Genomic DNA, 55,729 nt, shown 5'->3' with positions numbered 1-55,729 from the left:
GGTGTCTTCCCCTTTGCCTTTCAACATGCCGATTTGCTTGGACAGCGCATTGCGCTTGCCCTGCAGCTCTTCGGTGCGCGTCTGGATCGCCTTGCGTTCGGCTTCGAGGGCGGTAAAACCTGCCACGTCGAGCTGGAATTTGCGCGTCGCCAGGCGTTCTGCGACGTTTGCGATGTCTTTACGGAGAAGTTGGATATCTATCATGGGTGGATGGCGGTGCCGATGTATCGAAAGCACTCATTGTACCAAGACCCGTTCAGTTCTTTATGAGTTTTGCACACGCCCTGCCATCGTCATGGCGGCATGGCCGGGCACTCGCGCCCGCTTTAAGGCCGATGCTTAGATAAAGGCGGCTTTTTCGGCAGCGGTCAGACGGCGGGCGCTGACGGTGACGACGGGCATGGTGCTGTCGGCGGCCTTGGCAATCAGGGTCGACGTGGCGCTCACTTCCACCGTGTTGGCGCCGGCGGTGGCGAAGCTGCTGCCGATGGCCAGGACGGCGGCGGCGATAAAGGCGATTTCCATGTTTTTCAGTGCGTTCATGATGTTACTCCTGGTTGGTTTGCGTCGTTGACTGCTGCTGGTATGGTGGTACTTTAGCCAACGGCGGCAAACAAGGCCACCGGCTTGCGACCGGCGGCGAAAAACAGGGAGCGAACGGTGAAAAACAGGGACTGAAACGCAAAGAATAGTTACAAGGCCTCATGCACCAGGCGGCCCAGGCGGCCGATGGCCTGCTCGATGCGCGGCGTCCAGGCATTGCCGCAATTGAGGCGCAGATAATTGCCGAACTTGCCCGAAGCCGAGAACAGCTGGCCCGGCATATACGCCACGCCGTCGGCGATGGCCTGGCCATGCAGGGCCAGCGCATCGACTTGCGGCGGCAGCTGCACCCACAGCACGAAACCGCCCTGCGGCTCGGACAGCATGCACTCAAGCGGAAAGCTGGCCGCCACGGCATCGGACATGCGCGCGATGCGCTGCACCAGGGTGCGCCGCATCTTGCGCAGCTGCTGGTCATAGCTGCTGCCTTCCAAAAAATCGGCCAGCACGGCCTGGAAGAAATGGCTGGTGGCGCCGCTCGACACGGTTTTCAGCAGGGCCACTTCCTGCGCGAAACGCCCGGCCAGCACATAGCCCACGCGCGCGGCGGGCGTGATGGCCTTGGAAAACGAGGAACACAGCAGCACATTGCCGCTCGTGTCGTAGGCCTTCACGGGCCACGGGCGCTGCGGCGCAAAACACAGGTCGCCATACACATCGTCTTCCACCAGCGGAATATTGAATTCCGACAGCAGCCCCGCCAAGCGCTTCTTGTTGGCTTCCGGCATGACGCAGCCGAGCGGGTTATTCGCGTTCGGCACGAACAGGCAAGCCTGCACGAGGCCGGCGCGCAAAGCCAGCTCCAGCGCGTCAAGCGACGGCCCCGTCTTCGCATCGGTGGGAATTTCCAGCGCCTTCATGCCCAGGCTTTCGATCATCTGCAGCAGCACGAAATACGTGGCCGACTCGATGGCGATGGTGTCGCCCGGTTTGGCCACGGCGCGCAGGCACAGGCTGATCGCTTCCGTGCAGGAATTCGTCACGACGATCTCGTGCGGGTCCAGCTTGCCCCAGTCCAGCGCGCGGCGCGCGACCTGGCGCAGGAAATTGCCTTCGCTGACGTCATAGCAGCTGACCTTGCTCAACAAGGCGGGTTCGCGCCGCGCCACCGCGCTGATGGTGCGCTGCATGCGCTTGATGGGCAGTATCTCGTCGGGCGGCCAGGCCGTGCCCAGCTGTACGATGCTGGGCGTCTCGTTGTCCTTCAGCACGCGCATCAACAGATTGTTGATGCCGACAAAGGCCGGCTCCTTCAAATGCTGGGCGTCCGCGCTGCAGGGCCGGCGCGGCGCCCGGTGGCGCACGAAATAGCCGGACTGGGGCCGCGCATCGACCTGCCCGCGGTCTTCCATCAGGCGCAAGGCTTGCATCACGGTGCTGACGGAAATGCGCTTTTGCTGCGCCAGGTGGCGGATCGACGGCAGACGGTCGCCGGGCGCGAACACGCGCGCGTCGATCAGGGCGCCCAGCTCGTTGGCCAGGTGCTCGTACAGATTCAAAGACGCATTCATGTTCATCCCTTCAGTATGCGGCTGCCGCGCGCGGCACGCACAGATACAGTTGCCCGTTTTTTTGACAAGCACAGTGTACGACGAAGCACACTGTATGCATGACAATTTCGGTTTCCTGCATCTGTCATGGTTCTATCCAAGCGCCTAAGCTGTTCCTGTCAGCACAACAGGAGCGATGCCATGCAAACCGACCACGAATTACGCAGCGAACGGCCCTTGCGCCTGGAAAAAGCGCGCGCCAGGGTCATCGAATGCCTGTCCGGCACGGCCTGGATCACGGCCTACGCCCAGTTCGAGGATTGCGTGCTGCGCAGCGGCGAACGCTACACGATCCCGAATGACGGCCTGGTGCTGATCGAAGCCGTGGGCAGCGGACGCATCCGCGTGCACGGGACGGCCGCCCCGCGCCCCGCCCTGCTGCGCTGGCTGAACCTGGCACTGCCACACACACTCAATACAAGGAATACATGATTCAACAACCTTTGCGCGTCCTCGTCACGGGCGCCGCCGGCATCATCGGCACCGCTTTCTGGAAGCGCCGGCACGGGGAATTCTCCCTGCGCCTGGCCGACCTGCACACAGGCAAGCTGGCCGAAGCGCCCTGCCCGTCCATGCAGCTCGACGTCAGCGACCATGCCGCCTGCCTGGCCGCCTGCATGGATATCGACGTGGTGCTGCACCTGGCCGGCGTGCCGCACGCCAGCGCCGATTTCGACACACAATTGCTGCAGCCGAACATCGTCGGCACGCACAACATCTTCCGCGCGGCACAGGCGCAGGGAGTGAAAAAAGTGGTATTCGCCAGCAGCGCGCAAGCCATCGAAGGCTATCCGCTGGACGTGCAAGTGCACGAAAGCATGCCCGCGCGTCCGGCGAACATGTATGGCGCCAGCAAGGCCTTCGGTGAAGGCGTGGCGTCGGCCTTCGCGCACCAGCATGGCATGACGACGATCGCCGTGCGCATCGCCAACGTGGCCCGGTTTGCGCCAGGTCAACAGCACAGCGCGCGCGACATCGCCGCCTTCATCAGCGAGCGCGACGTGGTGCAGCTGCTGGCCCGCTGCATCGCGGCGGACGTGCCGGCCGGCTACCACGTCGTGCATGGGGTGTCGGACAACCGTTATAAACGGCTATCCATTGACGCGACGCGCCGGCTGGTCGGCTACGCGCCGCAGGACGACGGTTTCAGCTTGCTGGGCCTGTAGCCTCAGCCCTTGCCGGCCGGTTTTCCTGCTTTCCTGTCCAGCTCGCGCAGCCATGCCAATTTGTCGGCTATTTTACTTTCCAGGCCGCGGGGCACGGGCTGGTACCAGCCCGGTTCCGCCATGCCGTCCGGAAAATAGGTTTCGCCGGCCGCGTAGGCATCGGGCTCGTCGTGCGCATAACGGTAGGCGTGGCCGTAGCCGAGTTCCTTCATCAGCTTCGTCGGCGCATTGCGCAAGTGCACGGGCACTTCCTTCGATTTATCCTTCTTGACGAATGCCATGGCGGTATTAAAAGCGTTGTAGCCGGCATTGCTCTTTGCCGCAATCGCCAGGTAAATCACGGCCTGGCCCAGCGCCAGCTCGCCTTCGGGCGAACCGAGGCGCTCATACGTTTCCGCCGCGTCATTGACCATCGTCAAGGCGCGAGGGTCGGCCAGGCCGATGTCTTCCCAGGCCATGCGCACGATACGCCGCGACAGGTAGCGCGGGTCGGCACCGCCATCGATCATGCGGCAAAACCAGTACAGGGCCGCGTCGGGATTGGAACCGCGCACGGATTTGTGCAGGGCCGAAATCTGGTCATAGAAATTGTCGCCGCCCTTGTCGAAGCGGCGCGAATTCAAGGTCAGCGCATTGTCGACGAAGGCCGCATCGATGGTGGTCGTGCCCGTTGAGCTGGCGGCCGTCTCGGCCTGTTCCAGCAAATTCAAAAAGCGGCGCGCATCGCCATCCGCGTAGCCGATCAGGGTATCGGCGGCCGCTTCGTCGAAGCTCAGGTGCGTCAGCGCCGTGCTTTGCGCCTTGGCCAGCAGCTGCTTCATCTCGTCTTCGTTGAGCGATTTCAACACATACACTTGCGCGCGCGACAGCAGCGCCGAGTTCACTTCGAAGCTGGGGTTTTCGGTGGTGGCGCCGATGAAGGTCACGAGGCCCGACTCGACGAAAGGCAGCAAGGCATCCTGCTGCGATTTATTAAACCGGTGGATCTCGTCGACGAACAGCAAGGTGTGCTTGCCGAACTGGTCCAGGCTGTGGCGGGCCTGGTCCATGGCTGCGCGGATATCTTTCACCCCTGCAAACACGGCCGACAGGGCGATGAATTCGCTGTCGAAGGCGTTCGCCATCAGACGCGCCAGGGTCGTCTTGCCCACGCCGGGCGGCCCCCACAAGATCATCGAATGGGCCTTGCCCGCCTCGAACGCCAGGCGCAGCGGCTTGCCCACGCCCAGCAGATGCGTCTGCCCGATGACTTCGTTGAGGGTCGCAGGCCGCAAGGCTTCGGCCAGCGGCTGGCGCGGTGCGGTGGAAAAGAGATCCGCCATAGTATGTACCGGGTAAGAATGCAAAAGCCCCGCATCGCTGCGAGGCCGGTCAACAGCAAGACGTCAACAATCAGTTATTAATGACGTCCGCGCCTTTTGGCATCACGAATTTGAAATGGTTCGCGGCCAGCGCGGGATTTTTCTGGAAATTCTTGAACGCCAGCACCGACGTCTGGCCGAACGAATCGCGCAACTCCATCGCTTCCGGCACGCCGTTGCGCAAGCCGATGGTGATTTCGTCAAACGTCGTATCCTTGGCCTTCGGCGTGGCTTTCAGCCATTCCAGGCCATCGCGCGTGCCCGCTTCGGCCAGGGTGAAATTCTTTTCCAGGTCGTTGCTGCCAAACAAGATCGCGGCCGGCGAGGAACCGAGCGCGTCACCCAGTTTCTTCACCGTCACCTGGCTCAAGTCCTTGTCGTAGATATACAACTTGTCGCCATCGGCTTGCAGCAACTGCTCGTACGGTTTCAGATAGGTCCAGATGAACTTGCCCGGACGGGCAAACTCGAAGGTGCCGCTGGCCGGCGTCGAGACTTTCGCCTTGCCGCTGGCGTCCGCCTTCTTGACCTGGCGCTGCACGAACTCGCCCTTGGCCGACTTGGTGCCGGCCGCAAAGCTCTTGAACTGTTCCAGGGCGCTGGCCGAGGCGCTGGCCGCGAACAGCAGGCTGCAGGCGACGCTGGCCGCGCCGATGATCATTTTTGCTGCGAAAGTCGTATTCTTCATTCCGTTACCCTTGTTCACTACTCGCCGCCGGCACCAGGATTTCCCTGTTGCCATTGGATTGCATGGTTGAGACCACCCCGCTCTGCTCCATCTGCTCGAGCAGACGGGCCGCGCGGTTGTAGCCGATGCGCAAATGACGCTGCACCAGCGAAATCGAGGCGCGGCGGTTTTTCAGCACCACCGCCACCGCCTGGTCATACAGGGCATCGGCCTCGCCGCCGCCCTCGCCCGGCGCGCCGCCTTCGGCGCCATCGCCTTCCAGGGTGCCGCCTTCGAGGATGCCCTCGATGTAATTCGGTTCGCCCTGCAGCTTCAGATGGCTGACGACCCTGTGGACTTCCTCATCCGACACAAACGCGCCGTGCACGCGCATAGGCAGTCCTGTGCCGGGCGGCATGTACAGCATGTCGCCCATGCCCAGCAGGGTTTCCGCGCCCATCTGGTCGAGAATGGTGCGCGAATCGATCTTCGACGAGACCTGGAAGGCGATACGCGTCGGGATATTCGCCTTGATCAGCCCCGTGATCACGTCTACAGATGGGCGCTGCGTGGCCAGAATCAAGTGCAAGCCGGCGGCGCGCGCCTTTTGCGCGATACGCGCGATCAATTCCTCGACTTTTTTGCCCACTACCATCATCAGATCGGCCAGCTCGTCGATGATGATGACGATGGTCGGCAGTTTTTCCAGCGGCTCCGGCGAATCCGGCGTCAGGCTGAACGGATTCGGGATGTGTTCTTCGCGCTTTTTCGCGTCGGCAATCTTCGCGTTGTAGCCGGCCAGGTTACGCACGCCCATCTTGCTCATCAGCTTGTAGCGGCGCTCCATCTCGTTCACGGCCCAGTTCAGCGCGTGGCCCGCCTGGCGCATGTCCGTCACGACGGGCGCCAGCAAGTGCGGGATGCCTTCGTAGACGGACATTTCCAGCATCTTCGGATCGATCAAAATCAGGCGCACGTCGAGCGGGTCGGATTTGTACAGCAGCGACAGAATCGTCGCATTGATGCCGACCGACTTGCCGGAACCGGTGGTGCCGGCCACCAGCAAGTGAGGCATCTTGGCGAGATCGGCCACGACGGGCTTGCCGGCGATATCCTTGCCCAGCGCAATCGTCAGGCTGGACACGCCATCGTTGTAAACCTTGGAGCCGAGGATTTCCGTCAGGCGCACGATCTGGCGTTTACTATTAGGCAATTCCAAGGCCATGTAATTCTTGCCGGGAATGGTTTCCACGACACGAATCGACGTCAGCGACAGCGAACGGGCCAGGTCGCGCGCCAGGCCCACGATCTGGCTGCCCTTCACGCCCGTGGCCGGCTCGATTTCATAGCGCGTCACCACAGGGCCGGGGTAAGCGGCCACTACCTTGGCATCCACGCCAAAGTCCGACAATTTCTTTTCGATCAGGCGGCTCGTAAATTCCAGGGTTTCCACGGACACCGTTTCCACCACGGGCGGCGCTTCGTCGAGCAGCGACAAAGGCGGCAGCTTGCCATCGCCCAAGTTTTCAAACAGGTGCGCCTGGCGTTCCTTTTCCACGCGCTCCGATTTCACCACGGTCACGACTTGCGGCTCGATCTTGACGGGCGGCGCAGCCACGTGCTTTTCCACGTGCTTGGCCCGCTCGATGACCACCACTTCGTCGCGGCGCACGGCAGCCACTTCGCCCTGGCGGCGGTCTTCGCGGTCCTGGTAGCGCAGCACGAACCAGTTGAAGGCGTCTTCGATGGCGCCGCCGATGCGTTCGGCCACTTGCAGCCAGGATACATGGAAGAACAGGCTGAAACCGAGGCCGAACAGCAGCAACAGTAATAAAGTAGCGCCGGTGAAACCGAAAGCCACGTGGGCCGAGTGCCCCACCAGCTGGCCCAGCACGCCGCCCGGATCGCGCGGCAGCTGCACGTGCAGGCTCTTCGCCATGCGCAGGTATTCCAGGCCCATGCTGCCGATCAGCATGATGGAGAAGCCGACGATGCGGATCAGCATCTCGACATGGTGCTCGCGTTCCACGTCCTCTTCTTCCAGCAGGAAGCGCTTACTCAGGCGGCGGTAGCCATTCCACACGGTGCGCAACAGCCAGACGCACCACCACCACGCGGAAAAGCCGAAGATATACAACAACAGATCGGAGAAAGTCGCACCGAGCTTGCCGCCCAGGTTGGCGACCTTGTCGACATTGGTGGCATGCGACCAGCCGGGGTCGAGCTTGTTGAAGCTGGCCAGTATCAACACGAAATACAGGGCAAACGCGGCCAGCGCGAACCAGCGCGCCTCGGACAGCAGCCGTACCAGCCGGTTGGGCAAGGGCCGGCGTTCGACCGGTTTTCGGGTGTAGCTATTTTGATTGGCCTGGGCTGGTTTAGTCATTCTGGGAAGCGCTGCAAGGTGAAAAATGTTTCTGAAAGGGAATTTCCCATAATAAGGAAGTATTCTAAGCCATATATGCCCCGGACGGCCCCACGATTCGTCGCTACAGGCGGCTTGGTCTATAATCGTGGATTGCTTGCGCAAGCGCAATACGCCCTTGTTCTTCGCGCGTATGCCCCCAATTCGGATAGACCCCACTCATAGAGAAGCCTCATTATGACCACTACCAAACACGCCCGCGTTTTGATCCTCGGCTCCGGCCCAGCCGGCTACAGCGCCGCCGTCTACGCCGCCCGCGCCAACCTGAACCCGATGCTGGTCACCGGCGTGGAACAAGGCGGCCAGCTGATGACCACCACCGACGTGGAAAACTGGCCAGGCGACCCCATGGGCGTGCAAGGTCCGGACCTGATGCAGCGCTTGCTGCAGCATGCCGAGCGTTTCAATACGGAAATCGTGTTTGACCACATCCACACCACTTTCCTCAATGAAAAACCGATCCGCCTGAAGGGCGACAGCCACGAATACACGTGCGATACGCTGATCATCGCCACGGGCGCATCCGCGCAATACCTGGGCCTGCCGTCGGAAGCGGAATTCATGGGCAAGGGCGTGTCCGCCTGCGCCACCTGCGATGGTTTCTTCTACCGCAACCAGGAAGTGGCCGTCGTCGGCGGCGGCAATACGGCCGTCGAGGAAGCGCTGTACCTGTCGAACATCGCCAATAAAGTCACGCTGATCCACCGCCGCGACAAGTTCCGCGCCGAAGCGATCTTGATCGACCGCCTGAACGCCAAGGTTGCCGAAGGCAAGATCGTGTTGAAATATAACCACACTCTGGATGAAGTGACGGGCAACGAAGGCGGCGTGACGGGTCTGAACATCAAGTCGACCATCGACGGCAAGGTCGAAGCATTGAGCGTGCATGGCGTGTTCATCGCCATCGGCCACAAGCCGAACACGGGCATCTTCGAAGGCCAGCTGGACATGCACAACGGCTACATCAAGACCAAGACGGGCCTGGAAGGCATGGCCACCGCCACCAGCGCGCCGGGCGTGTTTGCGGCCGGCGACGTGCAAGACCATATCTACCGCCAGGCCATCACCAGCGCTGGCACGGGTTGCATGGCAGCACTGGACGCCCAGCGCTACCTGGAAGGCCAGGAGTAAGCGTCGCATGGCGTCGATGAAAGACTTTGCCGACCTGAAAGCGGTCAGCAAGCAGCTCAAGGAACAGGCCGATGCGCGCGCAGCCGAGCAAGCGGCGCGCGCCCAACAGGCCAAGGTCCAGGCCGTGGAAAGCAATCTGTTCAAGGCCAGCATCGGCGGCGTCAAGCGCCTGCCCGAGTCGGACCGCTACGTGCCCAGCCTGCCCAAGGCGGGCGCCATGGCGGCCCAGCAGCCGGCCCGCAAGTTGTCTCCGGAAGAGGACGATGCGGCCGTGCTGCGCGAATCGCTGTCGGACTTGTTCGAGGTCGACCATTATCTGGAAAACGATCCGGCCCTGAACTACGCCCGCCCCGGCGTGGGACCGGACGTGGTCAAGAAGATGCGCAAGGGCCACTGGCCCATCCAGGATGAGCTGGACTTGCACGGCTTGCGCCGCGATGAGGCGCGCGACGGCATCGGCGCCTTTCTGAACCAGGCGACACGGCGCAAGCTGCGCTGCGTGCGCGTGATCCACGGCAAGGGTTTCGGCTCGAAAGGCCAGGAACCGGTCTTGAAATCGATGGTGCACAGCTGGCTGGTGCAAAAGGAGGAAGTCATCGCCTTTTGCCAGGCGCGCCGCTCCGAAGGGGGCGATGGCGCCCTTGTCGTGCTGCTCTCGGCAGCGCTGCAGCCCATCCGCTAGGATAGATAGCAAGAAATTACAATTCAGTAACAAGTTACACCCTGCGCACGGCCCCGTTTGTCACCATTCGGGGCCGTGTCATGTTAACCTGTGACAATTATTTCCTGCTTAGCGTCTCGTGCACGCGCTCCACCCATGATGCCACCCCAATTGCCGCCTGGCTCGCTGATCAAGATCATTGAGGTCATCGCTATCCTGGTGGGCGCGTTTTCCGGTTTCATCGAAGCGCGCCGCAAGCGCATGGACCTGGTCGGCGTGTTCGTCGTGGCCTTCATCACGGCGTTCGGCGGCGGCACCTTGCGCGATATCCTGCTCGACAAGCGGCCTTTGTTCTGGGTCTCGCACCAGGAATACGCGATCCTGATCTTCGTGCTGGCCCTGACGGCCGCGCCCTTGATCCAGCATTTGCGCCAGATCGTCTCGGAACGCCTGATCGTCATCGCCGACGCCATCGGTCTGGGCATGTTCGCCATCGCCGGCGTGGCAGAAGCCATGCGCGCCGGCATGCCGATCTTCATCGCGTCGATGATGGGAGTCATTACGGGAATTTTCGGCGGCGTGATGCGCGACATCGTCTGCAACGAAGTGCCGATGGTGTTTCGCGACGGCAAACCGTACGCCATCTGCGCGTTCTTCGGCTGCTGGGCTTATTTATTGCAGATGCACTTCGGCGCCGAGCACGACTTTGCGCTATGGACCAGCGCCAGCGGCATCACGATACTGCGCCTGATCTGCTGGAAATTCGACATGCGGCTGGGGCGCTAAACAATAGCTGCATAGCGCCTGCCAGAAGCGTAGCGAGCGACAGCGATTTGTGGCTAAGAAGCGCAGCTGTGCTGAAGCACAGCGAGCATCGCAGGCCGCAAAGCGCGACGCGCAGTAGCTTATGGCTGGTGCTATCTATACGGCGTCAGGGCCCGTTTCACCCGTGCGGATGCGGATGACCTGCTCCACGTCGCGCACGAAGATCTTGCCGTCGCCGATCTTGCCCGTGCGGGCCGCCTTGATGATGGCGTCGACCACCAGTTCCGACACGCTGTCGTCCACCACCACTTCGACTTTGACTTTCGGCAAGAAGTCGACCACGTACTCGGCGCCACGGTACAGCTCGGTATGCCCCTTCTGGCGGCCAAAGCCCTTCACTTCCGTCACAGTCAAGCCCGTCACGTTCACGTCGGCCAGCGCTTCGCGTACTTCGTCGAGCTTGAATGGTTTGATGATGGCGGTAATCTGTTTCATGGCTTCTCCTTATTGGTAATCGTCAGTTCTTCATTAGCTGGCTTAACGGGACCCCGCAAAACCGTAGCGAGCAAGTTCAATACCGGGTTGAGTAGCGGAGCCGTACTTTAGTACGGTGAGCAACGGATGCCCGGTAGTGAGCTGCGCAGTAGGTTTGGCGGGGTTCCCCACGTTATTCGTAAAATTTCGACGTAATCGGGTAACGCCAGTCGCGGCCGAAGCCACGGTGCGTGACGCGGATGCCCACCGGCGACTGGCGCCGCTTGTATTCATTGATCTTGATCAGGCGCGTGACCCGGGCCACATCGGCCGGCGGGTAGCCAGCCTCGATAATTTCGGCGATCGGCCGGTTTTCTTCCATGTACAGCTGCATGATGCCGTCGAGTACGTCGTATGGCGGCAAGGAATCCTGGTCCAGCTGGTCGGCACGCAGTTCGGCCGACGGTCCGCGCGTGAGGATGCGCTCGGGTATCACGTCGGACACCCCGTTGCGGTACGCGCACAGGCGGTACACGAGCGTCTTGGCAATATCCTTGATCACGGCAAAGCCGCCCGCCATGTCGCCGTACAGGGTGCAATAACCGACCGCCATCTCGCTCTTGTTGCCCGTCGTCAAGACGATGCTGCCATGCTTGTTCGACAGGGCCATCAGCAAGGTGCCGCGGATGCGCGCCTGGATGTTTTCTTCCGTCGCATCTTCCGCCAGCCCCGCGAACTCGTCCGCCAGGGTGGCGCGGAAGGCATCGAAGGTTTGCTTGATCGGAATTTCATCGTAGCGCACATTGAGGCGTTTTACCATGTCGCGCGAATCGATCCACGAGATATCGGCCGTAAATTGCGACGGCATCATCACGGCGCGCACCTTGCCGGCGCCCAGCGCATCGACGGCGATGGCCAGGGTCAGGGCAGAGTCGACGCCGCCCGACATGCCGATCAGTACGCCCGGGAAACCGTTCTTGCCGATATAGTCGCGCACGCCCAGCACCAGCGCCTGGTACACCTGCGCCTCGGTCGTCAGCGGCGTGGCCAGCGGCTGCGGCACGGGCGTGGCACCGTCGAATTCGACCAGTTGCAAGTCTTCCTCGAAATGGCGCAGCTGGGCGCAAATCGTGCCGGCCGCATCCATGACAAACGAGTCGCCGTCGAAAATCAGCTCATCCTGGCCGCCGACCAGGTTGGCATACACGAGGGCCATGCCTTGCGCGCTGACGTTCTTGCGCATGGTTTCATAACGCAGGTGCTGCTTGTTCATGTGATAGGGCGAGCCGTTCGGCACCAGCAGCACTTGCGCGCCGGCCGCGCGGGCACGCATCGGTGCATGCTCGAACCACGTGTCTTCGCAGATATTGATGCCGAAACGCACGCCCTTCACGCCAAACACGAAAGCCTGGTCGGACGACGTAAAGTAGCGTTTTTCATCGAAAACGGTGGTGTTCGGCAAGTCGTGCTTGCGGTAGGTGCCCAGCACTTCGCCATTGACCAGCACGGACGCGGCATTGTGGCGCACGCCCTTCTCGTCCTGCAGCGGCAAGCCCACCACCACGTGCATATCCTTGAACTGGGCCAGCTCGGCCGCCAGCCCCGCAAACGCTTCCTGCGTTTTTGCGTAGAATGCATTGCGCAGCAACAGGTCTTCGGGCGGATAGCCGACCAGCGACAGTTCCGGCGTGAGCACGATATCGGCGCCCGCTTCAAAGGCGCGGCGGGAAAGGTCGACGATCTTGGCACGGTTGCCGGCCAGATCGCCGACCGTACTATTCATTTGAGCAATTGCGACTTTGACTGTCATGATGGTGGAAATTTCGTTTTATTAATTTTATTAAACAAGAACAAGACAGGGGCGCGCAGGCCGACGGCGGCGCCCCGAGAGTGATGAATGCACACTAGAACAATGAATTATCGCACGGCTATCGTCTCTACTCTGGCTGAAATTGGCGAAGCGGCCTGGTCTGAACTGCTGGCGCGCCAGGCGGATAGCAATCCCTTCCTCTCGTATGCCTTCTTGCACGCGCTGCACGAGTCCGGCTGCGCCAGCGCGGACACGGGCTGGCAGCCGAATTACCTGGCGCTGTGGCAAGGAGACACGCTGGCCGCCGCCCTGCCCCTGTACCTCAAAATGCACTCGTACGGCGAATACGTATTCGACTGGGCCTGGGCCGATGCCTATCAGCAGCATGGCCTCGAATATTACCCGAAACTGCTGTCAGCGATCCCGTTTACGCCCGTCAGCGGCACGCGCCTGCTGGCCCGCGACGGCGAAGCGCGCGCCGCCCTGCTGGCCTTTTTGCAGGCGCAGCAGCAAGCGTCTGACGTGTCGTCCTGCCATATCCTGTTCCCGCCGGAAAGCGAGGCGCGCCTGCTGGCGCAAGCCGGCTACCTGATGCGTAGCGGCGTGCAGTTTCACTGGCTCAATCCCGGCTACACGGATTTCGAGCAATTCCTCGCCAGCCTGGAACACAAGAAGCGCAAGAATATCCGCGCCGAGCGGCGCAAGGTGCGGGAAGCGGGCGTGACCATGCGCCAGGTACGCGGCATGGACGCGACAGATGCCGACTGGAAGCTGTTTCACCGCTGCTACAGCAATACCTATGTGGAGCACCGGTCTTCGCCCTACCTGTCGCTGGACTTCTTCCTGCGCATCGCCGCCAGCATGCCGCAGAACATTTTATTGGTGATCGCCGAGTGCGAAGGCCGGGCCATCGCCGCCTCGCTGGTGATCCACACGGCCGACACTCTGTATGGCCGCTACTGGGGCGCGCTCGAGCACGTACCCTGCCTGCATTTCGAGACGGCTTACTATCAGCCGCTGGAATTTTGCATCGCCAACGGCATCGCCACCTTCGAGGGCGGCGCCCAGGGCGAGCACAAGATGGCGCGCGGCTTCCTGCCGCAAAAGACCTGGTCCGCCCACTGGCTGGCCCACCCTGCCTTTGCCGACGCCGTGCAGCGCTTCCTCGAGCGCGAACGGGGCGGCATCGATGCCTACCTCGATGAATTGAACGAGCACAGCCCGTTTCGCGCGTAAACAATGCTCCCGGCCGGCTGGCGGGGAGCATTGTTCATCGCGTGCACAACGGCGATCAGGCGGCCGAGCGGCCCGGCGTGGAAGCGGCGGCACCATCCTTCTGCAGCTTGTAGGCGCGCCACGCCAGGGTCAGCAGCAAGATGCCCGTGAGCAAGGCATACACGCCTATCATCCACACGATGGCAAACGTGCCGGCGGCGGGAAACAGCAGGATCAGGATGCCGAAAGCGATGGAAATGATGGCGTTGAGCACCAGCAGCCACTCGCCCTCGATGGCCTTGCGCAGGCGGATCGCCAGCACGATATCGAACACGCCGGAAACGAGGGCATTGACGCCGATCATGACGATCAAGGCAAACGTCGTCACCAGCGGGTTGATGATGGTCAATATGCCCACGGCCAGGCCGCAGATCCCGAGCAACAATAAAGCCCACCAGTCGCCGCCATGCTTGCGGTTGCTGAATGCGCCCACGACGGACGCGCCGCCGCCGAGCAGCGCATAGGCGGCAAACACCATCAGCAACGACAGGACGGTGACGCCCGGCCACGCCAGGGTGATCGCACCAAAGACGATGGCCGCCAGCCCGCGCAAGGCCAGTACCCACCACGAACGCATGAATAAATGCCCGGTATGCATATCGACCTCCTTATCAATTATTAAAAATTAACTTTCTTATAATAAATTGAGCACGATGAAACAGCTTCATCCTCGGCAAGCATGATATGGATGGCAAAAAAAACGCCTCCTGCCATGATAGCAGGAGGCGTTTTTTACTCGCACACGCGAGGAAACCGGCGGCAGGCCCCGGTTTTCCTGGCGCGGCGGCTAATCAGGAAGCGGCTTTTGCAGCATCTGCCTTGTAGGCAGCGACGCCGCCCAGGATTTCTTCCTTGGCCACGTCAGGACCGTACCAGCCGTCGATCTTGACCCATTTGCCTTTTTCCAGATCCTTGTAGTGCTCAAAGAAATGCTGGATCTGGCGCAAACGCAGTTCGTTCAAGTCTTCCGGCTTTTGCCAGTGGCTGTAGATCGACAGGACCTTGTCGACTGGCACGGCCAGCACTTTCGCGTCTTCGCCCGACTCGTCGGTCATTTTCAGCACGCCGATAGGACGGCAGCGCACGACCACGCCCGGGATCAGCGGGAACGGGGTGATGACCAGCACGTCAACCGGGTCGCCGTCCGGCGACAGGGTGTTCGGCACGTAGCCGTAGTTGCACGGGTAATGCATGGCGGTACCCATGAAGCGATCGACGAAGATCGCGCCGCTTTCCTTGTCGACTTCGTACTTGATCGGATCGGCATTCATCGGGATTTCGATGACGACGTTGAAATCGTTCGGCAGGTCGCGGCCGGAAGAGACGTTATTCAAACTCATGGGGTTCCTCATTAGCGGATGGTGTTTTAACCGCGCAATTATAGCGAAGTACAGGCCGCTTGTGCGATGCAGCAGCGGCGCGGCGGCGTTTTGCGCGTCCAGCCAGCAACAGTGGCGTGCATGGGCCTCAGGCACGCGCAAGCTGCCGTCGAGAGAATAAACAGAGCACCGAACATAATAAGTAGAAACACTTAAGCACTACTACGGTCAGCCCGGAGTTAATACCTTGAATAGCTGCATATTTTCATTTCAATATTACCATGCCATGAATATGGTTATTAAAATAGGCATTGCATTTTTTGCAGCCAATTATAACAACAGTTTGATTGCCATTCATCCCGCATTACACTGGCATTATGACGCGACCATTCCAACATGCCCCGTTCGCCGCCCGCCGTGCGCCCTGCCAGCCCGGCACCTCCCTCATCCAGCATAATATTTGCTTTTATTTGAAGGTTTTATTTGATTCAAATGGCGGCCTTGCCAAAAAATGGCGCAACCGGAAGACCATCATCAATTCTGATAAACTATCACATTCTGGTGATTCCAAACTTTGCATATTCTGCAATCGACGCCTTCCCTGAATTCAATATGGCGCTTTCAACGCGCCACCGATAAATCCTTGCAAAAAGGAATATGATGATTCCCTCTTTCCGGCCCGGGCCTTTATTAAAGGTCACCGGCGTTATTTTCATTCTGTTTGGCCTCGCCCTGCTGGGCGGCGGCATCTGGCTGGCCACGCTTGGCGGCTCCTGGTACTACTTGCTGGCCGGCATAGGCATGCTCGTTGCCGGCGTGCTGGTGTTCCAGGGCAAGCGCAGCGCGCAACCGTGCATGGCGCTGCTGCTGCTCGCCACCCTCGTCTGGTCCGTCGTTGAAGTGAAATTCGACTGGTGGCAATTGCTGCCGCGCCTGGACATCTGGTTTGCCGCCGCCGTCTGGCTGCTGCTGCCCTTCGTCAGCCGCCGTCTGGCGCCACCTGCCGCAGCGAAACAGGGGCAATTGGGCAAGACGGCCCTCAGCGCCGCCGTGGCCCTGACCGTTATCGCCGGCGTCATCGCCCTGTTCCAGGACTACCATGACCTGCATGGCGACGTGCCGGCCGAAAATATGGCCGCCACCGCCAGCGCCGACTTGGCGCCCGGCGTCGAGCACAATGACTGGTCCGCGTATGGCCGCTCCGGCTATGGCGACCGCTATGCCCCGGCCGCGCAGATCACCCCGGCCAATATCTCCGGCCTGAAAGAAGCCTGGACCTACCACACGGGCGACTTCAAGGGACCGAACGACCCGGGCGAGATCGCCAACGAAGTCACGCCGCTGAAGGTCAATGACATGCTGTATCTGTGCACGCCGCACAATATCGTCATCGCCCTGAACCCGGACACGGGCAAGGAAATCTGGCGCCACGATCCGAAGATCAACCGCGACGCGGCCAGCTACCAGCACATGATCTGCCGCGGCGTCGCCTACTGGGACGTGAACGCGGGCCGCGCCAAGAACAACCCGGCGCCCGAAGCGGCCGGCATGGAATGCCCGCGCCGCATCCTGGCGCCGACCATGGACGGCACCATGATCGCCGTCAATGCCGATACAGGCGAGTCGTGCAAGAGCTTTGGCAACAACGGCGTCGTCAACCTGTATAAAAACATGGCCATGATCAAGCGCGGTTTCCTGATGCCCACTTCCCCGCCGGCCGTCTCGCAGAAAATGGCCGTGATCGCCGCCAGCGTGACGGACAACCATTCGACGGAAGAACCATCGGGCGTGATCCGCGGCTACGATCCCGTCACCGGCAAGCTGATGTGGAACTGGGACCCGGCCACGCCGGAAGATACCGCGCCCTTCCCAGAAGGCAAGAACTACACCAACAACTCGCCCAACTCGTGGGGCGTGGCCAGCATCGATGAAAAGCTGGGCATGGTCTACATTCCGATGGGCAATGAAACCCCCGACACCTGGGGCGGCAACCGCAACAAGAATGGCGAGAAATTCAACAGCGCCATCGTCGCGCTGGACCTGGCAACGGGTAAAGTGCGCTGGGTCTACCAGACCGTACACCACGATATCTGGGACATGGATATCGGCGGCCAGCCTTCGCTGGTCGACATCGATACGCCGAAAGGCAAAGTGCCATCCGTCGTGGCCACAACCAAACGGGGCGACATCTATGTGATCGACCGCCGCGACGGCAGCCTGGTCGTGCCGGCGCCGGAAAAGCCCGTGCCAACGAGCAATCCAGCCGCCGGCGACACCCTGTCGCCCACACAGCCGTTCTCGGCCCTGACCTTCCTGCCTGAACGCAATATCAGCGAAGCGGACATGTGGGGCACGACGCCGTTCGACCAGCTCGCTTGCCGCATCATCTTCAAGGAACGCCGCTATGAAGGCCCGTTCACGCCGCAAACGGCCGGCAAGGGCGCCGTTATTTCCCCGGGCCCGCTCGGCATCTTCGAATGGGGCGGCGCGGCCATCGACCCCGTGCGCCAGTTGTTGATCGTCAACCCTGACTACATGGGCTTCCTGGAAAAACTCGTGCCGCGCGCCGAAACGACGGCCAAGGGCGGCACCGGCGGCGAAATGGGCTTGCAGCCGCAGACGGGCGTCCCGTTCGCCGTGGAAATCAAGGCCTTCCTGTCGCCGCTGGGCTTCCCATGCCAGGCACCGCCGTGGGGCTATGTGGCCGCCGTCGACCTGCGCACCATGAAGAAAGTGTGGATGCACAAGAACGGCACCACGCGCGACAGCGGTCCCGTGCCGATTCCCCTGCCGCTGGGCGTCCCCAGCCTGGGCGGCATGGTCACCACCGGCGGCGGCGTGACTTTCCTCAGCAGCACGCTCGACTACTACATCCGCGGCTACGACGTCAGCAACGGTAAAGTCATCTGGAAAGCCCGTTTGCCAGCCGGCGGCCAGGCCACGCCGATGAGCTATGTATCGAACAAGTCGGGACGCCAGTTCGTCGTCGTCATGGCCGGCGGCCACGGTTCGCTGGGCACCAAGATGAGCGATACCCTGATCGCGTATGCCTTGCCCGAAGGCACTGCGGTACCGAAGAAGTAAGTCAGTAAGGCAGCAGCGCACTCCGCCATGGGGTGCGCCCATAAAAAAAGCCGTTCAGTCTGCACTGAACGGCTTTTTTACGTCTGGAGAAACAGCTTACAGGATGGTGGCCAGCGCGCATTGGCGGTAATGGGCGGCAGCCTGTTCCGTCTGCTGCAAGGCATCGTGCATCTGCGCCAGTTTCAGGTGGGCGTCGCGCACCATCTGCGGCTCGTTCGCGTCCGACAAAGCCTGCTCCAGGTGGCGCTGGGCCTTGCCCCACAGTTTTTGCTTGAGGCACAAGGTACCGAGGGTCAGCGCCAGTTCCGCGTCGAGCGGACGCTGCTTCATCCATTGCTCGCAATGCTCGATCTGCAGCAGCAGGGCCGGCGTGCCAGCGGGCGCCGCCGCTTCGCGGTAGGCGCGCACGACGCGCTCGTCCCAGTCGGCGGCCAGCGACTCTTCGCACACGAGGCGCGCTTCGTCATGCAGGCCGCGCGCATTCAGCGCGGTGGCGGCGCGGCAGGCGATATACGGCTTGACCCGGTCCGCGCTCGGCACGGTGGACCACACGCGCATCAGCGATTCGGCGTCATGCGACGGGTCGGACAGCAAATGGTCGTAGGCCAGCTCGCGCAGGCGCGACGACAGAGCCGGATGCAGGGCGCGATGCTTGTCGAGCGAACGCACGAGGCGCAGCACTTCCGGCCAGTTCTTCGCCTGCTGCTCGGCTTTCAGCGACCATTGCAGCGCGTGGATATGGCGCGTGCCGCTGGCATTGAGTTCGCGCACGGCGGCCAGGGCCGCTTCCGGCTGGTGGTCGTCGACCAGCAATTCCGTCACCGTCATCAATCGGGCCGTCTTCAGGCTGGCGTCGCCTTCGACGCGGGCCAGCCAGCTGTCGCGGCGTTCGGACTGGCGCATGCGGTGCGCGGCGCGTGCGCCGATCAGCGCGGCCAGGCCGGCGTTTTCGTCCAGTTCGGCGGCGCGCAGGGCGGCCTTCTCGGCATGGCCGAAACGGCCTTCGAACAGGGCTTTCAAGGCTTCGCGCAAACCCTTGTTGCCATCGCGCTCACGCTTGCGCTGGCGGTAGGCCGCCACTTGCGCGGGCATGCGCACGGTGGCGCGCACGGCGCGCACCAGCAGGTACAGCAGCACGAACAGCACGACCTGCAGCAGCAGGAAGAAGTTCAGCGACAAATCGATGCGGTACGGCGGATAGAACAGCACCACGTTGCCGGGATTGAAACGGGCCGTCACGGCGATACCGATCGCCGCGGCCATCAGGGCGAGTAACCAGAGAAATAGACGCATGGGCTCAGGACTTCGCTTTGTAGTTGCGCACAGCCGTCAGGCTGTCGGACAAGGTTGGCATTTCGATGGCCAGGTTGCTGCCCTGCACCTGGCGCAGCAAGGCTTGCGCCGTCTGCGTGCTCTTGGCGCGGGTGTCGAAATACTTGGCCAGCGCATCCTGGGCGGCGATCAAGTCGTTGCGGAAAGCCGTTTCATTGCGCGACAACAAGGCCATGCGGGCATTGAGCAGGCGCAGCTTGACGTTTTCGCGCAAGAAATACGACTGCGTCGGCGACAGCATCAGCGCTTCCGGCGTATCGACGCGGCGGATGCGGATCAGCTGGCGCACGTCGGCCCACATGTCGCCGCTCCAGGTATTGAAGCCGTCGCGCACTTTTTGCAGCAGCGGTTCCGGCGCCGGCGGTCCCACCAGCTTGCCGCTGGCATCGCGCACCGCCTTGGCCTTGCCCGGTTTTTCCGGCGCGGCCGGCAAGGCCGGCGTTTCGTCGGACAGCATCGGCAGCGCGTCGATCTGGGCGATCACGGCGTCGAGACGCAGGGCCACGCCCGTCGAATCGACGCTGGGCAAGGCCTTGAGTTTTTCCATGTCGCGCCCGATGGCGCGGCGGATGGTGATGAATTGCGGCTTGTCGGAACGCGACAGGCTGCGGTCGGCGTTTTGCAGCGCGATCAGCGCGCCCGGCACGTTGCCGGCCAGTTGCAGCTGCTGGCTGGCCGTCGACAGCACTTGCTCGATTTCCGTCAGCGCCCACTCGTCGCGGTTCTTCGACAAGTCGTTGTACAGCTGTTCCAGCGCAAGCTGCTGGCTCTGCGTTTCGCTCTGGCGGTTTTCCAGCGCGCCCACCTTGATTTGCAGCTCTTTCGTGCCTTCTTGCACGTTGCGCGCCAGCACGCCCGTTTCGGCATTGCTGACGTCGCCCTTTTGCAGGCGCTTGGCCACTTCTTCGCGCAGGTTGCGGATCTGCTTGCTGGTCGACCAGCTTTGCGCCGCCAGCAGCACGGCCAGCACGATGACGGCGATGCTCATGGGCTTTTGCAGCTGTTCCAGCAGGGTCGGCGCGCGGCCGGCAGGTTGGTCGGCCGCCTGCGGCGCCGTCTTCACGGCGCTGCCAGGCGTTGCATTCGGTTCGGAGAGTGTAGGCATTTCGTTCATGGTCGTGATTGTAACGCGGCGAGCACTCCTGCGTCGCCTGATCCTGTCAAGGTGACACGGGCAAAACCCAGGGCCGCCGCCGTTTGTGCAATGCGCGCGTGCGGCACGATCAGATGCTGCTGTTGCATTTTTGCAACAACCGTCTTTTCATCGCCCATTTCGCCCAGCAGCGCCAGCAAACCGCGCAGCGCTTCCGAACTGGTGATGATCCAGTCATTATTATGCTGCAACAGCTTTTCCAGGGTCGCCCGCAAGGCCGGCGTCAGCTTGGGCACCTGGCGGCGGTAGGCCGTGACGAACTCGACTTCGGCACCGGCCGCGCGCAAGCCATCGGCCAGGAAGTCGCGTCCGCCATCGCCGCGCACGATCAGCACTCGCTTGCCGCGCAGGGCCGGCAAGTCCAGCGCCAGCAATAAATGTTCGGAATCGCTGCGCGCCGTGTCAAATGGGCTGGTGATGGCCGCGTTGGCGTCGGTCACGCCGTGCGCCGCCAGGGCCAGGCGGCTGCCCTCGCCCACCACGGCCAGCGGCACGCCGGCTGGCCAGGCGGACAGGTGCGCAAAGACGCAGTCGATGGCGTTCGGCGAGACGAAGGCCACCAGGTCGTAATCGCTCAGGCGCGCCAGCACGGCTTGCAGCTGCGCGCATTCATCGTCGCCATCGAGTGCGTGGATTTCCAGCAGCGGCAGCAGGGTCACGGGCCAGCCCAGCGCCGCGATCCGGGCGGCCAGCGGCCCCGCTTGCGCCGCTGGCCGCGTGATCACCACGCTGTCAGGCATGCGGCGCCAGGCCTTCATGGTTGTCCGGGGTGACGGCGCACGAGGCGAGAATGCCGGCGGCGTCCTGGCCGCGCAGCAGTTCGGCCACCCGTTCGCCCAGCAGTTCGGGCGCGCCGGCGGGGCCACTGACGTCGGCGCTGGCCATGCGCGCGCCGTCCGGCGTGGCGACCATGGCGCGCAGGCGCATGTTGCCGCCCTCGACGGTCGCGAAGGCGGCCAGCGGAATCTGGCAGCTGCCGCCGAAAATCTTCGAGACCTTGCGCTCGGCCGTGACGGCTTGCGCCGTGTCAGCGTGGTTCAGCGGCGCCAGCAGGCGCACCAGGTCGGCGCCGTCTAGCCGTCCGCTGCGGATCTCGATCGCCATGGCGCCCTGGCCGGCGGCCGGCAGGCTGTCTTCCGGCGCCAGCACGGCGCGGATGCGCGATGCGAGCCCCAGGCGTTTCAGGCCGGCGGCGGCCAGGATGATGGCGGCGTAATCGCCACGGTCCAGCTTGCCCAAGCGCGTATCGAGGTTGCCGCGCAGGGGCAGAATCGTCAGGTGCGGATAGCGCGCGGCGATCAGCGACTGGCGGCGCAGGCTGCTGGTGCCGACGACGGCGCCATGCGGCAGCTCGGCCAGGCTGGCGTAATCGTTGGACACGAAGGCGTCGCGCGGGTCTTCGCGCTCGAGGATGGCGGCCAGGGCAAAGCCTGCCGGCAGTTCCATCGGCACGTCCTTGAGCGAATGCACGGCCAGGTCGGCGCGGCCCTCTTCCATCGCCACTTCCAGCTCCTTGACGAACAAGCCCTTGCCGCCTACCTTGGACAGGGCGCGGTCCAGAATCTGGTCGCCGCGTGTGGTCATGCCGAGAATTTCAACGCTACACTGCGGATACAGGGCGGCCAGGCGCGCACGCACGTGCTCAGCTTGCCACATGGCAAGACGACTCTCGCGCGTGGCGATCACCAGGCGGGCAGGAATATTCAATTCGTTCGGGGTCAATTCGGATGCTTTCAAAACAAGTTCTTTCGCTGTGGCTGTCGTTGTCGTTGCCAATTCGCCCGTCCGATATCAATTTGTATCGGAATGGCGCCCGGCCTCGCTATAATCGTTATCCCTTAGCCTAGAAGGCCAAGTCAGGCTAGCGTCCATGTTGAAGACCACAAATTTTATCATGCGCCCCCTCCCCTCTGCGGCCAAACGCCCGGTGCGATCCTCATTCCCTTGCTTTTACACTTACTTTGGTTCTTTATTATGCTCAATGACGCAGTAGCACCAGAAATAGTTCCAGCGGCCGGCTCCGACAAGGACGCGCCACTGAAAGAAGATATCCGCCTGCTGGGCCGCCTGCTGGGCGACGTGCTGCGCGAACAGGAAGGCGATGCCGTCTTCAATGTGGTGGAAACCATACGCCAGACATCCGTGCGCTTCCGCCGCGAAGCGGACGCGGGCGCCGCGCTGGAACTCGATGCCATGCTCAAGGAACTGAGCCGCGAACAGACGATCTCCGTCGTGCGCGCCTTTTCCTACTTTTCGCACCTGGCCAACATCGCGGAAGACCAGCACCACATCCGCCGCCGCCGCGCCCACCTGCTGGCCGGCTCGCCCGCGCAAAAGGGCAGCGTCAGCTTTGCGCTGAAAAAACTGCGCGCCGCCGGCGTGCCCCGCAAGACCGTCGACACCTTCTTCCAGGATGCCCTGATCGCCCCCGTGCTGACGGCCCACCCGACGGAAGTGCAGCGCAAGAGCATCCTCGACGCCGAGCACGACATCGCCCGCCTGCTGGCCGAGCGCGACCTGCCGCAGACGCCGAAGGAGCGGCAAGCCAACATGCAGCTGCTGCGCTCGCGCGTGGCCACCTTGTGGCAGACGCGCATGCTGCGCTACTCGAAGCTGACGGTGGCCGACGAAATCGAAAACGCCCTGTCGTATTACCGCATCACCTTCCTGCGCGAACTGCCGGGCCTGTATGACGACATCGAGGACGATATCGCCGCCGAGTACCCGAACGGCAACGGCACCATCGAACCGATCAGCGCCGCCTACGTGCAGATGGGCAGCTGGATCGGCGGCGACCGCGACGGCAACCCGAACGTCAATGCGGGCACCATGCAGCATGCGCTGGCGCGCCACGCCACCACCATCCTCGACTTTTACCTGGACGAAGTGCACACCTTGGGCGCGGAACTGTCCGTCTCGACCCTGATGGTGGGCGTGAGCACGGAACTGCAGGCGCTGGCCGACCAGTCGCCGGACGCCTCGCCGCACCGCAGCGACGAACCGTACCGCCGCGCCCTGATCGGCATCTATGCGCGCCTGGCCGCCACGGCCCGCGCGCTGGGCGCCACGAATATCCTGCGCAAGGAAGTGGGCGCGGCCGCCGCCTATCCCGACGCGGCCGCCTTTGTCGCCGACTTGCGCACCATCGTCGCCTCGCTCGAAGCGCACCATGGCGCGGCCCTCGTGCGCCCGCGCCTGGCCACCCTGGCGCGCGCGGCCGACATCTTCGGCTTCCACCTGGCGTCGCTCGACATGCGCCAGACGTCCGACGTGCACGAGCGCGTGCTGGCCGACCTGTTCGCCAAAAGCGGCGTGGCCGCCGATTACGCGGCCCTGTCCGAGGAAGACAAGCAGGCGCTGCTGCTGAGCGAACTGGCGCAGCCGCGTTTGCTGTACTCGCCCTACATCGCCTACGCCACGGAAACGGATTCCGAGCTGGAGATCCTGCGCGCGGCGCGCGACATCCGCCAGCGCTACGGCGCGCGGGCCATCCGCAACTACATCATCTCGCACACGGAAACCGTGTCCGACCTGCTGGAAGTGTTGCTGCTGAAAAAGGAAACCGGCTTGCTGCGCACCGACTGGCAAGCAGGCGACAGCACGTGCGAGCTGATGGTCATCCCCCTGTTCGAGACGATCCCCGACCTGCAGCGCGCGGCCGGCATCATGGGCCAGCTCATGGCCTTGCCTTTGGTCAAACAATTGATCGCCAAGCAGGGACAGTTGCAGGAAGTCATGCTCGGCTATTCCGATTCGAACAAGGATGGCGGTTTCCTGACCTCGAACTGGGAACTGTACAAGGCGGAACTGGCGCTGGTGTCCGACTTCCAGAAGGCCGGCGTCAAGCTGCGCCTGTTCCACGGCCGCGGCGGCACGGTGGGCCGTGGCGGCGGCCCCAGCTACGAAGCCATCCTGGCGCAGCCGCCGGGCACCGTCAACGGCCAGATCCGCCTGACGGAACAGGGCGAGATCATCGCCTCGAAGTTTTCCAATGCGGAAATCGGCCGGCGCAACCTGGAATTGCTGGTCGCCGCCACCCTGGAAGCGAGCCTGGCGCCGCAGGCCGCCAGCCCGGCCCATGCAAGCGAGCTGGCGCAGTTCGAAGCCGTGATGGCGCAACTGTCGGACCTCGCCTATCACGCCTACCGCCACCTCGTGTATGAAACGCCGGGCTTCACGGAGTATTTCTTCTCGGCCACACCGATTGCGGAAATCGCCGAGCTGAACCTCGGTTCGCGGCCCGCCTCGCGCAAGGCCAACCAGCGCATCGAAGACTTGCGCGCCATTCCCTGGGGCTTTTCCTGGGGCCAGTGCCGTTTGCTGCTGCCGGGCTGGTTCGGTTTCGGCAGCGCCGTCGCGGCCTGGATCAACGATGGCGAGCCGGCATCGAAGGATGACAGGATCGCCACCCTGCGCGCCATGTACGCCCGATGGCCGTTCTTTGCCACCCTGCTGTCGAACATGGACATGGTGCTGGCCAAGACGGACCTGGCCATCGCCTCGCGCTATGCGGAACTGGTGGCGGACCAGGACTTGCGCGAACGCATCTACAAGCGCATCACGGACGAGCATGGCAACACCCTGCGCTGCCTGGAGCTGATCACCGGCAATACCGAGCGCCTGGCGGGCAATCCGCTGCTGGCCCGCTCGATCCAGAACCGCTTCGCCTACCTCGACCCGCTGAACCACTTGCAGGTGGAATTGATCAAGCGTAACCGCGCCCTGTCGGCGGAAAGCCGGATCGACGAACGCGTGCACCGCGGCATCCAGCTGTCGATCAACGGCGTGGCAGCCGGCCTGCGCAACACGGGCTGACCAGGCCCGGCCGCCATCAACATGCAGGGGCCGGCACCGCAAGGGCCGGCCTTTTTGCTTGCCTGATGGAAAAATATTCTCAAGAAAACAACATTTGGTATTACACTAGCGTCGGATACTTTTCCCACTCCGGCGCCATGCGCACCGCAGCGGCCAACCATGACGCCAGGAACGCTGATGAGCAAATGGTCGATTGAAACCTTGAGTACGGCATGTGCCGCCCTCATCCTGATCATGCTGGGCTGGCTGGCCGGTGTGGCCTGGCAGGAACTCGACTTCTGGGAGCATATCTGGCTGTCGCTGCTGCTGGCGGCCGTCGCCGGCACGGCCATGTGGCTGCTGCGCACGCTGCGCGCCCACCTGGCCAGCACGCGCAAGCTGCTCGACGCCAGCACCATGCGCTACCGCGAACTGAGCGAAGCGGCGCAGGACGGCATGTGGCAAACGGACGCGCACGGCCGCATCCTGCACGTCAACCAGCGCCTGTGCGACATGCTGGGCCTCCCCGCCGAGCTGCTGCTGAACCATTCCATGGCGGAATTCCACGACGAGGCGACCTTGCTGCGCCTGTGTCCGCTGCGCCAGACAGCTACGGATAGCAGCATGGGAGAATTGCATTACCAGCACAGCGACGGCTCGGAACGCTGGGCCATGATCAGCGGCCGCCGCCTGTACGACCAGCAGGGCATGCTGACGGGCGCGCTCGTGCTGGCCAGCGACATCACCGAACACAAGCGGGCCGAACACGCGCTGAGCGTCGCCCATGCGGAACTGGAAAGCCGCGTGGCCCTGCGCACGGCCCAGTTGCTCGACGTCAATCTCCAGCTCTCCGCGGAAATCGCCATGCGCGCGCAAACGGAAGCGGCCCTGGCGCGCAGCGAAGAACGGCTGCAGGACATCATTTCCATGATGCCCCTGTCGCTGTTCCTGAAAGATGCCGATTCGCGCATCGTGCTGATGAACCAGGCATGCGAGCAGCAATGGGGCGTGCGCCACCAGGACATCGCCGAAGGACGCGACTTGCAGCATTTTCCAAGCGACCAGAACGTGGGCTTCCACGCGGCGGACCGGGAAGCGTTTGCCAGCCGCAAGGTGGTGATACGCGAAGAACTGGTATGGAACGCGCAGCTGCAGGAAAATCGCCTGGTGCAGACGCACAAGAAACCCGTGTTTGACGCCCAAGGCCGGCCGCAGATGATCATCGCCATGGCCGTCGACATCACCGACAGCAAGCGCAACGAGGAAAACCTGGAGCACACCCTGGCCCAGCTGCGCGAACTGAGCGACCACCAGCAAACCATCAAGGAAGAGGAACGCCGGCGCATCGCGCTCGACATTCATGACGACCTGGGCCAGAACCTGATGGTGCTGCGCATCGATGTGTCGCTGCTGCACGCGCGCACGGCAGCTTCGCACCCGCGCCTGCACCGCCACGCGCAGCGCGTGCTCGACACCATCGACGCCACCATCCGCTCCGTGCGCACCATCATCAATGACTTGCATCCGAGTACCCTGGAGCTGGGACTCGGTCCCGCCGCCGAATGGCTGATCCGCCAGATGGAGAGCCGCGGCACCATCCGCTACCGGCTCACGCTTGACAGCGAGGCAGCGGACCTGGGCCTCGATCAGCGCCAGACATCGGCCATCTTCCGCGTGCTGCAGGAATCGCTGTCGAACATCGTGCGCCACGCCCAGGCCAGCGAAGTGGAAGTGGCGCTGGAGCAAGATGCGGATTCCATCGTGCTGCGCATCAGCGACAACGGCATCGGCATGCAGCCGGGCGACGACGGCAAGCGGGCCGCCTTCGGCCTGAAAAGCATACGCGAACGTGTCCACGCGCTGGGCGGCGAACTGCGCATCGACAGCCAGGCGGGCCGGGGAACGGCGCTGCTCATCTATCTGCCTCACGCCGGCAGGCACGCCATGCCGGCCATGCCTAAACACAAAAATTACCAAAAACAGTAGCAAATTAGGTATGCTTTTTTGGCAAATAAAAGTATAGTAAGTTTTTTCCTTGAGGAAACTATCATGCTGCCACGGTTCGCCCGCCTCTCCGCACCATTGCTCGGCCTGCTCCTGCTGGCTGCCGCCCCCATCGCCAGCGCCGCCATTTATGCCGAACGGGGCTTTGGAGAAAAGGATGGCAATGGCAGCATCGCATCCGACCTGAACCCGGCCGGCCTGGTGGCCGGCATCATCATGGAAGAAGAAGGACGGCGCCGCGCCGTGACGTACCAGCACGGCCGCATCCGCGAGCTGGGCACCCTGGGCGGCGATGAAGGTTTTACCAAGGCCATCAATATGCATGGCGTGGTGGTGGGGTCGGCGCAGACGCCAGCCGGCGCCTGGCACGCCTTCCGCTACGACGCGGCGGGCGGCATGCGCGACCTGGGCACCCTGGGCGGCACCAGCAGCTATGCCACGGCCATCGCGCGCGACGGCCAGGTGGCCGGCTATGCCGATACGAGCGGCGGCGATTTCCACGCCTTCGTGACGAAAGCGGACCACAGCCTGCAAGACCTGGGCACCCTGGGCGGCGCCAGCAGCTATGCCAGCGGCCTGAACAGCCATGGCGTGGCGGTGGGCACGGCCCAGCGCGGCGATGGCTACCGCCGCGCCTTCGTCTACCGGCCCGGCGCGGGCATGCAGGAAATCGGCACCCTGCCCGGCGGACGCATCAGCTCGGCCACCGCCATCAATGACGCGGGCCTGATCGTGGGCGCCTCGGAAACGGCAAAGCGCCGCTGGCACGCGTTTGCCTGGGACGGCAAGCGCATGCTCGACCTGGGCGCCATGATCGGCCAGGGCGACAGCTACGCCACGGCCGTCAACGCGGCCGGACACGTCGTCGGCAGCGTCAACATCAACGGCTTTGAACCGATGACCTTTGTCTACAAGGAAGGCGTGATGACGGTGCGCCGCCGCGACGACGGCCTGTACCTGACCAACAAGATCACGGACGCTGGCCTGGTGGTGGGCGCCATCTACACGGGGCATAAATTCCAGGCCTTTGCCGTACCGTCGCAAGCATCGCCGGCGCCGCCGCGCCGCAACCCGCTGGACTGGTTCTTCCTGACCGTCATCGCCGCCGCCTGCGGCGCGGCCGCGTTCCGCGCGCGCCAGCACTTGCGCGCCGGCCTGCTGGGACAGCGCCGGCATTTGCTGTAAATCAATACGGGTACGGACGAAAAAAAAGAGGCTTGCGCCTCTTTTTTTATTGCCTGCTGACCGCTTAGTTTTGCGTCAGGAAAGTTTTGAGTTTATCCGAACGCGAAGGCTGGCGCAGCTTGCTCATGGCTTTCGCTTCGATCTGGCGGATGCGCTCGCGCGTCACGTCGAACTGCTTGCCCACTTCTTCCAGCGTGTGGTCGTTCGACATTTCCACGCCGTAACGCATGCGCAGCACCTTCGCTTCACGCGGCGTCAGCGAGTCCAGCACTTCCTTGATCACGTTGCGCATCGATGCGTGCAGCGCGGCGTCCAGCGGCGCCAGCGTCGTGTTGTCTTCGATGAAGTCGCCCAGTTGCGAATCGCCGTCTTCGCCCATCGGCGTTTCCATGGAAATCGGTTCTTTCGCGATCTTCATGATTTCGCGCACCTTGTTTTCCGGCATTTCCATCTTGACGGCCAGGGTCGCCAGGTCCGGCTCGCTGCCCGTCTCCTGCATGATCTGGCGCGAGATGCGGTTCATCTTGTTGATCGTTTCGATCATGTGCACCGGCACGCGGATGGTGCGGGCCATGTCGGCGATCGAACGCGTAATCGCCTGGCGGATCCACCAGGTGGCGTAGGTCGAGAACTTGTAGCCGCGGCGGTATTCGAATTTATCGACGGCCTTCAGCAGACCGATGTTGCCTTCCTGGATCAAATCGAGGAATTGCAAGCCGCGGTTGATGTATTTCTTGGCGATCGAAATCACCAGACGCAAGTTGGCGACCGTCATTTCGCGTTTCGCGTGACGCGCGCGCTTTTCGCCGGCAGCCATCTGCTTGTTGATCTTGCGCAAGTCCGCCAGCGGCAGGGCCACGCGCGCTTGCAGGTCGATCATCTTCTTTTGCAGTTCCTTGACGGCAGGCACGTTGCGGCTGAGGATGGCGCTGTACGGATACTTGCAATCGACTTCGCGGTCGACCCATTCCAGGTCGCATTCATTGCCCGGGAATACTTTGATGAAGTGGGCGCGCGGCATGCCGCATTTGTTCACGCACAGTTCCAGCACGGCGCGCTCGATGTGGCGCACTTCTTCCATCTGGCCGCGCAAGGTGTCGCACAGCTTTTCCACGACCTTGGCCGTGAAGCGGATACCCAGCAATTCCTGCGAAATGGCTTCCTGCGCCTTGATGTAGGCTTTCGAGTTGTAACCCTCGGGCGCCTTGCGCATCTTGTCGTACTGCGTCGAAATGACGTTGAATTTCTCCAACGCATTCTTTTTCAGCTGAGCCAGTTGCTCGCTGGAGAAACCGGCCGCGCCGCCATTGGCGTCGCCGTCTTCTTCCTCGGCTTCTTCTTCCTCTTCCTCGTCGTCACCGCTGGCGGCGACGGGCGCGGCGGCAGCGGCAGGCGCCGGGGCATTGCTTTCGTTCAAATCGACAAAGCCATCGACCACTTCATCGACCTTGATTTCGTCGCGCGCGATCTTCTGCGACAGGGCGACGATTTCGCCGATGGTGGTCGGGCAGGCGGAAATGGCCTGGATCATGTCCTTCAGGCCGCCTTCGATGCGCTTGGCGATCTCGATCTCGCCTTCGCGCGTCAGCAGCGCCACGGCGCCCATTTCACGCATGTACATGCGCACGGGGTCGGTGGTGCGGCCGAAGTCGGAGTCGACGGTGGACAAGGCGGTCGCGGCAGCCGCTTCCACTTCATCGTCGCTGGTGACGGTGGCGACGTTGTCGGTCAACAACAGGCTTTCCGCGTCAGGGGCGCGCTCGTAGACGGCGATGCCCATGTCGTTGAAGGTGGCGATGATGCCTTCGATCGCTTCCGGATCGATGATGTTTTCCGGCAATTGGTCATTGATCTCGGCATAGGTGAGGAAACCGCGTTCCTTGCCCATGTTGATCAAGCCGGTGATCTGCTTGCGGCGGCGTTCCAGGTCCGCTGCCGAGGCTTCCGGATCGCCGAGCGCGTCCGCCAGGCCGCCCTTGGCCTTGCGGTCGCGCGCTTTCGACACGGCCTTCAGTTCGGCGCGTTCGACGGCGTTCAGTGCTGCCACTTCATCGTTTTCCGGCGTGAATTCGCTCGGCTTGCGGCCGCGGCGGCCCGGCACCTTGACGGTCGGCAAGAAGTAATTCGAGGTATCGATGGCGGCCAGGGCATCGGCGTCCGTGGTCTTGCTGACCACTTGCGCGCCGGTGATGATGGTTACGGGCGCCGCTTCTGGCTTGGCACGCACGACTTTCGAACGGGCTGCCGTCACCACTTTGTTCGTGGCGGCGCTTTCGCTGACCTTGCGCGGCGCGGCCGGGGCCTTGGCGCCGGGGGCGATCTTCACGCTCGGCGTCTTGACCGGTGCGGCGTCGGCCACTTCGGTCACTTCGGCAACGGCTTCGACAGCCGCCGCTGGCGCTTCGGCAGCCGGCTCGGCCGGCGGCACGGCAGCCAGGCGCGAGCGGCTTTTCTTCACCACGGTGACGACGGTCGGCGCCGTCGTGACGGTGGCTTCCGGATTCGCTTGCGCATTATCGATGAAGTAAGATAAAGTCGTTTTGGGTACGGCAAGTGGTGCCGCAGCTGGGCGTGGCGCCTTGGCGGACAACGTTAAAGTTTTTGGCGTATTCTTCATGAGATATCTCTTAATGCGAGACCAGATGGTGTCGGCGCGAAGTGAATGATTCCACCTAAGCCTGCGAAACCGGACTCGATGGAGCGTATTGTTGCGGCTGCCGTCAAGGGCAGCGGCGCCTGTCTATCGGGACGTTCAAAGCCCGCGCATCCAGCGGCGGCGGGGCCGAAGCCGGGTCAGATAAATAAGCGATGTACATTGCGGAATGAAAAAAAGCCCGTACCAGAACGGGCTTGAATCTATTGTTGTTCAGTGAAGACACAGCGGAGAGCAAGATTATGCACGAAGGCCAGTTATCTGGATAATTGATAAGCAAAATATCTGATATCAAAAATGTCAATAATGATGACCCTGCACCGCACTGCTCCTATCCCCTGCACACCTGAGCCAGACCGTCAAATACGGGGTCCAGTCATCAGCGCAAGCCGACATTATACACATTTCCCGCATTTCGCGCTGCGTCCGCTGTAGGGCGGACCCGCTTGTTACAGCGCAAGTTGCCAAAAAAGACAATGCACTTGCCTGTGGCGCGTGCTATGCTCCCCTTTTATAGCCCAACCAATGATGTCGATGACCAGCTCCACGCCAGACCAGCAAGCCACCACTCCTGACACGCCAGTCGATGCAGCCCCAGCGGCGGCACCGGCCGCAGCGACGACCACGCCGGCGCCTGCCGGCCTGACCGCGCGCGCGCTGCTCAAGCAGTTCCAGGAGCAATTCCCGCCATTCCGCGATTGCCTGCCCTTGTCGATCGGTATCGACAAGCAGATCCTGGCGCGCCTGCCGGACCTGGACCGCAAGCTGATGCGCACGGCGCTGGGCATCCACACGGGTTCGCTGCGCTACCTGCGCGTGATGGAAAAAGCCAAGATCCGCTACGACCTCGACGGCACTGCCGGCGCGGAAGTGACGCAAACGCACCGCGACCACGCCACGCAAGTCTTGCAGCAACGCTTCAAGAAGGAAGCCGAGCGCAAGAAAGCCGAGCGCGACGCGGCCGCCGCCGAAGAAGCGAACCGCTTGCGCCTGGAAAAACTGAATCAGCTGACCGCGAAATTCTCGCGCAAAGGCTGATCCGGTTTCATGGACACAGCTGCCGCACCGCCACTGCCCCCCTATCAAGGCATCGCCCTCGACCACGTCAGGCTGGTACGCACCAGCGATGAGGCGAAAGCGGCCATGGCTGCCCTGCTGGCAGCGGACGCCATCGGCTTCGATACGGAATCGAAGCCGACGTTTGTGAAGGGCGAGTCCTCCACGGGACCGCATCTGATCCAGCTGGCCACCGACGACATCGCCTACCTGTTCCAGGTAGGCAGCACGCCGGCGCCGGCCCTGGCCGAACTGAAAGCCATCCTCGAGTCGACCACCACCCTGAAGGTGGGTTTTGGCCTGTCCGACGACGTCAAGCGCCTGCGCAACAAGCTCGGTATCGCGCCGGCCCAGGTGCTCGACCTGTCCGTCGCCCTGCGCGGCGGCCAGCGCAACGACCTGGGCGCGAAGACGGCCGTGGCCAAGTTCTTCGGCCTGCACCTGCAGAAATCGAAAAAGATCTCCACCACCAACTGGGCCACCTCGCGCCTGACGGAAAAGCAGATCCTGTACGCGGCCGACGATGCGCAAGTGGCCCTGCGCGTGTACCGCCGCTGGATCGCCGACGGCGGCAAGGTCGCACCGCAAAAGCCCCCGCGCGCCAGCATGCCGCCGGCCCCGCCGCCGGTCGCCGCCTGAGCCGGACGCCTTCCCGCAAGGTGAGCAGGAACAAGTCCATCGGCACCACGCTTGACGCGATCGCCGCCGCCGAACAGGCGCTGGGGCGATCGCTGCCTGCCTCCTACGCGCAATGGTTATTGGTCAACAATGGCCGCGCGCTGGGCGCCTTGAGCATATTTCCCGTCTACGACGCGGCCAATGCGCGCAAGACGTGGGAATCGATAGCGCGCCATTACGAGACGAGCTGGCAGGAATGGCTGGAGAATACGGGCGCGAACGGCAACGAGGCCAGCGCCCTGCTGCCCTTTGCCCAGTTCGGCACGGGCGATTACTATTGTTTTGATTATGCGCAAACGGGACCCACGGGCGAGCCGGTGGTCGTGCTGTGGTCGCACGAGACAGGGGCAGCCACCGCGGTGGCGCCCGACTTTGCGTCATTCCTGACACTGCCCGGCCGCCCGGGATAAAACCCGGCGGCCGGCGCCAGCTTATTTGACGGGACGCCAGGTCAGCGGATAGCGATAGACGACGCCATTGCTGGCCTTGACGGCGGCAATGATGGAAAACACCAGATTGCCCAGCGCCACCAGCCAGAACATGAAGATGCCGATGATGACGAAAGTCAGGATGAAGCAGACGATGTACCAGAGGATCAGGGTGATCTGGAAATTGAGCGCTTCGCGGGCATTCTCGGCGGAGAACTTATCCGCATCATCCTTCTTGATCAAGTAAATGATCAGCGGCGCCACCCAGCTGGTGAACAGGCCGCCAATATGGGACAGAATGGCAATCGTCGTATCTTGCGTACGACCCACTTCCGGCTGCGTGTTATCCATTATCATTCCCATCATTAGTTATAGATACATCAATATAACAGTAATATTTCTTTTTGGAATGAAACACTTGCTGCCGCAAGGGATTTTTTTTCATGTGCCGCGTGCCGCCGCCAGCGCCAGCCGTCCCAGGGTCGCGATGGCCGCTTCCAGCTGCGGGCTCCACGGGTGGCCGTAATTGAGACGGATGCAGTGGCGAAACGCGCGCGTGGCGGAAAAGATGGGGCCGGGCGCGATGCTGATGCCGGCCGCCAGCGCGCTGCGGTGCAAGGCCAGCGCATCGATGCCCACCGGCATCTCCACCCAGACGAAATAGCCGCCCTGCGGCCGCGTCACCCGCGTGCCGGGAGGAAAATGCACGGCAATCGCTTGCAGCATGGTGTTTTGCTGCGCCGCCAGGGTCAGGCGCAGCTGGCGCAGATGCCGGTCGTAGCCGCCCTGCGCCAGGTAATCGGCCAAGGCCATCTGCAGCGGGATCGGCGCCGACAGGCTCGTGGTCAGCTTCAGGCGCTCGACCTGGCGCGCGTAGCGGCCCGCCACGGCCCAGCCCAGCCGGAAACCGGGCGCCAGGGTCTTGGAAAACGAGCTGCAATGCATGACGAGGCCCGCGCTGTCGTGGCTTTTCGTCAAGCCCGGGCGCTGCTTGCCGAAATACAGCTCGCCATACACGTCATCCTCGATCAGCGGCACGCCATGGCGCGCCAGCAGTTCGACCAGCACGCGCTTCTTTTCCGGCGGCATCAGGCTGCCCAGCGGATTCTGAAAACTCGTCATCAGCCAGCACGCCTTGGGCTGGTGCCGCTGCAGCAATTCCTCGAGCGCGGCCAGGTCGACGCCGTCACGGGGGCTGGTGGCAATTTCCACCGCCTTGAGTTCCAGCCGCTCCAGCGCCTGCAGGCAGGCATAGAAGCTGGGCGACTCGATCAGCACCGTGTCGCCGGGCCGCGTGACGGCTTGCAGGCACAGGTTCAGCGCTTCCAGCGCGCCGTTCGTGATGACGATGTCGTCGCTGGAAACGGGCGCGCCGCCCTGCTGGTAGCGCAGGGCGATCTGGCGGCGCAGCTCGGCATTGCCCAAGGATAAATCCGTGACGGTGCTCCACGGGTCCAGACGGCGCATGCTGGCCGACACGGCCCGCGCCAGCCGCTCCATCGGGAACAGGTGCGGGCTGGGAAACGCGGAGCCGAAGGGCACGATATCGCGCGCGCCCACGGCGCCCAGCACCTCGAACACGAGGTCGCTGACATCGACGGTGGTGCTGGCGTCGAGCGGGTGGGAACTGTCCGGCTCGGGGGCCAGCGCGGCGCGCTGCGGCGCCACGTAATAGCCGGAGCGGGGGCGCGAGACGATCATGCCGCGCGCTTCGAGCAAATAATACGCCTGGAACACCGTCGACGGACTCACGCCCCTGCGCGCATGCTGCTGGCGCACGGAGGGTAACTTGTCGCCAGGCAGCAGCAGCTGCGTGGCTATCATGGCGGCGACTTCTTCCGCCAATTCCTCATATCGTTTCAACCCTGCTCCTCAAACTGATCCGTAGTTTTATTGCACAACTGATCCTGTCACAGTAACAGCACCCGGTATATGCTAGGGTAACAACATCCGGGCAGCAACACCGGCACGCCATACGAGACAGGTTCCTTTCCCATGCGACTTTCCATGCTACTGCATTCCCCTCCCGTGCTGGTGCTGGCCCTGGCTATCGCCCTGCCCGCCATGGCCGCGCCCGCCCCGCTGCCGGCTGGCCACGACAGCCTGGAACAGCGCATCAAGGCGTGCACGGCCTGCCATGCGCCGAAGGAACGCCACGACGCCTTCTTTCCCCGCATCGCCGGCAAACCTGCCGGTTACCTGTACAACCAGCTGCTGAACTTTCGCGAGGGACGGCGCCAGTATCCGATGATGAACTATATGGTCGAACACTTGCCCGACGATTACCTGCGCGAAATCGCCGAGTATTTTGCGGCGCAGCACCCTGCCCCGCCGCCGGCCCAGCCCAGCAGCGCCGGCACGGCGGCCCTGGAACGCGGCAAGCAGCTGGTGCTGCAAGGCGATGCCGGCAAGAAGATTCCCGCCTGCATCGCCTGCCATGGCGAGAAGCTGGCCGGCGTGGCGCCCACCATCCCCGGCTTGCTGGGCTTGCCGCGCGACTATATCAACGCCCAGCTGGGCGCCTGGAAGAACGGCATCCGCCGCGCCCACGCGCCCGACTGCATGGCGCAAGTGGCGCAGCGCCTGTCCGACGCGGACGTGGGCGCCGTCTCGGCCTGGCTCGGCACGCAGGTGGCCAGCGCCGACGCGCGCCCCGCCAGCAGCATCGCCCTGCCCTTGCCCCTGCATTGCGGCGGCGTGCCGGGCTCCAGCGCGCAGGTGGCGCCATGAAAAAATGGATGATCGCGGCCGGCCTGGTACTGGTCGCCGGCGGCAGCGCCAAGTTCCTGCTGTACCCGGACGACGACATGGGCCCGCCCGCCGTCGCCAGCACCCTGAGCCAGGAACAGCTGGTCGCGCGCGGCGCCTACCTGGCCAAGGCGGGCGACTGCATGGCCTGCCACACGACGCGCGGCGGCGTACCGTACGCGGGCGGACGGGCCTTGCAGACGCCGTTCGGCAAGGTACTCTCGCCCAACATCACGGCCGACAAGGAAACGGGCATCGGCAGCTGGACGGCCGACGATTTCTGGCGCGCCATCCACAACGGCAAGTCGAAAGACGGCCGCCTGCTGTATCCGGCCTTTCCCTACACCAGCTACACCAAGGTGCAGCGCGAGGACAGCGACGCCCTGTATGCGTATTTCCAGAGCGTGCCGCCGCACAAACAGACGAACGCGCCGCACGCGCTGCGCTTCCCCTACAACCAGCAGATCGCGCTGGCTGCCTGGCGCGCCTTGTATTTCAAGCCGGGCGTGTATCAGCCGCTGACGGGCAACAGCATGGAATGGAACCGTGGCGCCTACCTGGTGCAGGGCCTGGGCCACTGCAGTGCCTGCCATAGCAGCCGCACCACCCTGGGCGGCAGCGACGACGGCCTGTCAGGCGGCCTGATCCCCGTGTTGGGCTGGTATGCGCCGTCGCTGACGTCGGACGCGGAAGCGGGCCTGGGCGACTGGGACACGGCGCATATCGTGGAATTGCTGCAAACGGGCGTCTCGCCGCGCGCCACCGTCTTCGGCCCCATGGCCGAGGTGGTGCGGCAAAGCTTGCAGCACATGAGCGGCGCCGACGTGCAGGCGATGGCCGTGTACCTGAAAAGCCTGCCCGGCCCCGCCCAAGCGGTCAAGCGGACGCCGCGCGACACGTCGGAGCAAGCCCGGCAGCAACTGGCGCTGGGCGCGAAACTGTATGAAGCGCAATGCGCGAGCTGCCACCAGGCCGACGGCAAGGGCGTGCCGCCCGGCTACCCGCCGCTGGCCGGCAACCGCGCGCTGACGACCGTTTCGGCCGTGAACGCCATCCGCCTCGTGCTCAACGGCGGCTTCGCACCCGGGACAAAAGGCAACCCGCGTCCCTACGGCATGCCGCCGTTCGGCCCCGTCATGGATGACGCCGAAGTGGCCGCCGTGGTCACGTATCTGCGCGCGTCGTGGGGCAATGATGCGCCGGCGGTGTCGGCGCTGGAGGTAAACAAGTACCGCAGCGTGCCGCTGGAGTAGCGCCGTTTGACGATTATCTCAAATTGAGATAATCCGTACATCACGATATCACTTCGTCACGGCATCGCTTTGACATATGCGCATCGTCGCCAACAAGGCTTTGATGGATTTCGCCAGAAAACACCCCCTGGCGGGCGAACCCATGCAAGCGTGGCGCAAGATCATCGAATCGCGGCCGTTTGCCAATTTCGCCGTGCTGAAGTCGACATTTAACGCCACCGATCGCGTCGGTGATTACTATGTTTTTAATATCGGCGGCAACAAGTACCGGATCATCGCCGCGATTCACTTTAATCGCCAGCTGCTATTCATCCGGGAAGTATTGACGCATAAGGAGGATGACGCATGGCAACCCTGATGCATCGTGAAATGATTACGGAAATCACTGTCCACTATCAAGCCCTGTCCAAGCTCGTTCCTCTGCAGGCAATTCCTGATGCGGCCGCTTATGAACAGGCTGTCAGCGTATTGCATCATCTGTTGGATGCCGGGGCGGCTGATGAACAGCATCCGCTGGCCGGTCTGGTTGACAGTATCGGCCGGCTGATCGGCGACTACGATCAGGAGCATTTTCCGCCTGCCGCCATCTCGCCTGCCGCGACACTGCGCCTGTTGATGGAACAGCATGCGCTGACGCAATCCGACCTGCCGGAAATTGGCACCCAGGGCGTCGTCTCTGAAATACTCAGCAGCAAGCGAGCATTGAATGTGCGGCAGATCAAGGCCCTGACACAACGGTTCAATGTTCCCGCCAGTGTGTTCATGGCGTAAGCCAATAAAAAAACCGGCCAGCGCCGGTTTTTTCACGTCAAGCAGCTGTTCTCAGCGAAACTTGCTCTTGTGCCCCGTTTTGAGGTCCAGCGCATAGCGCACGCCGTTGTCCGTCAGCATGACTTCATCGGGCGGTTCCTCACCGGCCAGGGCGCCGTCGATCAGGGGCAAGCCTTCGCCCTTGCGCATCAGGTCATCGCAGCGCTCATACACGTTGACGCAGCCCGTGGACGCCATCAGCGATTGCACGATGGCCACTTTCCACGCGTCGACGCCGCCGGCGTTGAATTCGCAGATCAGATAGCCTTGCACGCCGCCAAACAGTTGCACTACCAGGCCGGGCAAGCCCTCGTCCTCGCCCTTGATCAGGGTCAGCAGCTGGTTGTCGCCTGCCTTTTTGATGGCTGGCAGTTTTTTCTCGATGGCGGCCTTGACCCTGCGCTTGATCAGCGCGTGGTCGACCGGTTCGTCTTCCTTGAAGCTCCAGATGCGCGCGCGGATCTGCGACTTCGAATTGTAGGCGGCGCGGGCAATGAATTGTTTCGAAGAACTCTGCACGATGGCCGTCGAGCCGGGCTTCATTTTTTCCTGCGGCTTGCCTTCGACTTTTTCAATCGCGGACGCGTAAATCCACGATTGGCCCAGCAAGCTCTTTTCCTTGCCCTGTTTGATGGTGATGATCAGCATGTAATTCCAGTAGTGTGAGCGGCGCGTGCCCCTCGTCGTATGTCCAATACCGGCATGATACCTCATGCCATCCTGTCGCATCCTCCTGCATTCCATGCCGCTGCCGGCGCAGTCTGTCGCAGCGCGCTACGCAGGCGCGGCCGGCTGGCATACCATGCATGCAGTCCAATTCAAAACAGGGAGCAAGAATGACACAGCCACTTTTCCACCGCCGCCGCGCCAGCGCCGCGACCGCCCTGCTGCTGGCCGCCTGCGCGCTGGCCATCCCGGCCGCGCCGGCGCTGGCGTCGCCGCTCGACTGGATTTCCAGCAACAGCATCCAGGGCAGCGGCAAGCTGCAAAAGCAGACGCGCGAAGTGGGCAGTTTCCATGCCGTGGCGCTGAACGTGCCGGGCACGGTCGAACTGCGCATCGGCAACACGGACAGCGTCACCATCGAAGCCGACGACAATATCCTACCGCTGATCGACACGGCCGTGGAAAACGGCACCCTGCGCATCCGCCCCGCCAAGCGCAACGCCAGCTTCCGCCAGAGCAGCCTGACCATCGTCATCCAGGCGCGCCAGGTGGAGCGCGTCAGCGTGGGCGGCTCGGGCAACATCACGGCAACGGGCTTGCGCGCCGAGAATCTGCGCTTCGACGTGGGCGGCTCCGGCTCCATCAACGCGCGCGACCTCGACAGCCGCCAGGTGTCCATCGCCATCGGCGGCAGCGGCAGCTTCAAGGCCAGCGGCAAGACGGAGCAGCTGACGGCCTCGATCGGCGGCTCGGGCAACATCCAGGCAGGCCGCCTGGCCGCGCGCGAGGTCCAGGTAAGCATCGGCGGCTCGGGCGAGGCGCAAGTGTGGGCCAAGGATGACTTGACCATCAGCATCGGCGGCTCGGGCGAAGTGAGCTACTACGGCGACCCGCGCATCAGCCGCAGCATGCAGCGTTCGAGCAGCATCAAGCGCCTGGGCAGCGCGCCGAATTGATCAATCACAATGCAAAAAGCCCGGAGCGATCCGGGCTTTGTGCATTTCAGACAGCCAACATCAGCGTGCCGGCTTCACCGGTTCGCGGTCGATCAGCACCGTGTTGACACTGTCCGTCAGCCAGATCTGGCCATCCTGGATCGTGCATTGCAGTTGCATGCTGCGCTGCGCCAGCTTGCTCATGTCTTGCGCCGCCTCGGATGGCAGGTTGATCACGGTCAGGTTCTTCGCCCGTTCCAATTTATTGGCGATCTGCTTCCACCAGATGTGGCTGGTTGCGCCGTAGCTGTAGACGATGACCTGCTCCGAACGACCGCAGGCCTTCAGGATGCGCTTTTCATCCGGCTGGCCCACTTCGATCCACAGCTGGATGGCGCCCGTCAAGTCCTTCTGCCACAGGTCGGGCTCTTCCGTATCGAACAGGCCCTTGGTGAAGGTCAGCGCCTCGTCGGCGTGGATGGCGAACGCCAGCAGGCGCACCATCATGCGCTCGTCCGTTTCGGACGGGTGGCGCGCCAGGGTCAGCGCGTGATCCTGGTAGTAGTTGCGGTCCATGTCGGCGATCTGCAGATCGGCTTTGAAAATTGTTGCTTTGAGGGCCATCGTGTTTCTGTCTCGGTAAAGTGAATAGTGAAGTCGGTATCAGCGGAAAACCACCGTCTTGTCGCCATTTTTCAGGATGCGGTGCTCGACGAACCATTTCACGGCGCGCGCCAGCACCACGCACTCGACGTCGCGGCCGATGGCCGTCAGGGTTTCCGCATCCATCGCATGGTCGACGCGCTCGACGTCCTGCTCGATGATCGGGCCTTCGTCCAGGTCGCCCGTGACGAAATGGGCCGTCGCGCCGATCAGCTTGACGCCGCGGTGATGCGCCTGCGCATACGGCTTGGCGCCCTTGAAGCTGGGCAGGAAGGAATGGTGGATATTGATGGCGCGGCCGTCGAGCGCCTGGCACAGGCCGGGCGACAGGATCTGCATGTAGCGCGCCAGCACCACCAGGTCGATCTTGTGCGTGTCCATCAGTTCGATGATCTTCGCTTCCTGCGCCAGCTTGGCCGCTTCCGGCGCGCCGGCCGCCAGCGGCAGGTGGTGGAAGGGAATATTGTAGCTGGCCGCCAGCTGGTAGAACTCCATGTGGTTCGACACGATGGCGGGGATTTCCACGTTCAGCAAGCCGCTCTTGTAGCGGAACAGCAAATCGTTGAGGCAATGGCCGATCTTCGACACCATCAGCATGACGCGCGGCTTGACGCGCGCATCGTGCAGTTGGCCATGGAATTGGCCATTGAGCTGCATGACTTGCGACAAGTCGGCGAAGTCATTGCGCAACTGGGCGTCGCTGACGGCGCCGTCTTCCAAGGCGAAATGCACGCGCATGAAGAACAGCTGGGATTCCTGGTCGCCGAACTGGGCGGAATCGAGGATGTTGCAGCCGTGATCGGCCAGGAAGCCGGAGACGCGGTGCACGATGCCGCGCTGGTCCAGGCAGGACAGGGTCAGGATGTATTCGGGATGCGTCATGGTCGCGGAATAAGGCAAAAAAATTAGGGCTATGCTCGACTCAGCCACGCGCGCCGGCCATCGGCTGCGCTGCCGCGAGCCGGCTATTGTCGCACGGCCGGGCCTGTAAACCTGCATTTTCCGCACAAGCAACATGGCTGCCGGTGGCGCCAAGCCGATTGACGTTCATTTGATCTAGCGCAAAGTCATCGTATTTTTCCACCTGCCGGGCCCCATTCTCGCGCCAAACCGGTACCTGGCGTGGAACCTGGCACGCCATCCGGCGTCTATCTCTTTGCTTGTTTCACCATACGCCGCATCCGGTGCACCGGATGTTTTCTGGATCAGCTTTTCATTGAGGTAGAACATGTTCACAAACAGTATTTTCCCCAGTCTCAGCCCCGCCCTGAAGTCCCATCTCGAGGCCCAGTGCAATTTCGCCACGGAACTATCGCGCAAGATGTTCGATACGGCGCAGCAATTGAGCGAGCTGCATCTGCGGCTGGCGCAAGACTTGCTGCAGGAGTGGAGCAATGCCAGCCAGCGACTGCTGGGCGCGCGCGACACGGGCGAGTTCATGTCGCTGGCCGCTGGCCAGTTGCAGCCAAGCAGCAACAAGCTGCACCAATACCAGCAGCAGCTCGGCAATCTGGTCGCCAACGCCAATGTCGAGATGAACCGCACGGCAGAGAACCACCTGCCCGAAACGAGCCGCACGGCCGTGGCCTTCGCTGACGAAGTGGTGCGCAAGACGGCCGAGGAAACGGAAAAAGCCACGCAGCGCCAGCGTGAAATGATCGAAAAAATGCACGCCACGGGCCACCGCGACGGCGCGGGCCGCAGCCACGATACCAGCAGGCAATCCGATCAGGCGCATTGAGCGCCTGCACAGACCACTTGACCCCCACTCGACAGCAAGGAGAGCGACATGGCTAGCAATCAAGGTAATGAACAGGGCAAAGGCGCTGGCAGCAGCCAGAAAGCCAGCGAATCGGGCAGCGCCAAAGGCACGAGCAAGCGCGGTTTCGCCGCCATGAACGAGGAGCAGCAACGCGAAATTGCCAGCAAGGGCGGCCAGGCAGCCCATCAAAAGGGCACGGCGCATGAATTCGACTCGGAAGAAGCACGCCGAGCCGGGCAGAAAGGCGGTGAAGCCGTCAGCCGCAACCGCGAACACATGGCGGAAATCGGCCGGAAAGGCGGCGAAAGCCGGCAATCGGCCCAGCGCGCCAATGAAAGCCGCAGCGGCACGGCGGCGCGCAGCGGCGGCAGCGAGCAGGGCCGCACCGGCCGGCAGGGCGGCAAGGACGAGGACGACAAGGGCTGACCGGCAGGCACGGGGCTTGGCGGCCCCGTGCAAGGGCCGGCGCAGCGCGGGGCGCGGCGGTATGGTACATTCTCGCCTTACCGACACATCCGCGCCCCGCCCCGCCCTTCCCCGCATGCAGCCATCCCTGAAATACCTGAGCGCCTATTCCGAACAAACGCAAGCGCAAGTGCAGCAACTGATCGCACAGGACAAGCTGGGCGACGTCCTGTTAAAACGCTATCCGAACGCGCACGATGTGCGCAACGACAAATCGCTGTACCAGTATGTGCAGGACTTGAAGAATGAATTCCTGCGCAATGCCGAGCCCATCAACAAAGTGGCGTTCGACAGCAAGATCCACGTGATCCAGCATGCGCTGGGCTTGCATACCTCGATCTCGCGCGTGCAGGGAGGCAAGCTCAAGGCCAAGCATGAAATCCGCGTGGCCACCATGTTCAAGGAAGTGCCGCTGGAATTCCTGCGCATGATCGCCGTGCACGAACTGGCGCACGTGAAGGAAAAGCAGCACGACAAGGCCTTCTACAAGCTGTGCACCTATATGGAACCGCAATACCACCAGTACGAATTCGACGTGCGCCTGTACCTGACCCAGCTCGACCTGTCAGGCCAGCGCCTCTGGTCATGACATCCTGGTCATGACATCCACGTAAAAATGCCGCCCGGCATACACTGGGCGGCATTTTTATTGATGCGCCGGCATCGCCGGCGTCATGATCCGGCTCAGGCGGCGTTCTTGCGGCGAAGCATGAAGCCCAGCAAGCCCAGTCCGCCCAGCAGCATGCCGTAGGTGGCCGGTTCCGGCACGGCGCTCACGCTGGCGGCGATATTATCGACCTGGAAGGTGTGCAAGGCGCCCTCTTTCCACGAGGCCGACAGCAGATTGCTGAAACCCGTAAACGTGTAATCGGCAAAGGTGTGGCCGCCGCCGAGGCTGAAGGTCTGGGTCACCGTGCTGCCGCCCACCTGGTGGCCGACGAACGTCACGTCAAAGGAACCGGGCAAGCTCACGAAGTCGGCCAGGCTGATCGAGCTCAGCGAGAAAGCGGCGCCATCGGCACGGCTCAGGGTCGTCGTCGACAGGGGCGTCGCGCCGAGACCGGCCGAGCCGGCATAGGCGAGGCTGTCCTGGTGTGCCGAGCTCAGCAAGCCTAACCAGCTGCTGTCGAAGTTGTAGCCGCCTTCGGAATAGGATTTGAAGAAGGAAGCAAAGTGGCCGGGTTGTTCCAGCGCATCGAAGGTGATCGTGGTGCTTTGTGCCTGCGCACCAGCGGAGGCAGCGAGAATGGCGGCGACAGCGGTCGCTCGCAAGAGGGTCATAGATTTCAAAATAGCATCCTTTCGAGATGATGAAGTAGCGTGGCTGTGGCAACTTGAAACGGATCGGCACCTTTTTTTGGGAGTCTGTACTACGCTCGTCGGTGTCCGAAATTCCTAACTTTTGAACCCTGCCAGTAGACCACAGCCATGCTTAAAAAGCATCTTCATTTTCAAAAAAACATGCTAACAGTGCAATATTATGGCTATATTTTTATTAATGAAGTCGCCAAGCCCGATCAGTTTTCCCGTGCGGAAATAAAAAAGCCATGCAGTGCTCAGTGCATGGCTCTCTTCAAGCGACAGGAAAAGTGTTGACCGGCAAAGACCGCACTGCCAGGCAACAACGGCGTTACGGCGCACACTCCTTCAGGCGCTGCACCAGCGCGGCAGGATCGGCGTCGGCATTCAGGAACGCCGCGTGCTGCGGGCGGATAAAGCCCTGCTCCTTGCCGTTTTGCACGAAAGCGATCAAACCGTCATAAAAACGGTCGACATTGAGCAAGCCGATGGGCTTGGCATGCAAGCCCAGCTGGGCCCAGGTCAGCATCTCGAACAGCTCTTCCAGCGTGCCATAGCCGCCGGGCATGGCGATGAAGGCATCGGACAGGCTGGCCATCATCGCCTTGCGCTCATGCATATCCTTCACGATGAACTGGCGCGTCAAACCCATGTGCCCCACTTCGCGCTCCACCAGCTGGGTGGGAATCACGCCCGTCACCTCGCCGCCCAGGCGCAGCACTTCATCGGCGATCACGCCCATCAGGCCCACCTTGCCGCCGCCGTACACGAGCGAGATATTTTCCGCCACCAGCACGCGCGCCAGTTCGCGCGCCGCCACCGCATAGTCCGGCGAGACGCCCGCATTGGCGCCGCAATACACACATAAAGCCTTGATCACAGTAATCCTACCCTTTCAATTCATCGATCGCCGCCTCGACCTCGAGGCGTTCCTTGGCGTCCAGTGCCACGCACTCGGCCGCCTTTTCATACAGTGCCAGCGCTTCCGCCAGCTTTTTCTTCCCGTCGAGCATGTTCAACGCGCGCGCATATTCGCTGTGCGCCAGCGCCGAATATGGTGTCAGGGCCAGCGCCGTCTTGAAGTGCTGGTAGCCGTCTTCCTTGTTGGCGCCGTAGGTCAGGCCGCCGATCATCGCGCCGACCTTGTCGATAATTTCCGTATGATAAATCCCAAACGCGATATGCGCTTCCGCATGCATGGGCGCGATCGTCATCGTGCGGTCCAGGCTGTTGCGCACGCGCGCGCCCATGCCTTGCGCCAGCGCCTTGACGACGGACGTGCCCAGCGCGTAGCGGCCCAGGCTGTAGGCATGCCAGTAGTAGCCGGCCGGATTGTCCGGCTGCTCGCTCTGCTGGCGCTCGCAGCGCTCGGCCACTTCCTCGTACATGTCGAGTTTCTGGCTGTCGTTCACTTCCAGATGCGTGGCATAGATGCAGGTCGCCTTGTGCGCGACCGCATAGCCGGGCACGCCGACGGCCAGGCCCAGCTTCACGGCGCGCTCGAAGTCGCCCGCATGGAAGGCCAGCCAGGCTTGCACCAGCGCCGGGTGGGTGGGAAATGGTTCCACATCGCCCGCATGCAGGCGCGACCAGGCCGCTTCCAGGGTTTGCGGCGTGTAGACATACGCTGCGTCCGGATAGGGGAATTGTTTCCAGGCCATCTCTCTCTCCTGTAAATGACGACGCGGCGCCAGCAGCCGCGTCAGTCGTTCTTGAGTTTGGTCACATACTCTTCCGACAGTTTGCGAAACAGCAAATGCGTTTCATTGCGCAAATAGGGGCCGATCAGGGACAGCACCTGGTAGCAGCCGCGCGCCAATGCATCGGACATCGATTGCTGCTCGCTGTACTTGCGCGGATTGCGCACGTACTCGTACGACAGCCAGTAGGTGGCAACGACCACCATATTCGTCGCCATGGCAGCCACTTCCATGTCCGATGCCTCGAGCGACTGTTCGCTGCGCAAATCTTCGCACAGCTGCGTGGCCACCTTGATCTTGTGCGCCAGGATCAGTTTGAAGTGCAATTCCAGCTTGCGGTTGCGCGACAACAAATCATTGAGGTCGCGATAGAAAAAGCGGTAGCGCCAAATCAGTTCGAACATCAGGTGCAGGTACAGCCAGACGTCCTCGATATTCGAGCGGCGCCCGTCAGGCACGGTCAGGATGCGTTCGATTTCCGCCTCGAACTGGACGAAGATCGAGTTGACGATGTCGTCCTTGTTACGGAAGTGGTAATACAGGTTTCCCGGCGAAATGTTCATCTCTTCCGCAATCACGGTCGTCGTGATATTCGGCTCACCAAACTCATTGAACAGGCGCAGCGACAACTCCAGGATGCGTTCGCGGGTACGGCGTGGTGCTTTTTGTAGCATGGCGGGCAATCTCTCTGTGTTCTGCCTCAAGCATACCACCTAAGATAGCCGTAATGAAACACTCCGCCCCACGGCACCGGCGAATAAGGCAGGCAAAAAAAAGCCTGCTCGCGCAGGCTGGAGGAATGCTGCGCCGGCTCAGGCCGGCGGCGCTTTTTTCTTCGCCGCCGGCCTGGCGGCGGGCTTGCTCACGGGCTTGGCTGCGGCGCGCGGCGCCGCCCTGGCTGTCGTCCTGGCCGCCGGCTTGGCCGGCGCCTTGGCGACGGCCGCTTTCGCTGCGGCTTTCGGTGCGGCCTTCGGTGCCGTTTTCGGCGCCGCCTTCGCGGCAGGCTTGTTGGCCACGGCCTTCGGCTTGGCCGCCGGCGCGGCCTTGCCCGGCAGCGCCGCCACCTGCGCGCTTAAGGCATCGATCCTGGCGTGCAGCGCGGCGATGTCGTGTTGCATGGGCACGCCGATGGTGGCCAGCGCCCGCGCCACGCGCTCTTCAAACACCTGTTCCAGCTTGTCCCAGGAACCGCTGGCCTGCTTGCCCACGCCATCGGCCAGCTTGCTGACGCTGCCGCTGACATCGGCCACCTTGTCTTCGGCGCGCTTCTGGAATTCCGTGCCTTCCTTGACCAGCTTGGAAAACACGCGTCCGCCCTCTTCCTGCGCCTTGGCGAAGGCGCCCAGGCCCGCTTGCCAGATCTGCTGCGCGGACGAGCGCACGGCGCTCGCCAATTCCGTGTCTTCCGCCAGTTCCTTCAATTTCTTCACCATCGCCAGCTCCCGTCATGTGAAAGGCCATGCCACTTCATGGATATTTTTATTCTAGTGAGCAAAACTAGAGACGGGAGTCTAATTCGCCGGAAAACTGCTTCCCAAGGTGCGCCAGCACACACGGCGGCCCGTGGACTGCGCCGCCAGCGCCTAGGCCGCCGCCTTCACCGGGCCATGCAGCAGCTTGTGCAGGCGGAAGCCTTCGCGGATATTCTCGCGCAGCACGGCGCCTTTCCACGGCTTGGTATAGAAGCGGTCGACGGCGCCGCGGTTGATGGCCGCCATGATGGGCGTCAGGTCCGCAAAGGCCGACAGCATGATGCGGAAGGTGTCGGGGCACAGGTGCTTGACCCGCTCCATGAATTCGGTGCCGCTCATGAGCGGCATGCACTGGTCGCACAGGATCACCTGCACCTTGTGGCGCGCCAGGATGTCGAAGCCCTCGGCGGCCGTCTGCGCCGTCAGGATGCGGTAGCCGTCCTGCGCCAGGAAGTCGCTGAGCACGTCGAGCATGAAGACATCGTCGTCGACGATCAGCAAGGTTTGCTGCTCCTCGCCGCCATCATCCTGCGGCGCCTGCAGCAGTTTGCCGCCCATCAGCATCTGCTCGAACTCTTCCTGCGGCACGGGGCGGCTGAAATAATAGCCCTGCATCTCGTCGCAGCCGTGGCGCCGCAGATAGGCCAGCTGCGCATCGTTTTCCACGCCTTCGGCGATCACGTCCAGTTTCATGCTGTGCGCCATGCTGATGATGGCCAGCACGATGGCCGCGTCGTCCGGGTTGCTGGTCACTTCGCGCACGAAGGCGATGTCGATCTTCAGCTTGTCGATGGGGAAGCGCTTCAGGTAGGCCAGGCTGGAATAGCCGGTGCCGAAATCGTCGATCGATATCTGGATGCCCAGCGCCTTGAGGTTGCGCAGCACGGCGATGGTTTCCTCGGCATTCGACATCAGCGAGCTTTCCGTCAGCTCCAGCTCCAGCAGGTCGGGCGCGATATCGTGCTTGCGGATGGCCTTGAGCACCTCTTCTTCCAGGCCGCCGACGAAGAACTGGATGCCCGAGACGTTCACCGACAGGTGCACGGGGCCGATGCTGCTGGCGCCCCATTCGCTGATCTTCTTGCAGGCCTCGTCGAGCACCCAGTTACCGACGCGCACGATGAGCCCCGTCTCTTCCAGCAGGGGGATGAACAGGGCCGGCGACACCATGCCGTGGCCGGGACGGCGCCAGCGTATCAGGGCCTCGGCGCCGCTGATGCGCCCCGAGATGATATTCACCTTGGGCTGGAAGAACAGCACGAATTCCTCGTTATCGATGGCACGCCGCAGGGCATTTTCCATGTCCAGCCGCGCCATCGACTGCGCGTTCATTTCCGCCGTGAAGAAGCGAAAGGCGTCGCGGCCCGCCTCCTTGGCGCGGTACATGGCCGTGTCGGCATATTGGATCAGAGTGTCCGCATCGGCCGCGTCATCGGGGAACACGGAAATGCCGATGCTGACCGTCACCGTCACCTCGTGGCCCTGCAGGTCGAAGGGCTTGCGCATCGCCTCGCGGATCTTGTCGACCACGCCCACGGCATGCTGGGCGCCTTCGGGCAGCAGCAGGATGGTGGCAAATTCATCGCCGCCAAAACGGCCAATGGTATCGCGCACGCGCAGGCAATCGACGAGACGGCTGGAAAACTGGCGCAGCAGGTCGTCGCCGATGGTGTGGCCCAGGGTATCGTTGACATTCTTAAAGCGGTCGATATCCATGAACAGCACGGCCACGGCCCACTGGTGTTCGGCCGCCTGGGCCAGCGAATGGGTCAGCGAGGCGTAGAACTGGCTGCGGTTCGGCAGCCCGGTCAGGGTGTCGAAATGGGCCAGCTTCATCAGGCGCTGTTCGGCATCCTTGCGCTCGGTGATGTCGCGCGCGACGGCCACCAGGATCCAGCTCTGCCCCGAGCGCAGGGTGCGCCGCTGCACTTCCACCGACAGTGGCGAGCCATCCTTGCGCTGCAGCTGCAATTCCGCCATCGGGCCGCCCTGGTCGCCGGCCAGCAGCTTGTTGTACAGCTCTTCCAGCTGGGCTTCGCCCTCGTGCTCGCGGCCCGGTCCCACGCGCAGGAAATCCTCGCGCTCGAAACCGAGCATGCGGCAAGCCGTCTGGTTGACGTCGACAAAGCACATGCCGGCGCGATCGACGAGGAAAATCGCGTCGGCCGTGGCGTCCATCGCCAGGCGGAAGCGGCGCAAGTCTTCATCGAGGCGGATGCGCGCCGCCATGTCCAGGGTCAGCTGCTCGTGGTGGCGCTTGATTTCATCGTACAGCAGCAGGTTGTCGTAGGCGACGGCGATCTGCGCCGCCACCGTTGCGGCGACCCGCTCGTCGACTTCGGAAAATTCATTCGCCCCCAGCTTGTCGACCAGATACAGCCAGCCGTGGCTGCGCTCGCGCGAAGCGATGGCCACGCCCAGGAAGGAATGCACGGGAGGATGCGTGTCGGGCAGGCCCAGCGCGCCGGGGTCGCCCTTCAAGCCATTGACCCGGTAGGGCTGGCGCTGTTCCAGCAAGCGGTTCAGGATGCCCGTGCGCGGCGTGCTGGCGATGCGCTCGAGGTTCTTCTCGGCGCCGCACGAGGAAAAATAGCTGAGCTTTTCGGCGCCCTCTTCCAGCACGCCGATGCAGGCGTACTTGGAGACGCAGATATTCTGCGCCACCTTGCAGCCCGCCTCGATCAGGGCGCGCGGATCGCGTTCGGCGCCCAGCTCGATGCCCAGCTCGATCAGGGCCGTCAGGCGCAGGCTCACCGCCTGCAGGCTGGACAGCGAGCGCGACAGGCGCTCCGTCATGACGCCCAGGTCTTCGGGGATGGCGGCATGGCCCTCGCGCTGGCTGGCCAGTTGCGAAATCTGCTGGCTGCTCGATTCGAGTTCGTCGAGGTAGCCGCTGACCTGGTGTTCGATGCCGGCCAGCTTGCCCGTGGCGGGAGGCGCCGCAGCGCCGCCGGCGCCCGGCGCGGCCGGCACCTGGGCCGCCGGCGGCATCAGTCCCAGCGCCTCGTTGACGGTGCGCACGATGACCTCGGGATCGGACGGCTTGGGCAGCACCCAGCGCACGCCGCAGGCCTGCGCCAGCAGGATCGCTTCCTGCTCGCGGTAGGTGGCCGTATAAAAGATGATGGGCACGTCAGTCAGCGCGGGATCGGCATGCACGCGCGTGACGAATTCGTAGCCGTCCATGTTCGGCATGAGGATGTCGGAGATGATCAGGTCCGGCCGCTCGGTGCGCAGGATTTCCAGCGCGTCGGCGCCGTTGGCCGCCTCCAGCAGCCGGTGGCCGCCGTAGCCCAGCAGCGCGGTCAGGAACTCGCGGTTCAGTACATGATCATCGACGATCAGGATGGTGGCTATGTCGTTTTTAACTGGCGTCGACGGCGCCCCGGGTAAAAAAGACTCCAGCTCCGCGACGAACAGGTCGGGCTCGATCGGCTTGCCGATGTAGCCATTGAAGCCCGCTTCGAGCAGGCGTTCGCGGTCGCCCACCATGGCCAGCGCCGTCACGGCCAGGGCCGGGATCTTGCGCAGCTGCGGGTCTTTCTTCAGCTCCGCCACCACGCCATAGCCATCGAGCTTGGGCAAATGCACGTCGCAGATGATCAAGTCCGGCAATTCGCTGCGCGCCATGCGCACACCCTCTTCGCCGTCGTAGGCGGCCAGCGGCGTGTACCCGAAGGCGCGCAGCAAGTACACCATCAATTCCATATTGGTGGCGTTATCTTCGATAATCAGGATACGTGCGGACAATTAGCGCCCCCAATAAAAGCTGCATGGACTCATTTTCTGCCTGCGTTCAACTTTCCGCTTGCGCGGCCACCATAACAATCCTACAACATCTTGCCATATATTCAGAGAAATAGGTGGGCGCCGGATGTCTGCGGAGCGGGGCAAGCGGCCTCAAGAACAAATTTTCACCGCCTGTCTTTCGACGTTAGCTTAATACAGTACGCCAGTGGAAAACAGCATTATCTGCCCCTGGCGTTGTTAAACAGGGGCAACAGCAGAGTCAAAAGAGACAGTCTTGCCATGCAGATAAAACACAACAGGGCTCAGGCAAAATGCGGGGCCGAAGGGGGCTGGGCGACTACGTTCTTGATAGTGATTTCCGCCAGCAGCTGGCGCAGCACGCGCGCGTCGCTGGCCAGCGCCACGTGGCCGATGCCGCCGAAGGCGAGATTGCGTGCGCCGGGCAGCTGCGCGGACGCTTGCGGCGCGACGATATTGTCGTGATGCGAATACATCGACGTGATCAGGGCGCGCGTTTCCGGCGTCTCGCTGGCGGCCAGCTGCGCCAGCCAGGCGCTGGGCGCGCCATCGATACGGCTCATCTGCCGCGCATTCGCGCCCGCCGCCAGGTTGGCCAGCGCCGTGCCGTGGTGCGGCGTGCCGATGGTGACGATGCGCGCCACGCGGGCCGCGCCGTAACGGCGCAGCCAGGCGCGCGCCACCAGGCCGCCCATGCTGTGGGCGACGATGATGACGCGGTCGCTGCCCGTGCGCGCACACAGCGCCCCGATGGCCTGCGCCACCTGCGGCACGAAGTCTTCGATGTCGGCGCCTATCGGCTCCAGGTCGACGCCGTCGTGCGCGATGCCGGCACGTGCCAGCTGGCGGCTCAGCTGCGCCCAGTAGCCGCGGTTGCACACATAGCCGTGCACCAGCAGCACCGGCACACCCTGGCCAGCGACATTGTCGGCAGCATGCAGGCGCGGATGCAGCATGTCCCACGACGAGGACCGCAGGGTGGCGCGCAGCTCGCCGAAAAACAGGCGCGCGGCGCCCATGGCGCCCAGCTGGTATTGCGCTGGCACGGGACTGCCCAGGCGCCGGCTCTGCTGGAAATTGCGTGCCACGATCAGCGCGCGCACGGCCAGCAGCATGGCGGCCGCCAGCAGCAGGGCCATGGCGGGCGAGGCGACTCCCCACGCCTGCATGGCCAGGTACGCCAACCCCAGCACGGCCAGCACCTGCAGCAGCATCAGCCATTTGAGGATGCGCGCGATCATGCCGTCGTCGCAGCAGAAACGGGAACGGGGGCAGGCTTACCCGTCAGCTCCCGCGCCAGCCCGCTGGCCAGGCGCGCGGCCAGCGCATAGATCGTCAGTTGCGGATTGGCGCCGATCGACGTGGGAAACAGCGCGCCGTCGTGCACGGACAGGTTGCGCACGCCGTGGTAGCGGCCGTCGGCGCCCGTCACGCCCAGGCGCGCATCGTCGGACATGGCGCAGCCGCCCATCACGTGGGCCGACACCACGCGCGCCAGCAGCGCCTTCATCGGCAAAGCGCCGATGGCCTGCTTCGCCTGCGTCCAGCTCGTGTAATGGCTGGCCATCTCGTGCACGGGATATACGCTTTTCGCGCCGGCGGCGAACTGGATTTCCGCCATCGACAGCAGCGCGCGCCGCACGCCATCCCAGATGAACGGCGTGAGCGGATAGTCGAGCACGGGCGCGCCGAAGCTGTCGAGGGACACGCTGCCGCCGACGGCCTCATGGTGAAAGCCGTCGCGCAGCAGGGCCAGCAAGGCGTGCGCATGGGGAAATTCGCGCATGGTGCGCGCGTGTTCATCGCCGAAGCCGCCCATGGTGGTGGCCATCAGCAGCGGGTGCAAAGGCGGCGCTTCGAGCTTGTAGCCGATGGGGCCATCGATGGGCGCCACGTGCAGGAAATGGTCGGAATAAATCGTCTGCGGCGCGCCCGCATAGGCGTCGACGCGCTGTGTGAACAGGCCCGCCGACACCACGGTCGGATGCAAGAAGGTGCGCCGGCCCAGCAAGCCGTGCGGATCGGGCGCCTGCGAGCGCAGCAGCAGCGCCGGCGAGTTGATGGCGCCGCCGGCCAGCACAAAGTGCTTGGCGCGCAAGGTGAGGCGCACGCCCGTCGGCGCCTGCCCGGCCGCGTCCAGCGCGGTGACTTGCAGACTGTCGACGCGCCCGCCCTTGAAGGTAAAGCGCTCGGCGCGCGCATGCACGAGCAGGCCGGCGCCCAGCGCCAGCGCCGACGGAATCGTCGTCACCAGCATCGACTGCTTGGCGTTGGTCGGGCAGCCCATGCCGCAGTAGCCGAGATTCCAGCAGCCGTTCACGTTGCGCCGGATGGCGGCCGTGGGGATGCCCAGCGCCGTGGCGCCGCGGCGCAATAAATCGTTGTTTTCGTTGGGCGGCGCGGCCCAGTCGCTCACGTGCAGGCGTTTTTCCATCATGGCGAACCACGGCGCCATGGCGTCCACCGAATAGCCGGACAAGCCAAAGTGCCGGCGCCAGTATTCCAGGGTGCCGGGCGGCGTGCGAAAGCTCGAGGTCCAGTTGACGGTGGTCGAACCGCCCACCGTGCGCCCTTGCAGGATATTGATCGCCTTGTCGCGCGTCTTGCGCGCGGCCGATTCCTGGTACAGCGCGGGATAGGCGTCCGCTTCGCGCATCTTGAAGTCTTTCGATGACTTCAAGCCGCCCTCCTCGACGATCAGCACTGTCAGGCCGGCCAGCGCGAGGATTTCCGCCGTCACGCCGCCGCCGGCGCCGCTGCCGATGACGACAACGTCCGCCTCCAGGGTACGGTCGGTGCCCAGGGTGCTGACGTCGGTGACGTTCCAGCCTGCCGCAATGCCGGCGGCGATGGGATCAAGAATGGGGGATGTGCTCATGGTGGCCTTATGCGCTCAGTTCGGGCAGCGGTCCCGGATAACCGATGGCGGCCCAGTGGGCGGCATCGGCATACCAGGCGCCGAGGATCAGGTCATGCAGGGCCAGGTAAGCCGTCTGCAGGGTGGCCAGGCGGTGCGTGCGCCACGCCTGCAAAAAGGCGGCCACCTGGGCCGGATCGGCCCCGACCCAGCCATCGTTCACGCCGGCGACGAAGCGCCGCGCGGGCGCCAGCGCCAGCAAGCCAAACAGATCCTGCACTTCCTGCTGCGCCGCCAGGGGCAAGCCATGGATGGCCGTGTCCACGCCGGCGATGGCGCCGTCCAGCGCGGCGGCGCGCGTGCCCGTATCTTGCGGCAGCGCGCTGCCCAGCATGGCCGGCACGATGGCCGCCAGCGCCGCGCGCGCCTCGCCGTCGAGCACGAAACGGCCAGGAGGCGCCGGCCCGCGCACCAGGCGGTACGCGGCGCCGCCGGCCGCCAGCGCACAGGCCCCAAACACGCCCAGCTTCAAAAACGATCTGCGTCGCATTCCCATGTCTCCCCTTGTTTTGTACCGCCTTTTGCAGGCCAGTGTACGCCAAAGGAAGTGCGCTTCCGCGCGCAAAAACTAGAGCGAGCCGTCTAGTTTGCGCGACTGGAAGCACAGCAGCAGCATGGCCAGCAGCGCCGCCAGCGCACCGCCGATGGCGATGCCGGGCAAGCCGAAGGCGACGATCAGCACACCGCCCAGCGCCCCGCCGGCAGCCGTGCCCGCATTGAAGGCGGCGATATTCAAGCCCGCCGCAACCGCGTCGCTGCCCGGGCAATGCTGCTGCGCCAGGCGCAGCAGCCGCATGGTCGACAGGGTCACGAGGGCGAAGAACAGCAAGCCCAAAGTGCCGCACAGGGCCAGCATGGCCAGGGGATGGGCGCGCAGCAGATAAAAGGCCAGCAGATTGAGCGCCAGCGCGGCCAGGGCCAGCATGGTGGCGCGCAGCGCGGACGGGCGGTCCGCGCACCAGCCGCCCAGCAGGTTGCCGCCGATGGCGCACGCGCCAAAGCACAACATGGCGGCACTGAGCCAGCCCGCATCGAGCCCGCCCAGCTGCAGCAGGAACGGCGAGACGTACGTGAAAAAGCTGAAGGTGGCCACGCTGACCAGCGCCGCCACGCCGGCCGCCAGCAGCAGGGGCTTCTGCAGGATGGCGCGCAGGCTGGCCAGGGCCGACGTGGCAGCAAGCTGCCGGCGCGCGGCGGGCATGGCGAAGCGCAAGCCGGCGCCGCCGCACAGGGCCAGCGCGCCGATGGTGAAAAATACCCAGCGCCACGACGAGACGGCGCCCAGCCACGTCCCCAGCGGTACGCCGCCGGCCAGCGCCAGGGTCAGACCCAGCCAGACGATGGACAGCGCCCGCCCCGCGCGGGAAGGGTCGACCAGGCTGGTGGCCGCATGCGAGGCGACGGCCATGAACACGCCATGCGCGAGGCCCACGGCAAAGCGCACCCCCAGCAGCGCGCCCAGCGCCGGCGCCGCCGCCATGGCCACGCTGCCGGCCGCCAGCACGAGCATAGTGGCCACCAGCACCTGGCGCATGGGCCGGCGCGCCAGCAGGGCCGTCAGCACGGGCGCACCGATGGCCGCCCCCAGCGCATACGCGGCAATGGCGCCGCCGGCCGCCGCCACGCTGGCGTGCAGGTCGCGCGCCATGGGGGTCAACAGGCCGGCGGCGATGAATTCGCACAAGCCGAAGGCAAAG

51 protein-coding genes (2 of these 51 running past the window's edge) are annotated in these 55,729 nt (G+C 63.3%); 21 read left to right on the top strand and 30 right to left on the bottom strand.

The window, feature by feature from the left end; genetic code table 11:
• The 3 genes from serS to ACQ4WQ_RS24720 form a co-directional block, all read right to left on the bottom strand.
• On the bottom strand, positions 1-204 hold the beginning of the coding sequence (gene serS, locus ACQ4WQ_RS24730; RefSeq protein ID WP_070225012.1) for a serine--tRNA ligase. 1,086 nt of this gene lie to the left of the window's left edge; only the first 204 of its 1,290 coding nucleotides appear in the window; the start codon lies at positions 202-204; its stop codon lies beyond the left edge, outside the window.
• Positions 205-339: 135 nt separating this feature from the next.
• Positions 340-543 (bottom strand): hypothetical protein, encoded by a 204-nt coding sequence (locus tag ACQ4WQ_RS24725; protein WP_086139439.1) that lies wholly within the window; start codon positions 541-543, stop codon positions 340-342.
• Positions 544-692: 149 nt separating this feature from the next.
• Positions 693-2,114, bottom strand: a complete 1,422-nt coding sequence (locus ACQ4WQ_RS24720; protein ID WP_436500704.1) for an aminotransferase-like domain-containing protein — start codon at positions 2,112-2,114, stop codon at positions 693-695.
• Between the two features lie 180 nt (positions 2,115-2,294).
• Here ACQ4WQ_RS24720 and ACQ4WQ_RS24715 point away from each other — a divergent pair, with 180 nt between their 5' ends.
• Entirely contained in the window at positions 2,295-2,585 is a 291-nt protein-coding gene (locus ACQ4WQ_RS24715) for a DUF2917 domain-containing protein (protein WP_326459225.1), read from the top strand.
• The gene (locus ACQ4WQ_RS24710; RefSeq protein ID WP_436500702.1) at positions 2,582-3,319 is read left to right on the top strand and encodes an NAD-dependent epimerase/dehydratase family protein; all 738 of its coding nucleotides are present in this window, start codon (positions 2,582-2,584) and stop codon (positions 3,317-3,319) included. Before ACQ4WQ_RS24715 ends, ACQ4WQ_RS24710 begins: the two co-directional genes overlap by 4 nt.
• Positions 3,320-3,321: 2 nt before the next feature.
• Here the strand turns inward: ACQ4WQ_RS24710 and ACQ4WQ_RS24705 are convergent, their stop codons facing one another.
• From ACQ4WQ_RS24705 to ACQ4WQ_RS24695, 3 genes are all read right to left on the bottom strand, one after another.
• Positions 3,322-4,641: a replication-associated recombination protein A gene (locus ACQ4WQ_RS24705; RefSeq protein WP_152253233.1), complete on the bottom strand. Its 1,320-nt coding sequence runs from the start codon at positions 4,639-4,641 to the stop codon at positions 3,322-3,324.
• Positions 4,642-4,711: 70 nt separating this feature from the next.
• Positions 4,712-5,341, bottom strand: coding sequence for an outer membrane lipoprotein chaperone LolA (lolA, locus tag ACQ4WQ_RS24700; RefSeq protein WP_436500772.1), 630 nt, complete (start codon positions 5,339-5,341; stop codon positions 4,712-4,714).
• Between the two features lie 31 nt (positions 5,342-5,372).
• The gene (locus tag ACQ4WQ_RS24695; protein WP_326459223.1) at positions 5,373-7,733 is read right to left on the bottom strand and encodes a DNA translocase FtsK; all 2,361 of its coding nucleotides are present in this window, start codon (positions 7,731-7,733) and stop codon (positions 5,373-5,375) included.
• A 216-nt stretch (positions 7,734-7,949) separates the two neighbouring features.
• Between ACQ4WQ_RS24695 and trxB the strand changes: the two genes are divergently transcribed.
• From trxB to ACQ4WQ_RS24680, 3 genes are all read left to right on the top strand, one after another.
• Entirely contained in the window at positions 7,950-8,903 is a 954-nt protein-coding gene (gene trxB / locus ACQ4WQ_RS24690; RefSeq protein ID WP_034758671.1) for a thioredoxin-disulfide reductase, read from the top strand.
• A gap of 7 nt (positions 8,904-8,910) precedes the next feature.
• Complete coding sequence (locus ACQ4WQ_RS24685) at positions 8,911-9,585, top strand: Smr/MutS family protein (RefSeq protein WP_436500699.1); 675 nt, start codon at positions 8,911-8,913, stop codon at positions 9,583-9,585.
• 135 nt (positions 9,586-9,720) lie between these two features.
• Entirely contained in the window at positions 9,721-10,350 is a 630-nt protein-coding gene (locus ACQ4WQ_RS24680; protein WP_034786156.1) for a trimeric intracellular cation channel family protein, read from the top strand.
• 135 nt (positions 10,351-10,485) lie between these two features.
• On the opposite strand, the gene ACQ4WQ_RS24675 is transcribed toward ACQ4WQ_RS24680, so the two are convergent.
• Together ACQ4WQ_RS24675 and ACQ4WQ_RS24670 are read right to left on the bottom strand one after the other, a co-directional pair.
• Entirely contained in the window at positions 10,486-10,824 is a 339-nt protein-coding gene (locus ACQ4WQ_RS24675; protein WP_034758685.1) for a P-II family nitrogen regulator, read from the bottom strand.
• A 172-nt stretch (positions 10,825-10,996) separates the two neighbouring features.
• Positions 10,997-12,613 (bottom strand): NAD+ synthase, encoded by a 1,617-nt coding sequence (locus ACQ4WQ_RS24670; protein ID WP_436500697.1) that lies wholly within the window; start codon positions 12,611-12,613, stop codon positions 10,997-10,999.
• Positions 12,614-12,715: 102 nt separating this feature from the next.
• On the opposite strand from ACQ4WQ_RS24670, the gene ACQ4WQ_RS24665 reads away from it, so the two are divergent.
• Complete coding sequence (locus tag ACQ4WQ_RS24665; RefSeq protein ID WP_436500770.1) at positions 12,716-13,849, top strand: GNAT family N-acetyltransferase; 1,134 nt, start codon at positions 12,716-12,718, stop codon at positions 13,847-13,849.
• Positions 13,850-13,904: 55 nt separating this feature from the next.
• On the opposite strand, the gene ACQ4WQ_RS24660 is transcribed toward ACQ4WQ_RS24665, so the two are convergent.
• Together ACQ4WQ_RS24660 and ppa are read right to left on the bottom strand one after the other, a co-directional pair.
• Positions 13,905-14,486, bottom strand: a complete 582-nt coding sequence (locus ACQ4WQ_RS24660) for an HdeD family acid-resistance protein (RefSeq protein ID WP_326456221.1) — start codon at positions 14,484-14,486, stop codon at positions 13,905-13,907.
• A 193-nt stretch (positions 14,487-14,679) separates the two neighbouring features.
• Positions 14,680-15,228, bottom strand: a complete 549-nt coding sequence (gene ppa, locus ACQ4WQ_RS24655; protein WP_326456220.1) for an inorganic diphosphatase — start codon at positions 15,226-15,228, stop codon at positions 14,680-14,682.
• Between the two features lie 636 nt (positions 15,229-15,864).
• Here ppa and ACQ4WQ_RS24650 point away from each other — a divergent pair.
• Positions 15,865-18,291 carry a membrane-bound PQQ-dependent dehydrogenase, glucose/quinate/shikimate family gene (locus tag ACQ4WQ_RS24650; protein ID WP_436500694.1) on the top strand — a complete coding sequence of 809 codons (2,427 nt, stop codon included), beginning with the start codon at positions 15,865-15,867 and terminating at the stop codon, positions 18,289-18,291.
• Between the two features lie 96 nt (positions 18,292-18,387).
• On the opposite strand, the gene ACQ4WQ_RS24645 is transcribed toward ACQ4WQ_RS24650, so the two are convergent.
• Genes ACQ4WQ_RS24645 through hemC form a run of 4 tightly spaced genes read right to left on the bottom strand, consistent with a single transcriptional unit; the run spans position 18,388 to position 22,513 of the window.
• Positions 18,388-19,584, bottom strand: a complete 1,197-nt coding sequence (locus tag ACQ4WQ_RS24645) for a heme biosynthesis protein HemY (protein ID WP_436500692.1) — start codon at positions 19,582-19,584, stop codon at positions 18,388-18,390.
• 4 nt (positions 19,585-19,588) lie between these two features.
• Positions 19,589-20,737 carry a uroporphyrinogen-III C-methyltransferase gene (locus ACQ4WQ_RS24640; protein WP_326456217.1) on the bottom strand — a complete coding sequence of 383 codons (1,149 nt, stop codon included), beginning with the start codon at positions 20,735-20,737 and terminating at the stop codon, positions 19,589-19,591.
• Entirely contained in the window at positions 20,734-21,516 is a 783-nt protein-coding gene (locus ACQ4WQ_RS24635; protein WP_326456223.1) for a uroporphyrinogen-III synthase, read from the bottom strand. Before ACQ4WQ_RS24635 ends, ACQ4WQ_RS24640 begins: the two co-directional genes overlap by 4 nt.
• Positions 21,509-22,513, bottom strand: a complete 1,005-nt coding sequence (gene hemC, locus ACQ4WQ_RS24630) for a hydroxymethylbilane synthase (protein ID WP_436500690.1) — start codon at positions 22,511-22,513, stop codon at positions 21,509-21,511. Before hemC ends, ACQ4WQ_RS24635 begins: the two co-directional genes overlap by 8 nt.
• A gap of 237 nt (positions 22,514-22,750) precedes the next feature.
• On the opposite strand from hemC, the gene ppc reads away from it, so the two are divergent.
• The 3 genes from ppc to ACQ4WQ_RS24615 all read left to right on the top strand — a co-directional run bounded on the left by ppc (position 22,751) and on the right by ACQ4WQ_RS24615 (position 28,759).
• Positions 22,751-25,591, top strand: coding sequence for a phosphoenolpyruvate carboxylase (gene ppc / locus ACQ4WQ_RS24625; RefSeq protein WP_436500688.1), 2,841 nt, complete (start codon positions 22,751-22,753; stop codon positions 25,589-25,591).
• A 177-nt stretch (positions 25,592-25,768) separates the two neighbouring features.
• Positions 25,769-27,556, top strand: coding sequence for a PAS domain-containing sensor histidine kinase (locus tag ACQ4WQ_RS24620; RefSeq protein ID WP_436500686.1), 1,788 nt, complete (start codon positions 25,769-25,771; stop codon positions 27,554-27,556).
• A gap of 63 nt (positions 27,557-27,619) precedes the next feature.
• On the top strand, positions 27,620-28,759 hold the full coding sequence (locus ACQ4WQ_RS24615) for an HAF repeat-containing protein (protein WP_436500684.1): 1,140 nt from the start codon (positions 27,620-27,622) through the stop codon (positions 28,757-28,759).
• Between the two features lie 64 nt (positions 28,760-28,823).
• On the opposite strand, the gene rpoD is transcribed toward ACQ4WQ_RS24615, so the two are convergent.
• On the bottom strand, positions 28,824-31,376 hold the full coding sequence (gene rpoD, locus ACQ4WQ_RS24610; RefSeq protein ID WP_436500682.1) for an RNA polymerase sigma factor RpoD: 2,553 nt from the start codon (positions 31,374-31,376) through the stop codon (positions 28,824-28,826).
• A gap of 570 nt (positions 31,377-31,946) precedes the next feature.
• Between rpoD and ACQ4WQ_RS24605 the strand changes: the two genes are divergently transcribed.
• From ACQ4WQ_RS24605 to ACQ4WQ_RS24595, 3 genes are read left to right on the top strand one after another with little or no spacing between them, the layout of a single operon-like run.
• Positions 31,947-32,450, top strand: a complete 504-nt coding sequence (locus ACQ4WQ_RS24605; RefSeq protein ID WP_326457241.1) for a ProQ/FINO family protein — start codon at positions 31,947-31,949, stop codon at positions 32,448-32,450.
• A gap of 9 nt (positions 32,451-32,459) precedes the next feature.
• On the top strand, positions 32,460-33,107 hold the full coding sequence (locus tag ACQ4WQ_RS24600; RefSeq protein ID WP_436500680.1) for a 3'-5' exonuclease: 648 nt from the start codon (positions 32,460-32,462) through the stop codon (positions 33,105-33,107).
• A gap of 20 nt (positions 33,108-33,127) precedes the next feature.
• Positions 33,128-33,556 carry an SMI1/KNR4 family protein gene (locus tag ACQ4WQ_RS24595; protein ID WP_436500678.1) on the top strand — a complete coding sequence of 143 codons (429 nt, stop codon included), beginning with the start codon at positions 33,128-33,130 and terminating at the stop codon, positions 33,554-33,556.
• Between the two features lie 21 nt (positions 33,557-33,577).
• Here the strand turns inward: ACQ4WQ_RS24595 and ACQ4WQ_RS24590 are convergent, their stop codons facing one another.
• Together ACQ4WQ_RS24590 and ACQ4WQ_RS24585 are read right to left on the bottom strand one after the other, a co-directional pair.
• Positions 33,578-33,925 (bottom strand): DUF4870 domain-containing protein, encoded by a 348-nt coding sequence (locus ACQ4WQ_RS24590; RefSeq protein WP_326457244.1) that lies wholly within the window; start codon positions 33,923-33,925, stop codon positions 33,578-33,580.
• Between the two features lie 90 nt (positions 33,926-34,015).
• Positions 34,016-35,437: an aminotransferase-like domain-containing protein gene (locus tag ACQ4WQ_RS24585; RefSeq protein WP_436500675.1), complete on the bottom strand. Its 1,422-nt coding sequence runs from the start codon at positions 35,435-35,437 to the stop codon at positions 34,016-34,018.
• 144 nt (positions 35,438-35,581) lie between these two features.
• Between ACQ4WQ_RS24585 and ACQ4WQ_RS24580 the strand changes: the two genes are divergently transcribed.
• The 4 genes from ACQ4WQ_RS24580 to ACQ4WQ_RS24565 all read left to right on the top strand — a co-directional run bounded on the left by ACQ4WQ_RS24580 (position 35,582) and on the right by ACQ4WQ_RS24565 (position 38,346).
• The gene (locus ACQ4WQ_RS24580; protein WP_436500673.1) at positions 35,582-36,304 is read left to right on the top strand and encodes a c-type cytochrome; all 723 of its coding nucleotides are present in this window, start codon (positions 35,582-35,584) and stop codon (positions 36,302-36,304) included.
• Positions 36,301-37,575: a c-type cytochrome gene (locus ACQ4WQ_RS24575; protein ID WP_436500671.1), complete on the top strand. Its 1,275-nt coding sequence runs from the start codon at positions 36,301-36,303 to the stop codon at positions 37,573-37,575. The genes ACQ4WQ_RS24580 and ACQ4WQ_RS24575 overlap by 4 nt, the downstream gene beginning before the upstream one ends.
• Positions 37,576-37,651: 76 nt before the next feature.
• Positions 37,652-37,933, top strand: a complete 282-nt coding sequence (locus ACQ4WQ_RS24570; protein WP_436500669.1) for a type II toxin-antitoxin system HigB family toxin — start codon at positions 37,652-37,654, stop codon at positions 37,931-37,933.
• The gene (locus ACQ4WQ_RS24565) at positions 37,921-38,346 is read left to right on the top strand and encodes a helix-turn-helix domain-containing protein (RefSeq protein WP_326457249.1); all 426 of its coding nucleotides are present in this window, start codon (positions 37,921-37,923) and stop codon (positions 38,344-38,346) included. Before ACQ4WQ_RS24570 ends, ACQ4WQ_RS24565 begins: the two co-directional genes overlap by 13 nt.
• 51 nt (positions 38,347-38,397) lie before the next feature.
• Here the strand turns inward: ACQ4WQ_RS24565 and ACQ4WQ_RS24560 are convergent, their stop codons facing one another.
• Positions 38,398-39,033, bottom strand: coding sequence for a class I SAM-dependent rRNA methyltransferase (locus ACQ4WQ_RS24560; RefSeq protein ID WP_436500667.1), 636 nt, complete (start codon positions 39,031-39,033; stop codon positions 38,398-38,400).
• Positions 39,034-39,221: 188 nt separating this feature from the next.
• On the opposite strand from ACQ4WQ_RS24560, the gene ACQ4WQ_RS24555 reads away from it, so the two are divergent.
• The gene (locus tag ACQ4WQ_RS24555; RefSeq protein WP_326457251.1) at positions 39,222-40,007 is read left to right on the top strand and encodes a head GIN domain-containing protein; all 786 of its coding nucleotides are present in this window, start codon (positions 39,222-39,224) and stop codon (positions 40,005-40,007) included.
• A gap of 60 nt (positions 40,008-40,067) precedes the next feature.
• Here ACQ4WQ_RS24555 and ACQ4WQ_RS24550 read toward each other — a convergent pair whose 3' ends face one another.
• On the bottom strand, positions 40,068-40,610 hold the full coding sequence (locus ACQ4WQ_RS24550; RefSeq protein ID WP_034786185.1) for a YaeQ family protein: 543 nt from the start codon (positions 40,608-40,610) through the stop codon (positions 40,068-40,070).
• A 39-nt stretch (positions 40,611-40,649) separates the two neighbouring features.
• The gene (gene purU, locus ACQ4WQ_RS24545; protein ID WP_326457252.1) at positions 40,650-41,531 is read right to left on the bottom strand and encodes a formyltetrahydrofolate deformylase; all 882 of its coding nucleotides are present in this window, start codon (positions 41,529-41,531) and stop codon (positions 40,650-40,652) included.
• 346 nt (positions 41,532-41,877) lie between these two features.
• Between purU and ACQ4WQ_RS24540 the strand changes: the two genes are divergently transcribed.
• From ACQ4WQ_RS24540 to ACQ4WQ_RS24530, 3 genes are all read left to right on the top strand, one after another.
• A complete protein-coding gene (locus ACQ4WQ_RS24540; RefSeq protein ID WP_326457253.1) occupies positions 41,878-42,390 on the top strand; it encodes a phasin family protein in 513 nt (170 codons plus the stop codon).
• Positions 42,391-42,438: 48 nt separating this feature from the next.
• On the top strand, positions 42,439-42,837 hold the full coding sequence (locus ACQ4WQ_RS24535; RefSeq protein WP_326457254.1) for a KGG domain-containing protein: 399 nt from the start codon (positions 42,439-42,441) through the stop codon (positions 42,835-42,837).
• Positions 42,838-42,952: 115 nt separating this feature from the next.
• Entirely contained in the window at positions 42,953-43,465 is a 513-nt protein-coding gene (locus ACQ4WQ_RS24530; protein ID WP_072456536.1) for a YgjP-like metallopeptidase domain-containing protein, read from the top strand.
• A 95-nt stretch (positions 43,466-43,560) separates the two neighbouring features.
• On the opposite strand, the gene ACQ4WQ_RS24525 is transcribed toward ACQ4WQ_RS24530, so the two are convergent.
• From ACQ4WQ_RS24525 to ACQ4WQ_RS24480, 10 genes are all read right to left on the bottom strand, one after another.
• Complete coding sequence (locus ACQ4WQ_RS24525) at positions 43,561-44,157, bottom strand: PEP-CTERM sorting domain-containing protein (protein ID WP_326457255.1); 597 nt, start codon at positions 44,155-44,157, stop codon at positions 43,561-43,563.
• Positions 44,158-44,506: 349 nt separating this feature from the next.
• The gene (locus ACQ4WQ_RS24520; protein WP_046682536.1) at positions 44,507-45,052 is read right to left on the bottom strand and encodes an LOG family protein; all 546 of its coding nucleotides are present in this window, start codon (positions 45,050-45,052) and stop codon (positions 44,507-44,509) included.
• Positions 45,053-45,062: 10 nt separating this feature from the next.
• Positions 45,063-45,836 (bottom strand): tetratricopeptide repeat protein, encoded by a 774-nt coding sequence (locus ACQ4WQ_RS24515; protein ID WP_436500663.1) that lies wholly within the window; start codon positions 45,834-45,836, stop codon positions 45,063-45,065.
• Between the two features lie 41 nt (positions 45,837-45,877).
• Positions 45,878-46,549, bottom strand: coding sequence for a TetR/AcrR family transcriptional regulator (locus ACQ4WQ_RS24510; protein ID WP_034758777.1), 672 nt, complete (start codon positions 46,547-46,549; stop codon positions 45,878-45,880).
• Positions 46,550-46,687: 138 nt separating this feature from the next.
• Positions 46,688-47,308 carry a phasin family protein gene (locus ACQ4WQ_RS24505; RefSeq protein ID WP_436500661.1) on the bottom strand — a complete coding sequence of 207 codons (621 nt, stop codon included), beginning with the start codon at positions 47,306-47,308 and terminating at the stop codon, positions 46,688-46,690.
• Between the two features lie 150 nt (positions 47,309-47,458).
• The gene (locus ACQ4WQ_RS24500) at positions 47,459-51,097 is read right to left on the bottom strand and encodes an EAL domain-containing protein (protein ID WP_436500659.1); all 3,639 of its coding nucleotides are present in this window, start codon (positions 51,095-51,097) and stop codon (positions 47,459-47,461) included.
• A 302-nt stretch (positions 51,098-51,399) separates the two neighbouring features.
• A complete protein-coding gene (locus ACQ4WQ_RS24495; protein ID WP_436500657.1) occupies positions 51,400-52,356 on the bottom strand; it encodes an esterase/lipase family protein in 957 nt (318 codons plus the stop codon).
• Entirely contained in the window at positions 52,353-53,993 is a 1,641-nt protein-coding gene (locus ACQ4WQ_RS24490; protein WP_436500655.1) for a GMC family oxidoreductase, read from the bottom strand. The genes ACQ4WQ_RS24495 and ACQ4WQ_RS24490 overlap by 4 nt, the downstream gene beginning before the upstream one ends.
• Before the next feature lie 7 nt (positions 53,994-54,000).
• Positions 54,001-54,528 carry a hypothetical protein gene (locus ACQ4WQ_RS24485; RefSeq protein WP_436500653.1) on the bottom strand — a complete coding sequence of 176 codons (528 nt, stop codon included), beginning with the start codon at positions 54,526-54,528 and terminating at the stop codon, positions 54,001-54,003.
• Between the two features lie 72 nt (positions 54,529-54,600).
• Positions 54,601-55,729: the 3' portion of an MFS transporter gene (locus ACQ4WQ_RS24480; protein WP_436500651.1), read on the bottom strand. The gene runs 65 nt beyond the window's last position; 1,129 of the gene's 1,194 nt are visible here — the last part of the coding sequence; the start codon falls outside the window, past its right edge; the stop codon is at positions 54,601-54,603.

This window comes from Janthinobacterium goodfellowi (assembly GCF_051380695.1).
Taxonomy (GTDB): domain Bacteria; phylum Pseudomonadota; class Gammaproteobacteria; order Burkholderiales; family Burkholderiaceae_D; genus Janthinobacterium.
This window is presented reverse-complemented; position numbering and strand designations above follow the sequence as displayed.

What these genes read in the sequence shown, in the direction of transcription:
- ACQ4WQ_RS24715 (WP_326459225.1), top strand. Translation starts at nt 2,295, where the DNA reads ATGCAAACCGACCACGAATTACGCAGCGAACGGCCCTTGCGCCTGGAA.
- ACQ4WQ_RS24615 (WP_436500684.1), top strand. Translation starts at nt 27,620, where the DNA reads ATGCTGCCACGGTTCGCCCGCCTCTCCGCACCATTGCTCGGCCTGCTC.
- ACQ4WQ_RS24565 (WP_326457249.1), top strand. Translation starts at nt 37,921, where the DNA reads ATGGCAACCCTGATGCATCGTGAAATGATTACGGAAATCACTGTCCAC.
- ACQ4WQ_RS24640 (WP_326456217.1), bottom strand. Translation starts at nt 20,737, where the DNA reads ATGAACGAAATGCCTACACTCTCCGAACCGAATGCAACGCCTGGCAGC.
- ACQ4WQ_RS24720 (WP_436500704.1), bottom strand. Translation starts at nt 2,114, where the DNA reads ATGAATGCGTCTTTGAATCTGTACGAGCACCTGGCCAACGAGCTGGGC.
- ACQ4WQ_RS24670 (WP_436500697.1), bottom strand. Translation starts at nt 12,613, where the DNA reads ATGACAGTCAAAGTCGCAATTGCTCAAATGAATAGTACGGTCGGCGAT.
- ACQ4WQ_RS24645 (WP_436500692.1), bottom strand. Translation starts at nt 19,584, where the DNA reads ATGCGTCTATTTCTCTGGTTACTCGCCCTGATGGCCGCGGCGATCGGT.
- purU (WP_326457252.1), bottom strand. Translation starts at nt 41,531, where the DNA reads ATGACGCATCCCGAATACATCCTGACCCTGTCCTGCCTGGACCAGCGC.
- ACQ4WQ_RS24590 (WP_326457244.1), bottom strand. Translation starts at nt 33,925, where the DNA reads ATGGATAACACGCAGCCGGAAGTGGGTCGTACGCAAGATACGACGATT.
- ppc (WP_436500688.1), top strand. Translation starts at nt 22,751, where the DNA reads ATGCTCAATGACGCAGTAGCACCAGAAATAGTTCCAGCGGCCGGCTCC.
- ACQ4WQ_RS24555 (WP_326457251.1), top strand. Translation starts at nt 39,222, where the DNA reads ATGACACAGCCACTTTTCCACCGCCGCCGCGCCAGCGCCGCGACCGCC.
- ACQ4WQ_RS24490 (WP_436500655.1), bottom strand. Translation starts at nt 53,993, where the DNA reads ATGAGCACATCCCCCATTCTTGATCCCATCGCCGCCGGCATTGCGGCA.
- ACQ4WQ_RS24675 (WP_034758685.1), bottom strand. Translation starts at nt 10,824, where the DNA reads ATGAAACAGATTACCGCCATCATCAAACCATTCAAGCTCGACGAAGTA.
- ACQ4WQ_RS24530 (WP_072456536.1), top strand. Translation starts at nt 42,953, where the DNA reads ATGCAGCCATCCCTGAAATACCTGAGCGCCTATTCCGAACAAACGCAA.
- ACQ4WQ_RS24575 (WP_436500671.1), top strand. Translation starts at nt 36,301, where the DNA reads ATGAAAAAATGGATGATCGCGGCCGGCCTGGTACTGGTCGCCGGCGGC.
- ACQ4WQ_RS24665 (WP_436500770.1), top strand. Translation starts at nt 12,716, where the DNA reads ATGAATTATCGCACGGCTATCGTCTCTACTCTGGCTGAAATTGGCGAA.
- trxB (WP_034758671.1), top strand. Translation starts at nt 7,950, where the DNA reads ATGACCACTACCAAACACGCCCGCGTTTTGATCCTCGGCTCCGGCCCA.
- ACQ4WQ_RS24605 (WP_326457241.1), top strand. Translation starts at nt 31,947, where the DNA reads ATGACCAGCTCCACGCCAGACCAGCAAGCCACCACTCCTGACACGCCA.
- ACQ4WQ_RS24535 (WP_326457254.1), top strand. Translation starts at nt 42,439, where the DNA reads ATGGCTAGCAATCAAGGTAATGAACAGGGCAAAGGCGCTGGCAGCAGC.
- rpoD (WP_436500682.1), bottom strand. Translation starts at nt 31,376, where the DNA reads ATGAAGAATACGCCAAAAACTTTAACGTTGTCCGCCAAGGCGCCACGC.
- ACQ4WQ_RS24635 (WP_326456223.1), bottom strand. Translation starts at nt 21,516, where the DNA reads ATGCCTGACAGCGTGGTGATCACGCGGCCAGCGGCGCAAGCGGGGCCG.
- lolA (WP_436500772.1), bottom strand. Translation starts at nt 5,341, where the DNA reads ATGATCATCGGCGCGGCCAGCGTCGCCTGCAGCCTGCTGTTCGCGGCC.
- ACQ4WQ_RS24650 (WP_436500694.1), top strand. Translation starts at nt 15,865, where the DNA reads ATGATGATTCCCTCTTTCCGGCCCGGGCCTTTATTAAAGGTCACCGGC.
- ACQ4WQ_RS24570 (WP_436500669.1), top strand. Translation starts at nt 37,652, where the DNA reads ATGCGCATCGTCGCCAACAAGGCTTTGATGGATTTCGCCAGAAAACAC.
- ACQ4WQ_RS24550 (WP_034786185.1), bottom strand. Translation starts at nt 40,610, where the DNA reads ATGGCCCTCAAAGCAACAATTTTCAAAGCCGATCTGCAGATCGCCGAC.
- ACQ4WQ_RS24705 (WP_152253233.1), bottom strand. Translation starts at nt 4,641, where the DNA reads ATGGCGGATCTCTTTTCCACCGCACCGCGCCAGCCGCTGGCCGAAGCC.
- ACQ4WQ_RS24600 (WP_436500680.1), top strand. Translation starts at nt 32,460, where the DNA reads ATGGACACAGCTGCCGCACCGCCACTGCCCCCCTATCAAGGCATCGCC.
- ACQ4WQ_RS24560 (WP_436500667.1), bottom strand. Translation starts at nt 39,033, where the DNA reads ATGCTGATCATCACCATCAAACAGGGCAAGGAAAAGAGCTTGCTGGGC.
- ACQ4WQ_RS24685 (WP_436500699.1), top strand. Translation starts at nt 8,911, where the DNA reads ATGGCGTCGATGAAAGACTTTGCCGACCTGAAAGCGGTCAGCAAGCAG.
- ACQ4WQ_RS24515 (WP_436500663.1), bottom strand. Translation starts at nt 45,836, where the DNA reads ATGGCCTGGAAACAATTCCCCTATCCGGACGCAGCGTATGTCTACACG.
- ACQ4WQ_RS24540 (WP_326457253.1), top strand. Translation starts at nt 41,878, where the DNA reads ATGTTCACAAACAGTATTTTCCCCAGTCTCAGCCCCGCCCTGAAGTCC.
- ACQ4WQ_RS24505 (WP_436500661.1), bottom strand. Translation starts at nt 47,308, where the DNA reads ATGGTGAAGAAATTGAAGGAACTGGCGGAAGACACGGAATTGGCGAGC.
- ACQ4WQ_RS24485 (WP_436500653.1), bottom strand. Translation starts at nt 54,528, where the DNA reads ATGGGAATGCGACGCAGATCGTTTTTGAAGCTGGGCGTGTTTGGGGCC.
- ACQ4WQ_RS24525 (WP_326457255.1), bottom strand. Translation starts at nt 44,157, where the DNA reads ATGACCCTCTTGCGAGCGACCGCTGTCGCCGCCATTCTCGCTGCCTCC.
- ACQ4WQ_RS24725 (WP_086139439.1), bottom strand. Translation starts at nt 543, where the DNA reads ATGAACGCACTGAAAAACATGGAAATCGCCTTTATCGCCGCCGCCGTC.
- ACQ4WQ_RS24510 (WP_034758777.1), bottom strand. Translation starts at nt 46,549, where the DNA reads ATGCTACAAAAAGCACCACGCCGTACCCGCGAACGCATCCTGGAGTTG.
- ACQ4WQ_RS24695 (WP_326459223.1), bottom strand. Translation starts at nt 7,733, where the DNA reads ATGACTAAACCAGCCCAGGCCAATCAAAATAGCTACACCCGAAAACCG.
- ACQ4WQ_RS24660 (WP_326456221.1), bottom strand. Translation starts at nt 14,486, where the DNA reads ATGCATACCGGGCATTTATTCATGCGTTCGTGGTGGGTACTGGCCTTG.
- ACQ4WQ_RS24680 (WP_034786156.1), top strand. Translation starts at nt 9,721, where the DNA reads ATGATGCCACCCCAATTGCCGCCTGGCTCGCTGATCAAGATCATTGAG.
- ACQ4WQ_RS24580 (WP_436500673.1), top strand. Translation starts at nt 35,582, where the DNA reads ATGCTACTGCATTCCCCTCCCGTGCTGGTGCTGGCCCTGGCTATCGCC.
- ACQ4WQ_RS24495 (WP_436500657.1), bottom strand. Translation starts at nt 52,356, where the DNA reads ATGATCGCGCGCATCCTCAAATGGCTGATGCTGCTGCAGGTGCTGGCC.
- ppa (WP_326456220.1), bottom strand. Translation starts at nt 15,228, where the DNA reads ATGAGTTTGAATAACGTCTCTTCCGGCCGCGACCTGCCGAACGATTTC.
- ACQ4WQ_RS24620 (WP_436500686.1), top strand. Translation starts at nt 25,769, where the DNA reads ATGAGCAAATGGTCGATTGAAACCTTGAGTACGGCATGTGCCGCCCTC.
- ACQ4WQ_RS24710 (WP_436500702.1), top strand. Translation starts at nt 2,582, where the DNA reads ATGATTCAACAACCTTTGCGCGTCCTCGTCACGGGCGCCGCCGGCATC.